The organism is Corynebacterium sp. HMSC074C03, assembly GCF_001838285.1.
GTDB classification, from domain to species: domain Bacteria; phylum Actinomycetota; class Actinomycetes; order Mycobacteriales; family Mycobacteriaceae; genus Corynebacterium; species Corynebacterium amycolatum.
Genome location: NZ_KV836254.1, coordinates 59,027 through 116,697, shown reverse-complemented (window position 1 = coordinate 116,697; position 57,671 = coordinate 59,027). Strand labels below are relative to the sequence as shown.

51 protein-coding genes and 1 pseudogene (1 of these 52 cut by a window edge) are annotated in these 57,671 nt (G+C 58.7%); 47 read left to right on the top strand and 5 right to left on the bottom strand.

Annotated features, from left to right (window positions below):
- From HMPREF2847_RS09610 to secG, 43 genes and pseudogenes are all read left to right on the top strand, one after another.
- Positions 1 to 30: the end of a replication-associated recombination protein A gene (locus HMPREF2847_RS09610; protein WP_222866795.1), read on the top strand. The gene continues 1,296 nt to the left of window position 1, outside the view; 30 of the gene's 1,326 nt are visible here — the last part of the coding sequence; its start codon lies beyond the left edge, outside the window; its stop codon occupies positions 28 to 30.
- Positions 31 to 158: 128 nt separating this feature from the next.
- Positions 159 to 2,819, top strand: a complete 2,661-nt coding sequence (gene alaS, locus HMPREF2847_RS09605) for an alanine--tRNA ligase (protein ID WP_070852273.1) — start codon at positions 159 to 161, stop codon at positions 2,817 to 2,819.
- 37 nt (positions 2,820 to 2,856) lie between these two features.
- On the top strand, positions 2,857 to 3,360 hold the full coding sequence (ruvX, locus tag HMPREF2847_RS09600; protein WP_070852272.1) for a Holliday junction resolvase RuvX: 504 nt from the start codon (positions 2,857 to 2,859) through the stop codon (positions 3,358 to 3,360).
- Positions 3,361 to 3,619: 259 nt separating this feature from the next.
- On the top strand, positions 3,620 to 4,846 hold the full coding sequence (gene mltG, locus HMPREF2847_RS09595; RefSeq protein ID WP_070852271.1) for an endolytic transglycosylase MltG: 1,227 nt from the start codon (positions 3,620 to 3,622) through the stop codon (positions 4,844 to 4,846).
- A 14-nt stretch (positions 4,847 to 4,860) separates the two neighbouring features.
- Positions 4,861 to 5,676, top strand: coding sequence for a shikimate dehydrogenase (locus HMPREF2847_RS09590; RefSeq protein WP_070852270.1), 816 nt, complete (start codon positions 4,861 to 4,863; stop codon positions 5,674 to 5,676).
- A 26-nt stretch (positions 5,677 to 5,702) separates the two neighbouring features.
- Entirely contained in the window at positions 5,703 to 6,314 is a 612-nt protein-coding gene (locus tag HMPREF2847_RS09585; RefSeq protein WP_070852269.1) for a prepilin peptidase, read from the top strand.
- A 94-nt stretch (positions 6,315 to 6,408) separates the two neighbouring features.
- Positions 6,409 to 7,596 carry a chorismate synthase gene (gene aroC / locus HMPREF2847_RS09580; RefSeq protein WP_187401059.1) on the top strand — a complete coding sequence of 396 codons (1,188 nt, stop codon included), beginning with the start codon at positions 6,409 to 6,411 and terminating at the stop codon, positions 7,594 to 7,596.
- A gap of 40 nt (positions 7,597 to 7,636) precedes the next feature.
- On the top strand, positions 7,637 to 8,158 hold the full coding sequence (locus tag HMPREF2847_RS09575; RefSeq protein ID WP_070852268.1) for a shikimate kinase: 522 nt from the start codon (positions 7,637 to 7,639) through the stop codon (positions 8,156 to 8,158).
- An 88-nt stretch (positions 8,159 to 8,246) separates the two neighbouring features.
- Positions 8,247 to 9,353 (top strand): 3-dehydroquinate synthase, encoded by a 1,107-nt coding sequence (aroB, locus tag HMPREF2847_RS09570; RefSeq protein WP_070852267.1) that lies wholly within the window; start codon positions 8,247 to 8,249, stop codon positions 9,351 to 9,353.
- On the top strand, positions 9,353 to 9,829 hold the full coding sequence (gene aroQ, locus HMPREF2847_RS09565) for a type II 3-dehydroquinate dehydratase (RefSeq protein WP_070852266.1): 477 nt from the start codon (positions 9,353 to 9,355) through the stop codon (positions 9,827 to 9,829). Before aroB ends, aroQ begins: the two co-directional genes overlap by 1 nt.
- Complete coding sequence (locus tag HMPREF2847_RS09560; RefSeq protein WP_070852265.1) at positions 9,826 to 10,998, top strand: M24 family metallopeptidase; 1,173 nt, start codon at positions 9,826 to 9,828, stop codon at positions 10,996 to 10,998. Before aroQ ends, HMPREF2847_RS09560 begins: the two co-directional genes overlap by 4 nt.
- An 88-nt stretch (positions 10,999 to 11,086) precedes the next feature.
- A complete protein-coding gene (efp, locus tag HMPREF2847_RS09555; protein ID WP_070852264.1) occupies positions 11,087 to 11,650 on the top strand; it encodes an elongation factor P in 564 nt (187 codons plus the stop codon).
- A gap of 48 nt (positions 11,651 to 11,698) precedes the next feature.
- Positions 11,699 to 12,220, top strand: a pseudogene (gene nusB / locus HMPREF2847_RS09550) (transcription antitermination factor NusB); the annotation flags it as partial.
- 433 nt (positions 12,221 to 12,653) lie between these two features.
- Positions 12,654 to 13,223, top strand: coding sequence for a bifunctional pyr operon transcriptional regulator/uracil phosphoribosyltransferase PyrR (gene pyrR, locus HMPREF2847_RS09545; RefSeq protein WP_038628907.1), 570 nt, complete (start codon positions 12,654 to 12,656; stop codon positions 13,221 to 13,223).
- Positions 13,220 to 14,173 carry an aspartate carbamoyltransferase catalytic subunit gene (locus HMPREF2847_RS09540; RefSeq protein ID WP_016422709.1) on the top strand — a complete coding sequence of 318 codons (954 nt, stop codon included), beginning with the start codon at positions 13,220 to 13,222 and terminating at the stop codon, positions 14,171 to 14,173. Before pyrR ends, HMPREF2847_RS09540 begins: the two co-directional genes overlap by 4 nt.
- On the top strand, positions 14,174 to 15,535 hold the full coding sequence (locus HMPREF2847_RS09535) for a dihydroorotase (protein ID WP_070852262.1): 1,362 nt from the start codon (positions 14,174 to 14,176) through the stop codon (positions 15,533 to 15,535).
- A 38-nt stretch (positions 15,536 to 15,573) separates the two neighbouring features.
- Positions 15,574 to 16,806, top strand: coding sequence for a glutamine-hydrolyzing carbamoyl-phosphate synthase small subunit (gene carA / locus HMPREF2847_RS09530; RefSeq protein WP_370523072.1), 1,233 nt, complete (start codon positions 15,574 to 15,576; stop codon positions 16,804 to 16,806).
- A gap of 24 nt (positions 16,807 to 16,830) precedes the next feature.
- Positions 16,831 to 20,190 carry a carbamoyl-phosphate synthase large subunit gene (gene carB / locus HMPREF2847_RS09525; RefSeq protein WP_070852260.1) on the top strand — a complete coding sequence of 1,120 codons (3,360 nt, stop codon included), beginning with the start codon at positions 16,831 to 16,833 and terminating at the stop codon, positions 20,188 to 20,190.
- Between the two features lies 1 nt (position 20,191).
- Entirely contained in the window at positions 20,192 to 21,061 is an 870-nt protein-coding gene (pyrF, locus tag HMPREF2847_RS09520) for an orotidine-5'-phosphate decarboxylase (RefSeq protein ID WP_070852259.1), read from the top strand.
- A 419-nt stretch (positions 21,062 to 21,480) separates the two neighbouring features.
- Positions 21,481 to 21,807, top strand: coding sequence for an integration host factor, actinobacterial type (gene mihF, locus HMPREF2847_RS09515; protein ID WP_016422714.1), 327 nt, complete (start codon positions 21,481 to 21,483; stop codon positions 21,805 to 21,807).
- Positions 21,808 to 21,812: 5 nt separating this feature from the next.
- A complete protein-coding gene (gene gmk, locus HMPREF2847_RS09510) occupies positions 21,813 to 22,385 on the top strand; it encodes a guanylate kinase (RefSeq protein WP_016422715.1) in 573 nt (190 codons plus the stop codon).
- 117 nt (positions 22,386 to 22,502) lie between these two features.
- On the top strand, positions 22,503 to 22,781 hold the full coding sequence (gene rpoZ / locus HMPREF2847_RS09505) for a DNA-directed RNA polymerase subunit omega (protein WP_005510796.1): 279 nt from the start codon (positions 22,503 to 22,505) through the stop codon (positions 22,779 to 22,781).
- Between the two features lie 27 nt (positions 22,782 to 22,808).
- Positions 22,809 to 24,089 carry a bifunctional phosphopantothenoylcysteine decarboxylase/phosphopantothenate--cysteine ligase CoaBC gene (gene coaBC / locus HMPREF2847_RS09500; RefSeq protein ID WP_070852258.1) on the top strand — a complete coding sequence of 427 codons (1,281 nt, stop codon included), beginning with the start codon at positions 22,809 to 22,811 and terminating at the stop codon, positions 24,087 to 24,089.
- A 118-nt stretch (positions 24,090 to 24,207) separates the two neighbouring features.
- Positions 24,208 to 25,425: a methionine adenosyltransferase gene (gene metK / locus HMPREF2847_RS09495; protein ID WP_070601459.1), complete on the top strand. Its 1,218-nt coding sequence runs from the start codon at positions 24,208 to 24,210 to the stop codon at positions 25,423 to 25,425.
- Positions 25,426 to 25,474: 49 nt separating this feature from the next.
- Entirely contained in the window at positions 25,475 to 27,511 is a 2,037-nt protein-coding gene (locus tag HMPREF2847_RS09490; protein WP_070852257.1) for a primosomal protein N', read from the top strand.
- A gap of 60 nt (positions 27,512 to 27,571) precedes the next feature.
- Positions 27,572 to 28,075 carry a peptide deformylase gene (gene def, locus HMPREF2847_RS09485; RefSeq protein WP_070852256.1) on the top strand — a complete coding sequence of 168 codons (504 nt, stop codon included), beginning with the start codon at positions 27,572 to 27,574 and terminating at the stop codon, positions 28,073 to 28,075.
- A gap of 93 nt (positions 28,076 to 28,168) precedes the next feature.
- Positions 28,169 to 29,143, top strand: a complete 975-nt coding sequence (gene fmt / locus HMPREF2847_RS09480) for a methionyl-tRNA formyltransferase (protein ID WP_070852255.1) — start codon at positions 28,169 to 28,171, stop codon at positions 29,141 to 29,143.
- A complete protein-coding gene (locus HMPREF2847_RS09475) occupies positions 29,144 to 30,601 on the top strand; it encodes an RsmB/NOP family class I SAM-dependent RNA methyltransferase (RefSeq protein ID WP_070852254.1) in 1,458 nt (485 codons plus the stop codon).
- A gap of 11 nt (positions 30,602 to 30,612) precedes the next feature.
- Positions 30,613 to 31,281 (top strand): ribulose-phosphate 3-epimerase, encoded by a 669-nt coding sequence (gene rpe / locus HMPREF2847_RS09470; protein ID WP_070852253.1) that lies wholly within the window; start codon positions 30,613 to 30,615, stop codon positions 31,279 to 31,281.
- 70 nt (positions 31,282 to 31,351) lie between these two features.
- Positions 31,352 to 32,350, top strand: a complete 999-nt coding sequence (ribD, locus tag HMPREF2847_RS09465; RefSeq protein ID WP_222866791.1) for a bifunctional diaminohydroxyphosphoribosylaminopyrimidine deaminase/5-amino-6-(5-phosphoribosylamino)uracil reductase RibD — start codon at positions 31,352 to 31,354, stop codon at positions 32,348 to 32,350.
- A 69-nt stretch (positions 32,351 to 32,419) separates the two neighbouring features.
- Positions 32,420 to 33,007 (top strand): riboflavin synthase, encoded by a 588-nt coding sequence (locus HMPREF2847_RS09460; protein WP_070567147.1) that lies wholly within the window; start codon positions 32,420 to 32,422, stop codon positions 33,005 to 33,007.
- Positions 33,008 to 33,018: 11 nt separating this feature from the next.
- Positions 33,019 to 34,281: a bifunctional 3,4-dihydroxy-2-butanone-4-phosphate synthase/GTP cyclohydrolase II gene (locus HMPREF2847_RS09455; RefSeq protein WP_049190747.1), complete on the top strand. Its 1,263-nt coding sequence runs from the start codon at positions 33,019 to 33,021 to the stop codon at positions 34,279 to 34,281.
- Positions 34,282 to 34,764: a 6,7-dimethyl-8-ribityllumazine synthase gene (gene ribH / locus HMPREF2847_RS09450; protein WP_070852251.1), complete on the top strand. Its 483-nt coding sequence runs from the start codon at positions 34,282 to 34,284 to the stop codon at positions 34,762 to 34,764.
- A gap of 2 nt (positions 34,765 to 34,766) precedes the next feature.
- The gene (locus HMPREF2847_RS09445; RefSeq protein ID WP_070852250.1) at positions 34,767 to 35,261 is read left to right on the top strand and encodes a PH domain-containing protein; all 495 of its coding nucleotides are present in this window, start codon (positions 34,767 to 34,769) and stop codon (positions 35,259 to 35,261) included.
- A gap of 29 nt (positions 35,262 to 35,290) precedes the next feature.
- Entirely contained in the window at positions 35,291 to 37,339 is a 2,049-nt protein-coding gene (gene uvrC, locus HMPREF2847_RS09440) for an excinuclease ABC subunit UvrC (RefSeq protein WP_070852249.1), read from the top strand.
- Between the two features lie 112 nt (positions 37,340 to 37,451).
- Positions 37,452 to 38,342, top strand: coding sequence for an RNase adapter RapZ (gene rapZ, locus HMPREF2847_RS09435; RefSeq protein WP_005510809.1), 891 nt, complete (start codon positions 37,452 to 37,454; stop codon positions 38,340 to 38,342).
- Between the two features lie 23 nt (positions 38,343 to 38,365).
- Positions 38,366 to 39,313, top strand: coding sequence for a gluconeogenesis factor YvcK family protein (gene yvcK / locus HMPREF2847_RS09430; RefSeq protein WP_038628961.1), 948 nt, complete (start codon positions 38,366 to 38,368; stop codon positions 39,311 to 39,313).
- A 191-nt stretch (positions 39,314 to 39,504) separates the two neighbouring features.
- A complete protein-coding gene (whiA, locus tag HMPREF2847_RS09425) occupies positions 39,505 to 40,503 on the top strand; it encodes a DNA-binding protein WhiA (protein ID WP_038629636.1) in 999 nt (332 codons plus the stop codon).
- A gap of 183 nt (positions 40,504 to 40,686) precedes the next feature.
- Complete coding sequence (gene gap, locus HMPREF2847_RS09420; protein WP_016422731.1) at positions 40,687 to 41,691, top strand: type I glyceraldehyde-3-phosphate dehydrogenase; 1,005 nt, start codon at positions 40,687 to 40,689, stop codon at positions 41,689 to 41,691.
- Positions 41,692 to 41,801: 110 nt separating this feature from the next.
- Positions 41,802 to 43,013: a phosphoglycerate kinase gene (pgk, locus tag HMPREF2847_RS09415; RefSeq protein WP_070852248.1), complete on the top strand. Its 1,212-nt coding sequence runs from the start codon at positions 41,802 to 41,804 to the stop codon at positions 43,011 to 43,013.
- Positions 43,014 to 43,081: 68 nt separating this feature from the next.
- Positions 43,082 to 43,870 carry a triose-phosphate isomerase gene (tpiA, locus tag HMPREF2847_RS09410; protein WP_070852247.1) on the top strand — a complete coding sequence of 263 codons (789 nt, stop codon included), beginning with the start codon at positions 43,082 to 43,084 and terminating at the stop codon, positions 43,868 to 43,870.
- A gap of 202 nt (positions 43,871 to 44,072) precedes the next feature.
- Positions 44,073 to 46,901 (top strand): phosphoenolpyruvate carboxylase, encoded by a 2,829-nt coding sequence (gene ppc / locus HMPREF2847_RS09405; protein WP_070852246.1) that lies wholly within the window; start codon positions 44,073 to 44,075, stop codon positions 46,899 to 46,901.
- Between the two features lie 91 nt (positions 46,902 to 46,992).
- Positions 46,993 to 47,229 carry a preprotein translocase subunit SecG gene (gene secG, locus HMPREF2847_RS09400; RefSeq protein ID WP_038628976.1) on the top strand — a complete coding sequence of 79 codons (237 nt, stop codon included), beginning with the start codon at positions 46,993 to 46,995 and terminating at the stop codon, positions 47,227 to 47,229.
- Between the two features lie 116 nt (positions 47,230 to 47,345).
- On the opposite strand, the gene pgl is transcribed toward secG, so the two are convergent.
- Genes pgl through zwf form a run of 3 tightly spaced genes read right to left on the bottom strand, consistent with a single transcriptional unit; the run spans position 47,346 to position 50,682 of the window.
- Positions 47,346 to 48,113 carry a 6-phosphogluconolactonase gene (pgl, locus tag HMPREF2847_RS09395; RefSeq protein ID WP_070852245.1) on the bottom strand — a complete coding sequence of 256 codons (768 nt, stop codon included), beginning with the start codon at positions 48,111 to 48,113 and terminating at the stop codon, positions 47,346 to 47,348.
- Entirely contained in the window at positions 48,110 to 49,126 is a 1,017-nt protein-coding gene (locus HMPREF2847_RS09390) for a glucose-6-phosphate dehydrogenase assembly protein OpcA (RefSeq protein WP_070832090.1), read from the bottom strand. Before HMPREF2847_RS09390 ends, pgl begins: the two co-directional genes overlap by 4 nt.
- A 50-nt stretch (positions 49,127 to 49,176) precedes the next feature.
- Positions 49,177 to 50,682 (bottom strand): glucose-6-phosphate dehydrogenase, encoded by a 1,506-nt coding sequence (gene zwf, locus HMPREF2847_RS09385; protein ID WP_222866788.1) that lies wholly within the window; start codon positions 50,680 to 50,682, stop codon positions 49,177 to 49,179.
- A 233-nt stretch (positions 50,683 to 50,915) separates the two neighbouring features.
- On the opposite strand from zwf, the gene HMPREF2847_RS09380 reads away from it, so the two are divergent.
- The 3 genes from HMPREF2847_RS09380 to HMPREF2847_RS09370 are packed head-to-tail and all read left to right on the top strand — an operon-like array spanning position 50,916 to position 52,710.
- The gene (locus HMPREF2847_RS09380; RefSeq protein ID WP_070852382.1) at positions 50,916 to 51,278 is read left to right on the top strand and encodes a GntR family transcriptional regulator; all 363 of its coding nucleotides are present in this window, start codon (positions 50,916 to 50,918) and stop codon (positions 51,276 to 51,278) included.
- Positions 51,275 to 51,994, top strand: coding sequence for an AAA family ATPase (locus tag HMPREF2847_RS09375; protein ID WP_070852243.1), 720 nt, complete (start codon positions 51,275 to 51,277; stop codon positions 51,992 to 51,994). The genes HMPREF2847_RS09380 and HMPREF2847_RS09375 overlap by 4 nt, the downstream gene beginning before the upstream one ends.
- Positions 51,991 to 52,710, top strand: coding sequence for a hypothetical protein (locus HMPREF2847_RS09370; RefSeq protein WP_070852242.1), 720 nt, complete (start codon positions 51,991 to 51,993; stop codon positions 52,708 to 52,710). The genes HMPREF2847_RS09375 and HMPREF2847_RS09370 overlap by 4 nt, the downstream gene beginning before the upstream one ends.
- Before the next feature lie 211 nt (positions 52,711 to 52,921).
- Here the strand turns inward: HMPREF2847_RS09370 and tal are convergent, their stop codons facing one another.
- Complete coding sequence (gene tal / locus HMPREF2847_RS09365; RefSeq protein WP_070852241.1) at positions 52,922 to 54,046, bottom strand: transaldolase; 1,125 nt, start codon at positions 54,044 to 54,046, stop codon at positions 52,922 to 52,924.
- A 169-nt stretch (positions 54,047 to 54,215) separates the two neighbouring features.
- The gene (gene tkt / locus HMPREF2847_RS09360) at positions 54,216 to 56,315 is read right to left on the bottom strand and encodes a transketolase (protein ID WP_070852240.1); all 2,100 of its coding nucleotides are present in this window, start codon (positions 56,313 to 56,315) and stop codon (positions 54,216 to 54,218) included.
- A 263-nt stretch (positions 56,316 to 56,578) separates the two neighbouring features.
- On the opposite strand from tkt, the gene HMPREF2847_RS09355 reads away from it, so the two are divergent.
- Positions 56,579 to 57,520: a heme o synthase gene (locus tag HMPREF2847_RS09355; RefSeq protein ID WP_070547101.1), complete on the top strand. Its 942-nt coding sequence runs from the start codon at positions 56,579 to 56,581 to the stop codon at positions 57,518 to 57,520.
- Positions 57,521 to 57,671 lie beyond the last annotated feature (151 nt).

Sequence of the window (57,671 nt, the reverse complement as noted above, 5' to 3'; positions counted from 1 at the left end):
ATCCGGGGGAGCCGCCGGAAATCGAAGTAGGCGAGATCGGTCGGGATCTACGGGGTGCCGGTGGGGTGGTTTTAAAGTTGCTCGAACCGAGCGGGTAGACTGCTAGTTTTGTATTAAACATCTCGGACGCTCGACGTGAAACGAGGAAGTAGAACACCGTGCAGACTCATGAAATTCGAAATCGCTTCATCCAGCATTTCGTAAAGGCGGGACACACCGAGGTCCCCAGTGCCTCCCTGGTTTTGGATGACCCGAACCTGCTGTTCGTTAATGCCGGCATGGTGCCGTTCAAGCCCTACTTCCTCGGCAATGAGACTCCGGACTTCTCCACCGCGACCTCAATTCAGAAGTGCGTGCGCACACTGGACATTGAAGAGGTGGGTATCACCACCCGCCACAACACCTTCTTCCAGATGGCGGGTAACTTCTCATTCGGAAATTACTTCAAGGAAGGTGCCATCACTCATGCATGGAGCCTTCTGACTGGTGCTGTTGAGGACGGCGGCTTTGGCATCCCTGCTGAGAAGCTGTGGGTAACGGTTTTCCTCGACGACGATGAGGCCCATGACATCTGGCACGAGAAGGTTGGTGTGCCAGAGGAGCGCATTCAGCGCCGAGGTATGGCGGACAACTACTGGTCCATGGGTGTACCTGGCCCCTGTGGTCCGTGCTCAGAGATTTTCTACGACCGTGGGTCGGAGTACGGTGCTGATGGTGGCCCAGAGGCCGACGAGGATCGCTACATCGAGATTTGGAACCTCGTCTTCATGGAAAACGAGCGTGGCGAAGGAACAGGCAAGGACTCTTTCGAGATTCTTGGCCCGTTGCCGAAGAAGAACATCGATACCGGTATGGGGATCGAGCGTGTTGCTTTCCTGCTGCAGGGTGTCGACAACGTCTACGAAACCGACCTACTGCGTCCGGTTATCGACGAGGCTGAGCGGCTCACCGGTTCGAAATACAGCTCGAACCACCAGGACAACATCCGTTTCCGCGTCATCGCTGACCACAGCCGTACCGGCTTGATGCTGATGCTCGACGGTGTCACCCCCTCGAACTCCGATCGTGGCTATATTCTGCGTCGCCTTCTGCGCCGTATTATCCGCTCTGCGCGCCTGCTCGGCGCTAACGGTCCAGTGCTGGAGAAGCTGATTGGTATCGCGGCCGAGACCATGACCCCGTCGTACCCAGAGATCGCGGAGAACTGGAACCGTATTCGCCGCGTCGCCGTCGCCGAGGAAAAGACCTTCACCAAGACTCTGTCCGCTGGTGAGGAGCTGTTCGAGCGCGCGGCCACTAAGGCCAAGGCAGAGGGTAAAACCGTTCTATCCGGTCACGATGCCTTCACCCTGCATGACACCCACGGCTTCCCAATCGACCTGACCATCGAGATGGCCGAAGAAGCTGGCCTGACCATCGACCGCGAGGAATTCGATCGCGAGATGGCTGAGCAGCGTGCGCGTGCAAAGGCCGACAGCCAGGCAAAGAAGCAGTCGCACACCGACCTGCACGTCTACCGCGAGTTCATCGATGAACACCCGACGTCCTTCACTGGTTACGATCGGCTTGCCGACGAATCCACGATTCTCGGCATCATTGCTGATGGCCAGAAGCAGGCGTTTGCCGCAGAGGGCGATGAGATTGAGGTTATCCTCGACCGCACTCCGCTCTATGCCGAGGCCGGAGGTCAGCTGGCTGACCGTGGTCGAATCGTGACTGATTCCGGCGCTGTGGTCCACATCAACGATGTCCAAAAGGTGGGCAAGAAGCTGTGGCTGCACAAGGGCATCGTCACAGCCGGTGAGTTTACCCCGGGCGTCTCCGCTGAAGCTTTGGTAGACGAGCAGTGGCGTCACGGTGCTCGTCAGGCGCACACTGCAACTCACCTGATTCACGGTGCTCTGCGTCAGGTACTGGGGGATACTGCAACTCAGGCTGGTTCCATGAATAAGCCGGGCTACCTCCGTTTCGACTTCAAGTACGGTGAGCAGCTCACACCGGAACAGCTCCGTGAGATTGAGCAGATTACCAATGAGGCTGTCGACAACGACTGGGCTGTCAATACTGCCGAGATGCCGTTGGAAGAGGCCAAGGCCGCTGGTGCCATGGCATTGTTCAACGAAAACTACGGCGACATCGTCCGCGTTGTCGAGGTCGGTGGCCCGTTCTCAATTGAGCTGTGTGGCGGTACCCACGTTTCGCATTCTTCGCAGATTGGTCCGGTAGCTGTGCTAGGCGAGTCCTCTGTCGGATCGGGCGTGCGCCGTATTGAGGCCTACTCGGGTATGGATTCCTTCCGCTACCTGTCCACCGAGCGTCTCCTGGCTGAACGGCTGGCCACTGAATTCAAGGCTCCGTCTGCTGAGCTGCCAGACCGCATCGCAGCATTGGCTGAGAAGCTCAAGGTTGCAGAGAAGCAGCTCGCTGATTTCAAGGCCGGACAGCTGCTGGCCAATGCCGCATCTCACCTGGAGTCCGCTCGCACCATCGGCGATGTTACTTACCTCGGCCTTAAGCTTCCCGACGGTACGGAGATGAAGGACATCCGTTCGCTGGCTAATGACTTGGCGAAGCGTCTTGCGGATCGCCCAAGCGTTATTGCGTTGATTTCCAACGCTGGCGGCAAGGTTCCATTTGTGGCCTCGGTTTCGGATGAAGCCGTCAATCGCGGTATTAAGGCCGGCGATTTGGTGAAGCTGATGGGCGCTGAGGTCGGCGGCAAGGGCGGCGGTAAACCGGCAATGGCACAGGGCTCCGGCTCTGATGCCTCCGGTATCGACGCAGCATTGGCCGCTGTTGAGGCCGAACTGTCCAAGTAGCCAATTAACGGCTGTGCTATCGGAAGAGCAGTAAACAATGGCTAAGCCCCGCATTGATACCCCCGGCCAGGATGATCCCGGTTGGGGTCGACGGCTCGGAATCGACGTCGGCGATGTCCGCGTTGGTGTCGCAGTCTCTGACCCCGACTGTATCCTGGCGACCCCGGTTGAAACAGTCACTCGAGCAACGGGGCGAAAAGATCCTGACGGGCCGGATATTGACCGGCTCGTGGAACTCGCCACTGAACTTGAGGTCGTCGAGATTGTTGTCGGAATGCCCCTTATGCTCGACGGCACGTTCGGGACTTCTGCGCGGAAAGCTACTGACGTTGGATTCCGGCTGCAGCGCCGACTCGGTGACCGAGTCGTAGTGCATTACGCCGACGAGCGGATGACGACGGTAATGGCTCAATCACGGCTGCACGCAGCAGGTATTGATGTTAAGTCCGGGCGGAAGGTTATTGACCAGGCTGCGGCAGTAGAAATTCTGCAGTCCTGGTTGGACAGACGGGCAAAAGCTTTGGACGAAAATACCGACTAGGGGCACACAAAAGTTACCGAAAGGTGACAATTCACCCACCTTTGCGCAATTATTAAGTGTGTAATACCTGAGCACGTTTTCTTCGTGCAAGGGATTTGAAAAGTTGAAGTGGCGATTCACACCTACAATGCAACCTAGTGCTACGACTTCGTCGTAAAGCTATGTCGCACCAGTCGTTACCAGTCGCGTGTCGTACCCAAATGGGAGGACTCCTTGCTGATACCGATGGGAGAGTGAGCTGCGTTCGAGGAGATTATTGATGAGTAAAGACGCGCAGACTGCGCGCCGCACTGGTAGCGGCGGTGACGACCGGGACCGCGCTGGTGCTCGCAGCGGTGGGACAAAGCCTCGGGTTCGTCACCGCCAAACGGCAGTGGCAATCAATGTGACTTCTGTCCTGTTATGCGTGTTGGTCCTCGCAGTGATTGGCCTCGTCTGGAATCGTGGGGGCATTGTAGACGATTACGACGGCAAAGCCGAGGGGCCAATGACGATTGTTGAGGTCAGTGAAGGTACGTCACTTACTGATTTGTCCAATCAATTGGTGGAAAGCGGCGTCGTCAAGTCTTCCCGTGCATTCATCCAGGCCGCGAATGAAAACTCCCATTCAAGTGAATTGCAGCCGGGTTTCTACCGACTCCACCAGCGGATGAAGGCCGATGAGACAGTCGAGGCTCTTCTCAATGTCGAAAATCAGGTCGGTACCGTTGACATTCCGACTGGCGCCCGTTTCGCCGATACCCGCATTGTGTCCTCATCGGATGTGCGTAAGGGAGTTTTCTCGCTTATTTCAGAGGCCACTTGCGTTGAGGACAATGACTGCGTGTCCAAGGCCGATCTCGAACGTGCTGCTGGCGAGGCTGATTTGGCCGCGCTCGGTGTTCCAGAATGGGCAAGGGACGCGGTAGCTGCGCGTGGCAACGACCCTCGTCGTCTTGAGGGACTGATTACGCCGGGTGTTCATCACCTTGACCCGCAGCAGACGCCCGAACAGATGCTGGCAAAATTGGTCAAGGAATCGGTGAAGAACTATGAGGACACAGGGCTCATGGCTTCAGCGGACATGGTTGGTCTGTCTCCATACGAGCTGATTACCGCAGCTTCTCTGATTCAGATGGAGTCGCCAGATGGTGACTTCGATAAAGTCGCTCGCGTTATTCTGAACCGTCTGGAGGAGCCGATGCAGCTGCAGTTCGACTCGACAGTCAATTACGATCTGCCGGATCAGGAAATCGCAACCACGGATGAGGACCGCGCGCGAAAGACCGCATGGAACACCTACGCCAAGGAGGGGCTGCCGGAAACCCCCATTGCTTCGCCCTCCATCGAGGCGATTCGTGCCATGGAAAATCCTGCTGACGGCACCTGGCTGTACTTTGTCACGGTGGACAAGGAAGGAAAAACCGTCTTTAGCACGACCTTCGAGGAGCACGAGGCCGCTATTGACGAGTCACGCAGCAATGGCGTGCTGGATTCCAACCGCTAAGAGGTAGAACTCCTATGCCTATAACTCATCGCGCAGCCGTGCTGGGAGATCCGATTGATCACTCGTACTCGCCGGCTATTCACAACGCCGGTTACCGCGCTGCGGGAATGAATGACTGGCACTATGATCGCATTCGCTGCAACGCGGAAGAGCTTGCCGATGTCGTTGGTGGCGCAGACCCCAGTTTCCAGGGGTTTTCCGTCACGATGCCCGGCAAGTTTGCCGCGCTGGACTTCGCCGATGAAGTCAGTGAGCGCGCACGGCTCATTGGTTCAGCGAACACCCTGGTCCGTCGTGATTCGGGCTGGTTCGCCGACAACACCGATGGCGACGGCGTACTGGGAGCACTGCGCGAGATAGACTGCACGAACGCACCACGTGGTCGCGCCGTTGTTGTTGGTGCCGGTGGCACGGCACGACCGGCACTTTGGGCGCTGGCGCAGCTGGGGGTTAATCACGTGACCGTAGTAGCGCGCTCCGAGCGCGCATATGACATTGAACCGCTAGCTGCCGCGCTGGGGATGGAATTTGCTTGGGTGACTTTTGATGTTCCAAACCTGGCAGATATTGCTGGTAATGCCGACGTGCTGGTCTCTACGGTACCGTCAGCCGCAATTGAGTCGGTTGCTGGCTACCTCGCTCGGGCACCGAAGATTCTCGACGTCATTTACAATCCCTGGCCAACCCCACTTGTGAAAGCAGCGGAACGCGGAGGGACACAGGCGGTCGGTGGACTGTCCATGTTGCTACATCAAGCGGTGGGACAGTTTGAGCAGTTCACCGGACGCTCTCCCGATGTCGAGGCGATGCGTGCAGCGCTGCCGAACTAGCTCACACCCGTTACAATCCCAAAGTTATGGGGTGGGGAATAACTGAGATAGGGCTGTCTCCGAATGGACAGCACAGGATTGCCCCGGTCTACCTTGACCGGGTTTTCTATTTCCTAGTCGTGATGCTTGTTCTCGGCTGGGGCGGTATCGGCTGCTGGTTAGATGTGACTCGGCGAAGACTGCCGAACTGGTGGTTGGTGCTAGGGGCAGTGGGCCTGATAGCAATCACTGGAATGGTGCTCCAGCAAAAGGGCACCATGGCTGACAATCTCGTCACTGCGGTCGCAGCCGTAGGAACGGGGATAGGCCTCTGGTTTGGCCTCTATGTAGCAGTCTTTATGTTTAACCCACGCTCTATGGGGGCTGGAGATGTGAAGCTCGCAGCAATTCTCGGTGGCGGTGTCGGTCTGGTATCGGGCGAGCCAGTGGCGACAGCAATCTGGATTGCAGTGGCAACTCTGTTGGCTGCGGGACTCACTCTCCTCATGGCAGGAGCCACCGCGGGAAAGCGGCGCTTGGGTGACCGTCGTAAAGCAAAAACAGCGCTTGTACCGGCGAGCGTGCCTCATGGGCCTGCGATGCTTGCAGCAACCGCCATTGTGTGGGGGATAAGCGGAGGGCACCTACAAGTCCCCTGAAGCGGTAGACCAGGGGCGATAAAATGGGGCATATTTAATACTTGTATGCCCCCAAATGCACAAGAAGTACGGCAAACGTGACATTATGATACCTATGCTTCGTTGGACTACCGCGGGTGAATCTCACGGCAAAGCGCTTATCGCTCTCGTAGAAGGTGCGCCAGCCGGACTTCCCCTTACTACAGATGACGTATCGCGCCACCTCGCACGCCGCCGCCTCGGTTATGGTCGCGGGGCGCGAATGAAGTTTGAGGCTGATGAGGTCACGCTGCTGACTGGCATTCGACATGGTGAGACGCTGGGATCGCCGATTGGCATAATGGTCGGCAACTCCGAATGGCCTAAGTGGACTGAGGTCATGAGCCCGGATCCGGTTGACCCAGCTGTTCTGGATACAGCTCGTGGCGCCACCTTAACCCGCCCGCGCCCGGGGCATGCCGATTTCAACGGTATGCTGAAGTACAACCACACCGATGCTCGAAACATCCTGGAGCGTTCATCGGCTCGTGAGACTGCAGCACGTGTGGCGGCATCGGTTGTGGCCCGCTCAATTCTGCGTGAGACTCTCGGTGTGGAAGTTGTCAGCCACGTTATTTCCATCGGTCGTTCCGAGCCCTTCGAGGGGCCACTGCCGACCTTCGCCGATCAGGACAAGATTGACGAGTCGCCAGTGCGTGCATTCTCCGCAGCTGCGGAGGAGTCGATGATTGACGAAATCAAGGCTGCCAAGAAGCAGGGCGACACTCTCGGTGGCATCGTCGAGGTCGTTGTCCACGGTCTGCCGGTGGGCCTGGGATCGCACATTTCCGGTGATGCCCGTCTGGATTCGCAGCTTGCAGGTGCCTTGATGGGAATTCAGTCCGTCAAGGGCGTGGAGATCGGCGACGGTTTTGAGGAAGCCCGTCGCCGTGGCACCGAGGCCCATGATGAAATGGTGCGTACCGACGACGGCGTGGATCGTGAAACTAACCGCGCCGGTGGCCTGGAGGGGGGCATGACTAATGCTCAACCTCTCGTTGTGCGTGCTGCGATGAAGCCAATTTCGACCGTTCCGCGTGCGCTGAAGACCGTTGATATGGTCAGCGGCGATGCAGCTACCGCAATCCACCAGCGCTCTGATGTCTGCGCGGTCCCGGCCGGTGGTGTTGTCGCAGAGGCAATGGTCGCGCTAGTACTGGCGCGTGCAGTAATGGAGAAGTTCGGCGGCGATAGCCTGGAGGAAACCAAGCGTAACGTTGAGGGCTACTTGGAGCAGACTCGACGTCGCCTCAATTGGAAATAGCGCCACTGTCGCGCACACGAAGAAGGGTAAAACGAGGGGAATGTCCGTTCCTACTATTGTCCTTGTCGGACCGCCCGGATCGGGAAAGTCCACCATCGGTCGTCGACTGTCTCGTGCATTGAGCACGAGACTCACCGATACCGATGAGATGATTGAACAGCGCATGGGCAAGACTTGTGGTGAAGTCTTTTCCGAGCTGGGAGAGCCGGAATTCCGCCGCATCGAGGAACAAGTCGTGGCGGAGGCTCTGACCCACGACGGGATCGTCTCACTTGGCGGTGGTGCCGTGATTTCGCAGGCGACCCGTGACCTGCTGGCAGACCATAACGTCGTCTACCTCGAGATCAGCGTTGCAGAGGGCGTCCGCCGTACCGCGGGTAACAATTCGCGCCCGGTACTCCAGGCGGCTGACCCAGAGGCTCGTTACCGCGCACTCTATGAGGCTCGCCGAGCTTTCTACGAAGATGCAGCCACTTTCAAGGTGCGTTCCGACGAACGTTCCCCGCAGCGCGTTGTAGCCGAGATCCTCAGCTACCTCGATGAAACCTGCGACGAGGCTTAACTGGCGACTATTAAATGGCGGTAGCTAATCAACTGCCGCATAACCAGCAACTCCATACATTTCTTACGCTAACGACTAGGGACTGACAATGAACTCAACCCGCACAATCCGTGTTGAAGGCCCATCCCCGTACACGGTGACCATGGGGCATGGACTCACCGAGCAGATTGCGGAGGCCGCTACCTTTGCCTCCCAGGTTGCGGTGATTCACCAGGGGAGCGTTCAAGAGCTGAGCTTCGGTGTCATCAAGGCACTGGCGGACAAGGGCGTCGATGCCTTCAGCATCCAGATTCCAGATGCGGAGGAGGGTAAGACGCTCACAGTTGCTGAAACAGTTTGGGACACTTTTGGTGAACGCGGTCTGGGCCGGCGTGACGCGGTAATCGCGATTGGCGGCGGTGCAGCCACAGATTTCGGTGGATTCGTCGCTGCCGCGTGGATGCGTGGAGTGAAGGTTATCCAGGTCCCGACAACGCTGCTCGGCATGGTCGACGCAGCTGTCGGCGGTAAGACCGGTATCAACACTGCAGCCGGAAAGAACCTGGTCGGCGCCTTCCACGAGCCTGCCGCGGTGTTCTGTGACCTGGATGTCCTGCGCACCTTGCCGAAGGCTGAACTGATTGCGGGCTCGGCAGAGATCATCAAGGCTGGATTTATCGCGGACACGAAGATTCTCGATCTTTACGAGGCAAACCCGCAGACCTGCCTCGATGTTGACGGTGACTTGCCAGAACTGGTCGAGCGCGCGATTGCTGTCAAGGCACGCGTTGTCGCTGAGGATTTGAAGGAATCTGGCCTCCGCGAGATCCTGAACTATGGCCACACTTTCGGTCATGCCGTTGAGCACTTTGAAAACTACCGCTGGCGCCATGGCCACGCCGTAGCTGTAGGCATGGTTTATGTCGCCGAGCTGGCCAAGATCACCGGACATATTAATCAGGAACTTGTAGACCGCCACCGTCGCATCCTAGAGTCCATTGGGCTGCCAACGACCTACCAGGCGGGTCGTTTTACCGAGCTCTACGATGCTATGACCAGGGATAAGAAGAACCGCGATGGTGCGATCCGATTCGTTATTCTGGAAAACCCCGGTGAAACCGCCCGTCTTGAAGGCCCGGGCATGGATGACCTCGAGCGTGCATACGAACTGCTCTGCAACAATGGGCAGGCCGCATCTGAGGAGTCAACCCGCTAATGACCTCTCTTCGTGCAGCAACGGATGCCACAACGGCGATTCCGACCGTTCTTGTTTTGAACGGCCCGAACCTCGATCGTCTGGGCAAGCGTCAGCCAGAAGTTTACGGTGCCACTACTTTGGCCGATGTCGAATCTGAACTTCGCACCCTAGCCAAGGAGCTTGGAGTCGTAGTGGATTGCCGCCAATCCAACTATGAAGGTCAGCTCATCGAGTGGGTTCACGAAGCTGCTGATTACGGTTGGCCAGTAATTATCAATCCAGGAGGGTTGACACACACCTCCGTCGCCCTACGTGACGCGCTTGCCGAGATTGCCGACGGCGCGGGCTTCCACGAGGTTCATATTTCAAACATTCACGCCCGGGAGGAGTTTCGGCATCACTCGTATCTTTCGGCGCTTGCCGCGGGCGTTATCGTCGGATGTGGAACTGATGGCTATTCCATGGCACTGAGAAGGGTGAGTACGACACTATGACAGATATCTCCACGAACTACGCCGCCCGCCGAGCCGCTCTTATCGACGCATTGTCCGACAACGACTGCGACGGTTTCCTCACGGTCGATCCGACGCATGTTGGTTGGCTTACGGGTTTCCACGGCTCGAATGCTGGTTTGATTGTTGCGGCCAGTGGGGAAGCGCTGCTTTCCACCGACGGCCGCTATATGGTTCAGGCTGGCAAGCAGGCACCGGACGTGGAGTTACTCACCGCCCGCAACACCGGCGTGGCACTCGTCGGTCAAGCCCGAAAGTTGGATATTTCGCGTCTTGGTGTTGAATCTGAGTTCCTCACCATGGCTGCTTACCAAGAGCTAGAGGATGCCCGTCCACAGGCGCTCGAACTGGTATCGACTACGGGCGTCGTCTCTAAACTGCGGGAAATCAAGTCCGATACGGAACTCGTCGCTCTGCGCCACGTCGCCGACATCGCGGTCCGCGCATTCGAGGACTTGCTTCACGACGGCATCGTGGTCGCCGGCCGCAAGGAGCGCGAAGTCGCCGCAGAGTTGGAGTACCGGATGCGCATGCATGGTGCCGATCGGCCTAGCTTCGACACGATTGTCGCAAGCGGTCCGAATTCCGCCAAGCCACATCACGGAGCGGAAGATCGCGTAATCGAGGCAGGTGACCTGGTCACTATTGACTTTGGTGCCTTTGCCGGGGGCTACAACTCCGATATGACACGTACCCTCTTTGCCGGTGAGACGGCAACGTCGCCAAGCGAAAACAATCCGAACAGTACGTCGTCGGATCTGGCCGGCGCGATCGTTGCCGGTGTGGAGTTCGCAGACGAGAAAGCCCGAGAGATTTACAATGTCGTACTGGAAGCACAGCTGGCCGGCGTAAAAGCGGCCGTGCCAGGGGCTGATGTTGTGGCTGTTGACGCAGCATGCCGGGACATTATTGAAAAGGCTGGTTATGGGGAGCACTTCGTCCATTCCACCGGCCACGGGATCGGTATTGAGGTGCATGAGGCTCCATTTGCCGCTCGCACCGGCAAGGGGAAGTTGGCAGCTGGCATGACGTTGACCATCGAGCCTGGTATTTATGTTCCGGAGTTCGGCGGTGTGCGCATCGAAGATACGTTGATTATCACTGACACCGAGCCGGAAATTATTACACAGCTGCCGAAACCGCGAGCCTAACATCACGGCGTTTTTATTTTTCTCTCGATGAGATACGGAGTATCGTGGTTTCGTCAGAGAGCTTTTTAACAATTTCAGGAGAGTTTAGTTGGCTACCACCGCAGATTTTAAAAACGGTCTAGTTATCAAGCACGACAACAAGCTTCAGCAGATCGTGGAGTTCCAGCACGTCAAGCCAGGTAAGGGTCCGGCATTCGTCCGCACCAAGCTGAAGGACGTTCTGACCGGCAAGGTTGTTGACAAGACTTTCAACGCTGGTGTCAAGATTGAGACTGCTACCGTCGACCGCCGCGACATGACGTACCTTTACCACGACGGTGACGGATACGTCTTCATGGACGACAAGACCTACGACCAGATTTCTATCCTGGATGCTCAGATGCCGGAGGGTGCTAAGTTCCTGCTTCCGGAAACCACCTGCCAGGTGTCCTTCCATGAGGGCAACGTTCTTTTCGCTGAAATGCCTGTTTCGGTCGAACTGAAGGTTGAGCAGACCGACCCGGGTCTGCAGGGCGACCGCTCCACCGGTGGCACCAAGCCGGCAACTTTGGAGACTGGCGCTGAGATTCAGGTGCCGCTGTTCATCGAAACCGGCGACGTTCTGAAGGTCGACACCCGTGACGGTTCCTACCTGTCCCGCGTCAACCACTAATTCCCTCATCTAGTTCACCCTTTTGTTGAGAGCGATACATACACATCCATGACTGAAAAGGATCACAAGTCCGTTGACACCTCGGATGCGCAGGAGTCCGCGAAAGTTCGCGAACCTAACTACAAGCGCCACGGCGCGCGCTACCGTGCGCGCCGTCGTGCAGTAGATCTGCTTTTTGAGGCCGAGCAGCGAGGCGTCGACGTCGTCAAGCTTCTTGAAGAGCGGCTGGAAATGGTCCGTAATCCCGATTTGGATGTGAATCCAATTGCGGAGTACACCGAGCAGATTGTGCGCGGTGTAGCTGCGGAAATCATCGGTATCGACTCTACGATTTCTTCGTACCTGACGGAGGAGTGGCCGCTGCGTCGCCTACCGGCAGTCGACCGTGCTATTCTGCGTCTTTCCACCTGGGAGCTGTTCTACAACTCTGACGTGCCTCCGCGTGTGGCCGTGGTGGAAGGCGTTGAGCTGGCATCGGAATACTCCACTGATGTGGCGGCACCGTACATCAACGCAGTACTCGATGCTGAAGCCAAGATTGCCGACCAGGCACGCCTGGCAGCTGCAGCTGTGAGCACTTCGGTGGGCGAGTCCCAGTTCGATGAGGCTATCCAGGCACAGGCTGCCGCAAATGAGGAAGCTGACAAGGCATTGGTCGACTCCGATGAGATGGCTAAGATTACCGGCCTGGACATGAGCGATATTGCCAAGCTGGTGGCTGAAGACGTGGCTAAGAGTGAGAACGGGTCCTAGCCAGTCAAAGCGGCCGGGATTACTGCGAGTCAATCGCAGTCGGTTCTCGCGGATTGTCTGAAACTCCAAGTCCCTTTTTGGGGGCTTGGAGTTTTGTTGCATTTAGAGGCAATTTAAGCGTGGGTGCTATTCTGGTCAGCGGAAGTTTGCACCGCGACCGTAGTTGCGGGTCATGCAAACTGATAATCAAATATCCACAATCAAGACATCCTTTAACGGACCGCACTGAGAGGCGGGGAAGGAGGTCACGATGAGCGAAGGAACGCCGCAAACAACCGAGCTGCTCAATGCAGACGAAGTTGCACGTACCGTCGCGCGCATCGCGCACCAAATTATTGAAAAAACTGCGCTGGATAGCCCAAATGCTGGGCGCGTAGTTCTCCTTGGCATTCCATCTGGTGGCGTACCGCTGGCGGAAAAGCTAGCCGATTTGATTGAACAGTTCTCCGGCATACGTCCGGAAACTGGATCGCTCGATATCACCCTATACAGGGATGACTTGCGCAAGGGCCCGCACCGCGCCCTGCAGCCCACGAATATTCCGAACTCCGGAATTGACGGCACCACCGTTGTTCTCGTAGACGATGTCCTTTTCTCAGGTCGCACGATTCGTGCCGCACTCGACGCTATTGCTGACATCGGTCGCCCGCGAGTAATCCAGCTTGCAGTGCTGGTCGATCGTGGTCATCGCCAACTACCAATTCGCGCCGATTACGTCGGTAAGAATCTGCCAACTTCCCGCGACGAAGACGTCGATGTGCTGGTCGAGGCGCTTGACGGCCGCGACGCGGTTATTCTCACCCGGGCGGAGGAACAGTGAAACATCTGATTAGCATTGCGGATTTGACCAAGGATGAAATTGTCGGCCTGATGGATGAGGCCGATCGTTTCAAGGAGGTCATCCGCGGTCGGGAAATTAAGAAGCTGCCGACCCTGCGCGGCCGCACTATTTACAACCTCTTTTACGAGAACTCCACGCGTACCCGCTCATCTTTTGAGACTGCGGGTAAGTGGATGAGCGCCGATGTTATTAATATCTCAGCTTCCTCTTCCTCTGTGAAGAAGGGCGAGAGCCTGAAAGACACCGCGCTGACTTTGGATGCTATCGGCGGCGATGCCATCGTCGTTAGGCACCCATCGTCGGGAGCGGCACAGCTGATCGCCAAGTGGACTGAGGAATTTGGCAACGGCCCATCGATCATCAACGCGGGTGACGGAAAGCACCAGCACCCGACGCAGGCTCTCCTGGACGCGGTGACGTTGCGTCAGCGTCTCGGTGGAATTGAGGGGCGCAAGGTCGTCATCGTTGGCGATATCCTGCATTCTCGCGTCGCCCGCTCTAACGCCGATCTCCTGAGCAAGCTCGGTGCCGAGGTCGTCTTCGTCGCCCCACCGACATTACTGCCGTTTGGCATCGAGACCTGGCCGGTGCGTGTTGCCTACCGCATGGAGGACGAGATCCGAGATGCTGATGCCGTGATGATGCTCCGAGTTCAGCAGGAGCGCATGAACGGAGGCTTCTTCCCATCCCATCGCGAATACGCCACTCGCTACGGGCTGTCGAAGGCTCGTGAGAAGATGCTTCGCGACGACTGCATTGTGATGCACCCAGGTCCGATGCTTCGTGGCATGGAAATTAACGATGCCGTCGCTGATCTGCCGCGCACTGCCGTGCTGCAACAGGTAGCCAACGGTGTCCACGTCCGCATGGCAGTTCTTTTCACACTGCTGACCTCAGGCGTTTCCGCCAACTTGGAAGGGCAGGCATAAATGTCGAATCGCAATGAATATGACGAAGCCTCGTACCCCGAGGTAGGACCATTGGCAGCACCTGCACGGGGACAACTACTGCTGAAGGGTGTGCGCCCCTACGGTGAAGGCGAAGATGTCGACGTCTTAATTGAAGATGGCGTTATCGCTGAGATTGGCGAAAACCTCACGGCCGAGGACGGGGTAGAGGTCCTGGAGTTCGACTCCCTCGTTCTTCTGCCAGGTCTGGTTGACATCCATGTGCACCTGCGCGAGCCGGGCCGTGAAGATACGGAGACCCTGGCCACTGGTTCCGCTGCCGCAGCACGTGGTGGTTTCACCGCAGTGTTCACTATGGCCAATACCGCTCCGGTAACCGACGACCCTTCGATTGCTGAGTCGGTATGGCTCAAGGGCCAGGCGCTGAACCTCTGCGACATTCACCCGGTCGGCTCTATTACTAAGGGCCTGAAGGGCGAGACGCTGACCGAGTTCGGCATGATGGCAGACTCGCAGGCGAAGGTACGCATGTTCTCCGATGACGGTAAGTGCGTCGACAATCCGCTGATTATGCGCCGTGCGATTGAATACGCCCGCGGCGAAGACGTATTGCTGGCGCAGCACTGCGAAGATCCGCGTCTGACCGCAGATGCTTCGGCCCACGAAGGTGCGACCGCCGCACGTCTGGGCCTGACCGGGTGGCCGCGCGTAGCCGAGGAGTCCATCGTGGCCCGAGATGCCATCATGGCTCGCGACTACGGCGGACGCATGCATATCTGCCACGCTTCCACCGAAGGCACTGTTGAGCTGGTCAAGTGGGCAAAGGAGCATGATATTCCGCTGACCGCCGAGGTTACCCCGCATCACCTAATTCTCACCGATGAGAAGTTGGAGACCTACGACGGCGTCTACCGCGTCAACCCGCCGCTGCGTGAGCAGCGCGACACCCTGGCTCTGCGTCAGGCTCTGATTGACGGGATTATTGACTGTGTCGCTACCGACCATGCTCCGCACGGCTCTGAAGAAAAGTGCTGCGAGTTCGAGCACGCTAAGCCCGGCATGCTTGGTCTGGAGACCTCGATGCCGATTATCGCCGAAGAGTTCGTTTTGAAGGGCGATTGTGATTGGCGCTGGCTGGCCAAGGTCATGAGTGAGCGTCCTGCTCAAATTGTGAAGCTGCCGGGGCACGGCCGACCAATCGCTGTCGGTGAGCCTGCCAACCTGACCGTTGTTGACCCGGGCAAAAAGTGGACGGTCCGCGGCGAAGACCTGGCGTCGAAGTCCGAGAACACTCCTTATGAGGAAATGGAGATGGCCGTGTCCGTGGCAGCTACCGTGCTGCGCGGTAAGGTGACCGCTCTCAACGGAGAGGTCGCTGGATAATATTCATGTCAACGCATAAAAACTCACATGCGTCCCGTATGATTAATGTAAATTCCTCGCACGCTACCCAACTGAAAGGCAATAACGTGAGCAACGAGTCGCAGGCCGCGGCCGCTACAGCGGCAGTCCTGGTATTGGCAGATGGCCGAGTGTTCCGCGGACGCGGTTTCGGCGCCACCGGTACGACCCTGGGTGAGGCAGTTTTTACCACTGCTATGACGGGCTACCAGGAAACCCTGACGGACCCGTCCTACCACCGCCAGCTGATTGTGGCTACCGCACCACAGATTGGCAACACCGGTTGGAACGATGAGGACTACGAGTCCCGCGGAGACAAGATTTGGGCAGCTGGCTTTATTATCCGCGATCTGTCGCGTATTCCCTCGAACTGGCGCTCGGAGCGCAGCTTGGAAGATGAGCTGAAGGCACAGGGCATCATCGGTATTCGCCAGATTGATACTCGTGCGCTGGTTCGTCATTTGCGCGACAATGGCTCGATTGCCGCTGGCGTTTTCTCCGGTGAGGACGCACAACAGCCCGTCGATAAGCTGCTGGAGATCGTACGCGCTCAGCCTGCGATGAAGGGCGCGGACCTGGCTCGCGAGGTCAGCACCGATCAGGCCTATGTTGTGGAGGCACAGGGGGAGAAGAAGGCACGTGTTGTGGCCTACGACCTGGGCATTAAGTCCAACACCCCGCGTGAGCTGGCTAAGCGTGGCCTCGAAGTCGTAGTTGTTCCGGCTAACACTCCGTACGAGGATATTAAGAAGGAATACCAGCCGGACGGCGTCTTCTTGTCCAACGGCCCGGGTGACCCGGCAACTGCTGATGAGATGGTTGCGGTCGCTAAGGCTGCGCTCGATGACGGCATGCCGCTGTTCGGCATCTGCTTCGGTAACCAGATTCTTGGCCGCGCACTCGGCCTGAACACCTACAAGCTGGTCTTCGGTCACCGCGGAGTCAACGTCCCGGTGAAGGACCACCGCACCGGCCGCATTTTCATCACTGCTCAGAACCACGGCTTCGCACTTGAAGGCAAGGTCGGGGAGAGCTTCGATACGCCGTGGGGCGAGGCAGAGGTTACGCACACTTGCCTTAACGACGACGTCGTTGAAGGTGTCGCACTGAAGAACGGCATGGCCTTTTCTGTGCAGTACCACCCAGAGTCCGCAGCCGGCCCGCACGATGCGCACTCTCTCTTCGATGACTTCCTGGAGCTGATCCAGAAGGTCGATTTCAACAAGTCCGTAACCGGAAACTCGAACAAGTAGGAAAGGGCTAAGGGACCTAACACCATGCCACGTCGTACAGACATCAACCACGTACTGGTTATCGGCTCCGGCCCGATTGTTATCGGTCAGGCCTGTGAGTTCGACTACTCCGGCACTCAGGCTTGCCGCGTGCTGCGCGAAGAGGGCCTGCGAGTCACGCTGGTCAACTCCAACCCGGCAACGATTATGACCGATCCGGAGTTCGCGGACTCCACCTACATCGAGCCGATTGAAACCAAGTACATCGAAAAGATCCTGGCCAAGGAAGCTGCAGAGGGCAACCCGATTGACGCTGTCCTGGCAACTCTCGGTGGCCAGACTGCACTGAACGCAGCTATTCAGCTGGACCGCGAAGGCATTCTGGAGAAGTACAATGTCGAGCTGATTGGCGCTGATATTCCGGCCATTCAGCGCGGTGAGGATCGCCAGATGTTCAAGGACATCGTCGCCAAGATTGGTGGCGAGTCCGCTCGTTCTCGCGTCTGTCACAACATGGATGAAGTCCATGAGACTGTCGCAGAGCTCGGTCTTCCAGTCGTTGTGCGCCCGTCGTTCACCATGGGTGGTCTGGGCTCCGGTCTTGCTTTCAACCAGGATGACCTCGACCGTATTGCAGGTGGCGGCCTAGCCGCATCGCCCGAGGCCAATGTTCTGATTGAGGAGTCCATCCTCGGTTGGAAGGAGTTTGAGCTCGAGCTCATGCGCGATGGCGACGACAACGTTGTCGTGGTCTGCTCCATTGAAAACGTTGATGCCCTCGGTGTCCACACTGGTGACTCGGTAACTGTCGCTCCGTCGATGACTCTGACCGACCGCGAGTTCCAGACCATGCGTGACCAGGGCATCGCAATCCTGCGTGAGGTCGGCGTTGACACCGGTGGCTGTAACATCCAGTTCGCCATCAATCCAAATGACGGCCGCATCATCACCATTGAGATGAACCCGCGTGTCTCCCGCTCCTCGGCGCTTGCTTCCAAGGCAACTGGTTTCCCGATTGCAAAGATTGCTGCCAAGCTGGCTATCGGCTACACCCTCGATGAGATCACCAACGACATCACCGGTGAAACCCCGGCTGCGTTTGAGCCGGTGCAGGACTATGTGATTGTCAAGGCTCCACGCTTTGCTTTCGAGAAGTTCCCTGGTGCTGACGACACGCTGACCACCACCATGAAGTCCGTCGGTGAGGCCATGGCTATCGGCCGCAACTACATTGGCGCGCTCGGTAAGGTCATGCGCTCGCTGGAGAACAAGCCAGCTGGTTTCTGGACCGTCCCGGATGAGGACTTCGCAGGTGAACGCGCAAACGATGTCAACGCTGTCCTTGAGGACCTGAAGCGTCCGACTGAAGGCCGCATCTACGACGTTGAGCTGGCTCAGCGTTTGGGTGCTTCCATTGAGCAGATCCACGAAGCTTCTGGCCTCGATCCGTGGTTTATCGCCGAGATGGAAAACCTGCAGGATATCCGCAAGGAGCTTATCGACGCTCCGGTGGTGACCTCCGATCTGCTTCGTGAAGCTAAGTACTGGGGTCTCTCCGACGCCCAGATTGCTGCTCTGCGTCCGGAGTTGGCCGGGGAAGACGGCGTGCGTGAGTTACGCTGGCGCCTGAACATCCACCCGGTATTCAAGACAGTCGATACCTGCTCCGCCGAGTTCGAAGCACAGACTCCGTACCACTACTCGGCATACGAGCTGGACTCGGCTGCTGAGTCCGAGGTCGCTCCGCAGACCGAGAAGGAAAAGGTGATCATCCTCGGTTCCGGTCCGAACCGCATCGGCCAGGGCATTGAGTTCGACTACTCCTGTGTTCACGCGGCCCTCGAGCTCTCCCGCGTTGGCTACGAGACCGTCATGGTCAACTGCAACCCGGAAACCGTCTCCACCGACTACGACACCGCAGACCGTCTCTACTTTGAGCCGTTGACCTTCGAGGATGTCCTTGAGGTCTACCACGCTGAGAGCCAGTCTGGAAAGGTCGCAGGCGTCATTGTTCAGCTCGGTGGCCAGACTCCGCTGGGCCTGGCTGAGCGCCTGCAGGCCGCAGGTGTTCCGATTGTCGGCACTAGCCCGGAGGCAATCGACCTGGCTGAGGACCGTGGTGAGTTCGGCAAGGTCCTGGCTGAGGCCAACCTGCCGGCGCCGGAGTTCGGTACCGCCACCTCCTTCGCAGAAGCTCGCCAGGTTGCCGCTGGCATCGGTTACCCGGTGCTGGTCCGTCCGTCCTACGTCCTCGGCGGCCGTGGCATGGAAATCGTCTACGATGAGGCCACGCTGGAGGACTACATCAACCGCGCTACCGAGCTGTCCAATGAGCACCCGGTACTGGTTGACCGCTTCCTGGACAGCGCCATCGAAATCGATGTTGATGCACTGTGTGATGGGGAAGAGGTCTACCTCGGCGGCGTCATGGAGCACATCGAGGAAGCCGGTATTCACTCCGGTGACTCCGCGTGTGCGCTGCCTCCGATGACTCTGTCCGGAAGCATCATCGACAAGGTGCGTGAATCCACCAAGGCACTGGCACACGGCATCGGTGTGAAGGGCCTGATGAACGTTCAGTACGCACTCAAGGATGAGACCCTCTACGTCATCGAGGCCAACCCGCGTGCATCTCGTACCGTACCGTTTGTATCCAAGGCAACCTCGGTTCCGCTGGCTAAGGCCGCATCCCGCGTCATGATGGGTAGTACAATCGCGGAACTGCGCGAAGAGGGCATGATTCCGTCCAACTTCGACGGCGGTTCTCTGCCTGCTGACGCCCCGATTGCGGTTAAGGAAGCCGTCCTGCCGTTCAACCGCTTCCGCGACTTTGAGGGCCGCGCTCTCGACAGCCTGCTGAGCCCGGAGATGAAGTCCACCGGTGAAGTCATGGGTCTGGCCGACAACTTTGGTGCCGCTTTCGCCAAGGGAGAGCTGGCCGGTTTCGGTGAGTTGCCGACCGAGGGCACGATCTTCGTCTCGCTGGCCAACCGCGATAAGCGCACTCTGGTATTCCCGATTCTCACGCTGGCGGATATGGGCTTCCGCATCCTGGCAACGGAGGGTACTGCCGGCATGCTGCGCCGCAACGGTGTTGAGTGTGAGGTCGTCGCAAAGCGTACGACTGATTCCGAAGCGCCGTCTGACGAGCGGGACATTGTCGACATGATCCGCGACGGTGAGGTTGACATCATTATCAACACCCCATCCGGTTCCGCTGGCGCACGTTCTGACGGATACGAGATTCGCGCCGCTGCGGTGAGCCAGGGCGTAACTTGTGTGACTACCGCTCAGGGTGCTGTCGCCGCACTGCAGGGCATCCTGGCACTGCGCAACGGTGAGATGAGCGTTAAGGCTCTGCAGGAGCTCCACCCGGCAGAGTTGGCTGCTCAGGAGCAGGTCTAACATGACCGCGAAGGCTGAAGGATCCGCAGTGCGGACAATTAAGGGTTTCGGCGATCGCCTCAGCGAGGTTGTCGCCGAGCGCGGCCGGCTCTGTGTGGGAATCGACCCGCACCCTAGGTTGCTGGATGCCTGGCAGTTACCGCGATCGGCAGAAGGTCTAGAACGCTTTGCCACCACATGCGTCGAAGCGTTTGGTGACATCGTTGCCGTCGTCAAGCCCCAGGTGGCGTTCTTCGAAGCCTACGGTTCCAAGGGCTTTGCCGTCCTGGAGCGGACGTTGGCGGACCTGAAGGACGCAGGTGCGCTGTCGATTGCAGATGCCAAGCGTGGCGATATCGGTTCGACTATGGCTGCATACGCCGAAGCCTGGCTGTCGGATAGCTCGCCGCTAGCCGCCGACGCACTGACGGTATCTCCGTACCTTGGGTTCGGTGCTCTTGATCCGGCGGTTTCGTTGGCGTTGGAGAACGGACGGGGCTTGTTTGTGCTGGCCGCGACGTCCAATCCGGAAGGTGCGTCAGTGCAGAAGGCTCTGGTTTCGGGTGAGACTCTGGCTCAGACCATGGTCAACCAGGCAGCCGCTATTAATGCTCGCCAAATTGACGGTGGTGCAAAGGCGGGCAGCATCGGCGTTGTTGTTGGCGCAACGCTTGACGACGCCCCGGTGCTCAGTGACCTGCGCGGTCCCATTCTCATGCCCGGTGTGGGAGCTCAGGGTGGAACCCCGGCAGATGTAGATCGTCTGGCAGGGGAATCCAAGGGGCTTGCACTGCCGAATATTTCGCGTGCGATTCTCTCCGCTGGGCCTGATCCTGCTGCGCTGCGGCGCGCAACGATTGAAGCTGCAGCTCCGTTCCTTTCCGAGAGTTAACAGCAAATCGCCGAATTGTCAGAAGCCCGCGGGGACACCTCATAGAACAGGTGCCCCTGCGGGCTCTTCCGTACCTAGCTGCCGGGATTTTCCTAATGACTCTCGGATGGCGGTGGCGTAGGTATAGGCAAGTTACTGTGACAATTCCTAGGAGATTTCGTACAAAAACCGTGGTCAATTTCCATTCTCCTGGGCAAACGGTGCTACAATCGCCGGAGTTGGTTGACCACGACCGAAAGGTGGGGCGGACAAAGCCCTGGTGTCATTTTTATCGACACCCCGTCAGCATTTGCCTCAACAACCGGTGAGTGCGGTACGGTCTCCAATCGTTAAGCACGGTGTCGTTGCCTGCCTTTGGTGGACGCGAGGCTCGTGCTAGTAAATAAGAAGCTAACCAATCTATTTTTACGGAGGAACACGTGGCCCTTCCGCAGTTGACCCCGGAGCAGCGTGCAGCAGCACTCGAGAAGGCAGCTCAGGCCCGCAAGGTACGCGCAGAGCTCAAGGACAAGCTGAAGCGTGGCGCTATCGACCTGCCAGAGGTTCTCAAGCAGGCTGACGAGAACGAAATCATCGGCAAGATGAAGGTCTCCGCTCTGCTCGAGGCTCTGCCGAAGGTCGGCAAGGTCAAGGCGCAGGACATCATGAATGACCTGGAGATTGCTCAGACCCGCCGTCTGCGTGGCCTGGGTGACCGTCAGCGTCGCGCTCTGCTGGAGCGCTTCGGCTACGCAGTGGAGGACTAGTCGCAGTGGCCGGGAATGAAAACGGTCAGTTGGTAGTCCTCGCCGGCCCTGCCGGTGTAGGAAAATCCACTGTTGTCAGTCGGCTTCGTGCCGAGGTTCCCGGACTGTACTTCAGCGTTTCCATGACCACCCGCGCCGCACGGCCGGGGGAGGTCGATGGCCGCGACTATTTCTTCGTGACCCCGGAGAAGTTCCAACAGCATATTGATGCAGGAGAGATGCTCGAGTGGGCTGAAATCCACGGTGGTCTGCAGCGTTCTGGTACGCCGCGCGGCCCGGTGGATAAAGCTCTCGCCGAGGGGCGTCCAGTACTCGTTGAGGTGGATCTGGCGGGAGCCCGCTCCATCCGTAAGGTAGCGCCCAATGCTCACCTGCTGTTCTTGGCTCCGCCAAGCTGGGAGATTCTCGTCAGCAGGCTCACTGGTCGTGGCACGGAAACCGAGGCGCAAGTCAAGCGTCGCCTGGAAACCGCACGAGTGGAAATGGATGCTCAGCACGAATTCGATGAGGTTGTTGTCAACGACAACGTCGATGATGCTGTGGCGGCCATCGCTCGGGCGCTGACTACTGGCAAGTAACAGGGCGACTCCACATCATAGATAGTAGAAATCGCTTTCGAGCAATGGTGTTTCTATTGCTATGACGATTTTTATTGTCACCCCAGTAACTCACGTTCTATTGAGGAAAGATTTCTCGTGACCCAGGAAAATACCGCCACCGAGGCAGTGTTCGACCCGCCAATTGGTATTACCAACCCGCCGATCGATGAGCTGCTTGGTAAGGCTTCTTCGAAGTACGCCCTGGCTATCTTCGCTGCCAAGCGTGCACGCCAGATTAATGACTACTACCAGCAGATTGACGAAGGCATGCTGGAGTACGTTGGCCCGCTGGTTACTCCGGGGGTCGCTGAGAAGCCTCTGTCCATCGCTCTTCGTGAAATCAACGCTGGTCTGCTGGACCACACTGAGGGCTAGAGCATTTCCTTAAGGGGAGATATCTGTATGCATGCCGCCGGTAATGCTGACGTATCCGAATGTTTAAAGGTTGTCGTCGGGGTTGCCGGCGGCATCGCTGCATATAAGGCCGCACACGTTGTTCGAGGCTTCAAGGAACTTGGTCACGATGTTCGTGTCGTTCCCACTGAGTCCGCATTGAACTTTGTAGGTGCAGCTACTTTCGAGGCGCTGTCGGGGAACCCGGTGTCGACTACAGTTTTTGACGCAGTCGATGAGGTTCAGCATGTCCGCGTGGGGCAGGAGGCCGACCTCGTCGTCGTGGTTCCCGCGACTGCCGACTTTATGGCGCGCGCCGCGCACGGGCGTGCCGACGACCTGCTCACCGCAACCTTGCTTGTGGCGACCTGCCCAGTGGTGTTGGCCCCTGCGATGCACACGGAAATGTGGAACCATCCAGCTACGCGGGATAATGTCGCGACTCTTCGTCGCCATGGCACTATTGTCCTCGAGCCGGCCCATGGCCGTTTGACTGGTAAGGACACCGGTCCAGGTCGCCTGCCGGAGCCAGAGCAGATTGTTTCACTGGCATTGGCAGCAGTCGAGAATCCACGCCACTTCCGCCGCGACTTCGAGGGCGTACGCTTCATGATTACTGCCGGTGGCACCCGTGAGGCTATCGACCCGGTACGTTTTATCGGCAACCACTCCTCAGGTCGTCAGGGCTTCGCGCTAGCCGAGATGGCAGCACAGCGTGGCGCTCAGGTCACTGTGGTGGCAGGACATACGGATCAGTTGCCGACACCGCTGGGCGCGAATGTTGTGAAGGTTGATTCCACTTTGGAGATGGCCGAGGCCGCGCACGAACACTCCAAGCTGGCCGATGTCTGCATTTTTGCCGCCGCCGTCGCCGACTTCCGTCCGGCATCGACCGCCGGAGCCAAGATGAAGAAGGGCGTCGCAGACGACGCGTTGAGCAACATTCAGCTCGTAGAAAACCCAGATATTTTGGCTACCACTGTGGAGCGTCGTAAAGCGGGTGAGATTCCGGCGACCACGACGATGGTGGGCTTTGCGGCTGAGACCGGTGACGAGACGACGACGCCGCTCGAGCTTGCGAAGCAGAAGATTGTCCGCAAGGGCTGCGATTTGCTCATGTGTAACGACGTCTCGGGTGGGCAAACTTTCGGTGCGACGGACAATGTCGGATGGTTGCTGTCTCTCGATGGCGAGCAGTGGGACGTGCCGCGGGGCTCAAAATTCTCGGTGGCCGGTTCGATTTTGGATGCAGTTTCCGAGCTGCGACAGGAACCTCAACCAGCGGAGTAGCCGGTGCCTACTACGGCGACTGAACCGCTTGGTCTATAATTATCGAATCAAACGAAAACCCACGCCGCAGCGACACCGCAGGGGTGGGGAATTAATCTAGAAGAAAGTTGTACTGCTCGTGGCCTCTAATCTTCGGCTGTTTTCCAGTGAATCTGTTACCGAGGGGCACCCAGATAAGATTTGCGACTCGATTTCGGACTCCATCCTTGACGCTATGCTCGCGCAGGATTCTTCATCGATGGTCGCCGTCGAGACTGTGGTGACTACCGGTTTAGTCCATGTTGTTGGCGAGGTTCGCACGAAAAGCTACGTCGACATCCCCGGTATTGTCCGGAGTCGACTGAAGGAGATCGGTTTCGATTCCTCTGAAAAGGGCTTTGACGGCAAAACCTGTGGTGTCTCCATTTCGATCGGTGAGCAGTCCTCAGACATCCACGACGGTGTGCACACTTCTCTGGAAGCACGCAGCTCTGGTGGAGAAGTCGAAGCAGAAGATCTCAAGGGCGCCGGCGACCAGGGGCTGATGTTCGGCTACGCTACCAACGAAACGCCGGAGTATATGCCGCTACCGATTGCACTGGCGCACCGCCTGGCTCGCCGCTTGACGCAGGTACGCAAGGAAGGGATCGTCCCATCGCTTCGACCGGATGGTAAGACTCAGGTCACCTTCGCTTACGACGAAGACAATAACCCGGTGTACTTGGACACCGTTGTGGTGTCCACGCAGCACGACCCGGACGTCACCCAGGAGTGGATCACCGAGCAGATTAAGACTCACGTCGTCGATTGGGTGCTCGACGACGCTAACCTGCGCGAGCGTTTTGTTACCGATGAATTGAAGCTGCTGGTTAACCCTTCTGGCCAGTTTATTATCGGTGGCCCGATGGGCGATGCCGGCCTGACCGGTCGCAAGATTATCGTCGACACTTACGGCGGTATGGCTCGTCACGGTGGCGGCGCGTTCTCGGGCAAGGACCCGTCAAAGGTGGACCGTTCCGGCGCTTATGCCACCCGTTGGGTTGCGAAGAATGCCGTGGCCGCGGGTCTGGCTGACCGCCTCGAGATTCAGGTCGCCTACGCTATCGGTCGCGCTCGCCCAGTGGGCCTCTACGTCGACTCTTTCGGCACCGGTCACGTTTCGGACGACGCCATCCGCGAGGCTATCAACAAGGTCTTCGACCTTCGTCCGGCCGCTATTATTCGTGACCTGGACCTGCTGCGCCCGATTTATGCACAGACCTCCACCTACGGTCACTTCGGCCGAACTGACTTGGACCTGCCGTGGGAGCAGCTCAACCGCGTTGAAGAGCTCCGCGCAGCCGCTGGCCTGGGATAAACACCACCCGCCAGCATTACCCTGGGGTGGGGCAGTAGAGTAAGACTCTATGACTGACGCCCCCTTCGCACCCGCCGCCGCAGCTGAGAAGCTGCCAGTCGCCCGGGTGCTGCCGCTTTTGGGGCTGCCGCAGTTAGATCGCCCCTTCGACTACCTGGTTCCGCGCGCGCTAGCGGAGGAAGCGGTCGTCGGTTGCCGCGTGCGGATTCGCTTCCACGGCCAGTTGGTCAATGCGCTGGTGCTGGAGCGCTGTACCACGCCCACTCACGACGGCAAACTGTCCTATCTCAAGGATGTCATCAGCTCTGAGGTTGTCTATCCGCCTCAGCTTCGACGGTTGGTGGATTCTCTGGCGGAGTATTATGGCGCAACGCGCTCAAACATCATTCGCTCCGCCATTCCCACCCGCCATGCGCGGGCAGAACGCGCTCGCAAGGAGAACATGCCCCCGACGTGGGAGGAGTTGGGAAAGCTTGCCACCGAAGATCCGGACCTTTCCGCTTGGGGCAACTATGTCTTCGGCGAATCCTTTGTCAATTCCGTTCGCAAGGGCGCCCCGGCACGCGCAGCGTGGCAGCCAGTTCCAGGCGAACAGGTGGCAACCATGCTCGCTGCGCTCAGCGTTTCGGTCGCGCGCGATGGTGGCGGTGTTCTCATCATTGTGCCGGACGCACGCACACAGGCGCGCTTTGAGAGCGCTTTTCGCGAGCTCATTTCTGCCCGTCAGCTCACTCTTCTCGGGGCTGGCCTCGGTCCCGAGTCCCGCTATCGCCGCTACCTGGATATCCTGCACGGCCAGGGGCGCATAGTCGTCGGCACGCGTTCGGCAGCATACGCGCCAGTGAAGAATCTGCGTTTAGCAGTGATTGTCGATGATGGCGATGACAACCTTGTGGATCCCCGCGCACCCTACGTGCACTCTCGCGAGGTGTTGGTGACGCGTAGTGCGCAGGAAGGATGCGCTCTCATCTTTGCGTCGTATAGCCGTACAGCCGAGGTGCAGCTGCTGGTCTCCTCGGGTTGGGCGCACAATCTGGTCGCGCGAACTGACGCCCTGGCTGAGTCCATGCCGGAGATGATTGCCTCGACGGACACTTCCGAAGACCCGGATGACGTCAGTAGGGGACGCCTTCCTGCCATCGCTTTTCGACGGGCAAAGGCCGCGCTGCGCGAAGAGCTTCCGATCCTGGTCCAGGTACCTCGCAAGGGATATGTGCCGACACTGTCGTGTCGTTCCTGTGGCGCGCCTGCGCGCTGTCGCTGGTGTAATGGTCCACTGGGAATTCCACCGTCCGATAACCCGGACGACCCGGCACCACCGACGTGTCGGTGGTGTGGTCGTATTGACATTCACCACCGTTGCCATAGCTGCGGTTCCACCAAGATTCGGCCGGTCGTGGTCGGCAGTGAACGTACGGCAGAGGAGTTTGGCCGTATTTTCAGTCCATTCCCGGTCATCGCTTCCTCTGGAGAACGCATTGTTGACGACATTCCCGAAGGCCCGAGGGTCGTGGTGGCCACGCCGGGAGCCGAGCCTTATGCGCCGGAGGGCTACGGTGCAGTGATGCTGCTGGACACTTGGGCGATGCTCGGCCGGCAGGACTTGCGCGCTCATGAAGAGGCCTATGCGCATTGGTCTCGGGCTGTCACGCTTGCCCGCCCGCGGGAGCAAGGCGGGGCGGTGGTTATCGATGCGGATGCTGCAGTCCCGACTGTGGCCGATCTTCTGGCATGGGACGCAGTAGGCGCTGCGAACAGGGAATTGGCCGACCGCACAGCTGCCGCTCTGCCTCCGGCCTTTCATGTGGCAGCGGTGGATGGGACTGAAGAGGGCCTGCGTAACTTCATGGAGTCCCTGGACGTTCCATCGGGCGCGGAAATTCTGGGGCCGGTAGACCTTCCCCGCAACGCCAGGCCACCAGCGGGCGTGGAGCCGGGTACACCTATTCAGCGGATGTTAATTCGCTGTGACCGTCGTCAAGCACGGGCAGTGGGAGCGGCGTTGAAGGCAGCACAGGTCGTTCGCGCGACTAGGAAGGACCCGACGCCGGTGCGCGTTGTCGTCGATCCGATTAATTTCGGCTAGCTGCTAAAATGAGCGCGTTATTGCTTGATTCACACCAGTTTTCTTGGAGGCTCTAAGTTCATGGCAGTTCGTGAGGTACGTCTTTTCGGCGATCCGGTGTTGCTGTCCAAGGCGGAAACCGTCACTGATTTCGACGCGACGCTGTCGCACCTGATTGATGACATGTTCGACACGATGGACGAGCAACAGGGTGTCGGGCTCGCAGCAAACCAGGTTGGCGTGCTGCAGCGCGTCTTCGTCTACGACTGCAATGGCACCCGCGGGCACATCGTCAATCCGAAATGGGAAGCCATCGGCGATGAGACTGTCCACGAAATCGAAGGATGCCTGTCTATCCCGGGGATTAATGGACCCGTGACTCGGCACGCACGTGTGCGCGTTACTGGCCAGGATCGCCACGGCACACCGGTGAGCTTCGAAGCTGATGATCTGCTGGCTCGCTGCGTGCAGCATGAAAGCGACCACCTGGACGGTGTGCTGTTTTTGAAGCGTCTCGAGGGCGACGAGCGCAAGACCGCGATGCGCTCTCTGCGTGAGCAGGACTGGTTCCTCAACCGCGGTTAACTCACCTGCGCCTAGCCCCCGGGCGTGGCGCCCCGAGTTTCATCACTAGATTAACTAGAACAACTAGGTCCACCAGGAAGGAATCCACTTACTGTGCGCCTGATTTTTGCCGGAACCCCGGAACCCGCTGTCGTTGCACTGAAGAAGTTACTCGAAGACTCCCACCATGAGATCGTTGCTGTTCTCACTCGCCCCGATGCCCGCCGTGGCCGCGGTAAGTCGCTTTCGCCCTCGCCGGTGAAGGCTCTGGCCTTGGAACACGAAATTCCCGTTCTCACCCCGACGACCCTGCGCGATGCGGAAATCCAACAGCAGATCCGCGAACTAAACGCCGACTGCATCCCGGTGGTCGCCTACGGCAATCTCGTGCCGGAGGAGTTGCTCGATGTACCGACGCACGGCTGGGTAAATCTGCATTTCTCACTGCTTCCTGCTTGGCGAGGTGCCGCGCCGGTGCAGGCAGCTATCGCCGCTGGCGACGAAGTCACGGGTGCCAGTACCTTCCGGATTGAAAAAGGCCTGGATACCGGTCCAGTTTTCGGTACCGTCACCGAAGCGATTCGCTCGACCGATAATGCCGACGACCTTTTGACCCGCCTCGCATTCTCCGGCGCGGATCTTCTAACCGCCACCATGGACGGCATCGAAGCAGGTGCGTTGCGTCCGACCGCTCAGCCGGAACAGGACGTCAGCTACGCCGCTAAGTTCGGGCCGGAGGATGCCCGAATCGTTTGGACTCAGCCGCGACATCTTCTCGACCGCCGCGCTCGCGCGTTCACGCCTGCCCCAGGTGCGTGGACGACCCTCGACGGCGCACGTTTGAAGGTCGGAGAGCTCACCCCGCTTTCCGACGAGGACAGCGCCGCGGTCGACGAGGTGCGAAAGGCAGCTGCTCCGGAGGTGGCAGCCGCCACACCAGGTGAGTTGGTAGTGGAGAAACACCGGGTATCCGTGCGTTGTGCCGATGGCTATGTGCAGCTGGTGAAGGTGCAGCCACAGGGGAAGAAGATGATGGATGCGTCCGACTGGGCGCGAGGTAGCCAACCCGGCGGAAAGGTCTGCGAGTAAATGAGCAACGACAAACCCCGCCACACCGGTGGCGGACGGCAGCGCAGCAACCGCGGCGGACAGAACCGCAATGACCGCAACCGTAACCGTGACACCCGAGGTGGGGATAATCGCGGTGGCATTGACCAGCCACGCAAGGTCGCGCTGAAGGTACTAGCTGACGTTCGCGAGAAGGATGCTTACGCAAACCTGCTGCTGCCCAAGTTGCTGAAGGCACACAAGCTCAAGGGGCGGGATGCTGCTTTTGCAACGGAGCTGACGTACGGCACACTGCGGGCGGAAGGCCTGTTGGACGCCGTGATTGAGGCATCGTCGTCACGCCCGTTAAGCGATATTGCTGGACCGGTGATGGACGTGCTACGCCTGGGCACGTACCAGCTGCTGCGTACGCGCGTCGACGCCTACGCGGCGGTCGATACCTCGGTGCGGGCAGTGGCGAAGGTGGCGGGACCTGGCGCGCGCGGCTTTGTCAATGCCATTTTGAGGAAGGTCTCCTCGAAGACCGAAAGCGAATGGGTGGCTGAGATTGCGCCGGATGCTGCGACCGATCCGATTGGCTACGTGGCAATGAAGCATGCCCACCCGCGCTGGATTGCGATGGAGTTTGCCCGCGCACTCGGTGCACAAGCCGGTGAATTGCAGCAGGCACTCGCTGCTGACGATGCCCGCCCGCTGGTGCACTTGGTCGCTCGTCCGGGCGAGATCACCGCTGAGGAATTGGCACTGATCACCGGCGGTGAAGAGGGACCGTGGTCGCCGTACTGCGTGCGCTTGGACTCCGGTGCCCCAGGAGAGTTGGAGCCGGTACGACAGGGCTTGGCTGCGGTGCAGGACGAGGGTTCTCAGCTCATTGCGCGTGCCGTCACCATGGCACCCGTTGCCGGTGAAGACAGCGGCCGCTGGTTAGATCTGTGTTCCGGCCCCGGTGGTAAGTCAGCTTTCATCGGCGGCATTGCAGCTATTGAGGGCGCGGAGCTCGATGCTGTTGAGGTATCGGCGACTCGCGCAGAACTGGTGAAAAAAGCCACGGCCGGGCTGCCAGTGACTGTAACGGTTGCGGATGGTCGTGATACCGGGCTCGAGGCAGGCTTTGACCGCATTTTGGTAGACGCGCCCTGCTCTGGCTTGGGCTCGCTCCGCCGTCGCCCGGAAGCGCGCTGGCGGAAGTCGCCGTCCGATCTCAACTCCTTGACTACGCTGCAGTTTGAACTGCTCAGCGAAGCTGTGCGTCTGGCACGGCCGGGTGGCATCATCGTCTACTCCACGTGTTCGCCGCATCTGCGGGAAACCAGGGGCGTAGTCGATAGAGCAGTGGCGGAATTGCCGGTGACTGAGCTGAATGCACACGAGTTGGTAGCGCCGATGACTGATGTCGGGCCGTATCCATCTGTGCAGATGTGGCCACACCGCCACGGGACCGATGCGATGTTCTTCTCAGTTTTGCGCAAGAACGACTAGGCTCAGAGGTTATGAGCGCACCAATTATTGCCCCGTCCATTCTCGCTGCTGACTTCGCTCGCCTCGACCGCGAGGTTGCGGCTGTAGCCAATGCAGATTGGCTGCATATCGACGTCATGGATGGCCACTTCGTTCCCAACCTGTCCTTCGGCGCTCCGGTGCTGGAGGCCGTAGCTGCGGTGACGGACAAGTACTTGGATGTCCATCTCATGATTGAAAACCCGGAGAAGTGGGTCGACACCTACATTAAGGCGGGGGCGAGCTCCGTTATCTTCCATGTGGAAGCCGCCGAGGACGCTATCGCACTGGCACGCCGCATTCGTTCCCGGGGCGTGAAGGCCGGGTTCTCGCTGCGCCCGGGCACCCCAATTGAGCCGTGGCTGGATCACCTCGCCGAATTCGACGAGGTGCTGGTCATGAGTGTCGAACCCGGTTTCGGGGGCCAGTCCTTTATGCCGGATCAGCTGGCCAAGGTCAAGAAGCTGCGTGAGCGCATTGATGCCGACGGTCTGGATACTCTGATTGAGATTGACGGTGGTATCTCCGCCAAGACCATCGAATCCGCTGCCGCCGCTGGTTGCGACGCCTTCGTTGCAGGGTCGGCCGTTTTCGGCGCTGATGATCGTGCGGCGGCTGTCGATGAGCTGCGCGCATTGGCAACCGCTGCTGCAACTAAGTAGACGGTGGTGAAGCACGGTGGCACAGTTTCCGGATCTCGTCTCCGCACAGCCGCTGACTGACGCCCAAGCTATGGCATTGGCCATAGAAGCCGGCCAGCGGGTACGAGGCACCACCTATCCCAATCCACCGATTGGTTGCGTCATTCTCGATACCGCAGGGATCGCGGTAGGTGTGGCCGGAACTGAGCCTGTAGGCGGGCGACACGCAGAGCCACAGGCATTGGAGATGGCGGGGCCACGAGCTCAGGGCGGCACTGCAGTGGTCACACTCGAGCCGTGCAATCATATCGGCCGTACACCACCGTGCACCGAGGCACTTGCGGCAGCCGGTGTTTCCCGCGTCATATTTGCAGTCGCCGATCCTAATCCCGTGGCCGCTGGCGGCAGCGAATGGTTGCGCTATAAGGACATCGAGGTCGTTGAAGAATTCCAGCGTGACCGAGTAACCGCCGGCTACTTACGGCCATGGTTACACTGGCAGCGCACTCGGCGCCCACACATCACGTTGAAGACAGCGGGCACGCTGGATGGTTTCGCCGCCGCTACCGACCGCACCTCGCAGTGGATCACGGGGGAGCAGTCGCGGGCACGGGTACATATCGATCGTGCACGTCGGCAAGCGATTGTCGTCGGAACGGGAACAGTGCTCGCCGACAATCCGCGATTGACCGCGCGCACATCAGACGGCGAGGACCTGTCAACGCAGCCTCTGCGCATCGCGATTGGCACCTCGGAGGTTGCCGCCGATGCGAATATCCGCGGCGATAGTTTCCGCCACATTCGCACTCACGATGTGGAAGTCGCGCTGGAGACAATGGCGGATATGGGGCTTATTGACGTGCTGGTAGAAGGCGGCCCACGGCTCGCCAGCGCTTTCTTAGAAGCCGATGCTGTCGACGCGATTGAGTCCTACATTGCCCCGGCGTTTCTCGGCGCTGGCCTGCCAGTGACATCGTCCAACCACGAGACCTCCATCACTGACATCTCCCGTTTCCGTACCGTCGCGGTAGAGACTCTGGGGGACGACATTTTGATCACGGCACTCCGCAGTGGCAAAGATCGCGGGTAGACCGGCTAGAGTTAACTTTGTAAAAGTCTTTCATTTTATAACAAACGGTAAAGGATTTTCCTGACCACTATGTTTACGGGAATTGTTGAGGAACTCGGCGAAATTCGCGAAATCGACCGCGAAGCCGATTCCATTACTCTGACCATTCGCGCGACCACCGTGCTTGACGACGTGCACCACGGTGACTCCATTGCTGTCAATGGCGTTTGTTTGACCGTCGTGGAGTTTGGCGATGACTTCTTTACCGCTGATCTCATGCAAGAGACTCTGGATAGGTCGAGTCTCGGCCAGGTTGAGGTCGGTTCCAAGGTCAACCTCGAACGTGCAACCGCAGTAGGGCAACGCCTCGGCGGCCATATCGTGCAGGGACATATCGACGGCACCGGCGAGGTTATTTCGCGCACGCCAGGGGAACGCTGGGAAGTAGTGCGGATTTCTCTGCCGGAGCAGCTCTCCAAGTATGTCGTGGAAAAGGGCTCAATTGCCGTGGATGGCACCTCGTTGACTGTCTCTGCAGTAGGCGAGGGGTTCTTTGAGGTCAGTCTGATACCGACGACGCTGACGGACTCCGTTATTGGTTCGACCGCAGTAGGCACCAAGGTCAATTTGGAAGTCGATGTGCTAGCCAAGTACGTCGAGAAAATGTTGGAAAGATAAGCTACAAGACTGTGATTAAGTTCGATTCTGTTGAACGGGCCATTGCGGACATCGCAGCCGGTAAGGCCGTGGTCGTCGTCGACGATGAAGATCGTGAGAACGAGGGCGACATTATCTTCGCCGCAGAGAAGGCAACGCCTGAACTTGTTGCCTTTATGGTTCGCTATTCCTCTGGTTACATCTGTGCACCGCTGACCGCCGAGGACTGCGAGCGTCTGAATCTGCCACCGATGGTGTCGGAGAATGAGGATGCCCGTGGTACCGCATACACAGTGACCGTGGATGCCAACACCGGTACGACCGGCATTTCCGCCACAGATCGTGCGAACACCATTCGTACTCTGGCTGACCCCACGTCCAGCCCGCACGATTTCACCCGACCGGGACACGTGGTTCCATTGCGAGCTCGCGATGGTGGCGTCCTCGTCCGTGCCGGCCACACCGAGGCTGCGGTCGATCTCGCCCGCCTGGCAGGGCTTCGTCCTGCCGGTGTGCTGTGTGAGGTTGTCTCCGAGGAAGACCCGACCGGCATGGCTCGCGCGGAGGAACTACGTCGCTTCTGCGACGAGCACGATTTAGCGCTGATTTCCATCGAGCAGCTCATCGAATACCGTCGCCACAACGAGCACTTGATTGAGCGCGTTGTCGAAACCAAGCTGCCGACCGACTACGGCGAGTTCCGTGCCATTGGTTACCGCAGCCTTATCGACGGTGTCGAGCATGTCGCTCTCGTTGTGGGGGATGTGTCTTCCAACGATGGCCAGGATGTCCTCGTGCGTGTGCACTCCGAATGCCTCACCGGCGACGCATTGGGATCTCGCCGCTGCGACTGCGGTCAGCAGCTGCACAACTCCATGCGCATGGTCCACGAGGCAGGGCGCGGCGTCATTCTCTACATGCGGGGTCACGAAGGCCGAGGCATTGGCCTGATGCCGAAGCTGCAGGCCTACCACCTGCAAGATGAAGGCGCTGACACCGTTGATGCCAATCTCGCACTCGGTTTGCCGTCGGACGCCCGCGAGTACGGCACTGGTGCACAGATTCTGCAGGATCTTGGGGTCACCTCTATGGCGCTGCTGACGAACAATCCGACCAAGCGTGCCGGCCTAGGTGGTTATGGACTGGAGATGAGCCGCCGGGTACCGGTGCCAGTTGAGGTCAACGAGGATAACTTGAAATACTTGTTGACAAAGCGCGAACGCATGGGCCATGAACTTCCTTGGTTGGATGAGTACATGGAGACCCACGGCATGTCGACAGAAGGAGCACAGTAGATGAGTGGCGCAGGTCTTCCTGAAATTACCGTTCCCGATTCCACTGGTGTGACAGTCGGTCTGGTCACCTCTCACTGGAACGAGGAGATTACTGGGCAGCTTCGTCGTGAAGCGCTGGCACAGGCCGAGGAGGCCGGCGCTGTAGTCACGGATGTGACTGTCGTCGGCGCTCTGGAGATTCCGGTTGTGGTACAGCAGCTCGCGCAAACTCACGACGCCGTGGTGGCGCTGGGATGCGTTATCCGCGGTGGTACGCCGCACTTCGACTATGTCTGTGACTCGGTGACTGAGGGGCTGACTCGGATTGCACTGGACTGTGAGACGCCTGTTGGCAATGGTGTATTGACCTGCAACACTGAACAGCAGGCAATTGATCGTGCCGGCGGTGAGGGAGCTGTGGAGAATAAAGGTCGCGAGGCCATGGCCGCAGCGCTGCATACCGTCGCCGTGTTGAAGTCTCTTCGTGAAGGTGGAGCTGAGTAAGAATGGGTAACTCCGAACGCCACAGCAATTCGACTGCCGTCGACACCGGTAGTGAAGACAAATGGCTGTTGGAAATCACCTCGCAAAAGCTGCGTCTGTGGGCGATTATCGCTGCAGTTGTAGTCTTCGCTATCCATATCTTCATGGGCATCGTGGTGGACTTTGGTAACACCGGCGCTTCGGTGACCACTATTGACCAGCTGGCTTTCCCAATGATTGGTTTGATTATCGCCGGGGTAATCCTGCTGCTGACTCGGGCTCGCGTTCGCGTAAATGCCACGGGCGTGGAAGTCCGCAATCTGCTCAATGCGAAGTTCTACCCGTGGGTCGATATCTACGGCCTGAGTTTTCCAAAGAAGTCCCGCTGGGCTCGCTTGGAGCTGCCAGACTTTGAGTTTGTGCCGATGCTCGCGCTCCAGTCAGCCGACGGCAGCCGCGTCGTGGAAGACATCCGCCGGTTCCGTGAACTTGAAGACAAGTTCATGCCGGAGGACTAACCCAAGGACATGTTTTAAGGACACCGTAAGTGACTGACCCTTCTCAGTACCGTCCCGCCCCCGGCACCATTCCCACGGAGCCGGGGGTGTACCGTTTTCTCGATTCAACCGGGCGCGTTCTCTACGTCGGCAAGGCGAAGAATCTCCGTGCGCGTCTGTCTAACTATTTCCAGGACTTAACTCGGCTGCATCCCCGCACCCGCCAGATGGTGCAGTCCGCTTCGAAGGTGACGTGGACTGTTGTCCACAATGAGGTCGAAGCGCTGCAGTTGGAGTACACCTGGATCAAGCGCTTTAATCCGCGGTTCAACGTGATGTACCGCGACGATAAGTCGTATCCGATGTTGGCCGTCAGCGTCGGCGAGCTGTACCCGCGGCTGTTTCTCTACCGAGGACCGCGCCGGAAGGGCGTGCGTTATTTCGGCCCCTATTCACACGCGTGGGCCATCCGAGAAACGCTCGACTTGCTTACACGAGTTTTCCCGGCCCGCACATGTTCCAAGGGTGTCTTCAACCGGCAACAGGCCCTGGGGCGGCCCTGTTTGCTCGGCTATATCGACAAATGCTCGGCGCCTTGTGTCGGCCGTGTCAGTGCCGAGGAACACCGCGAAATTGTCCGTGGTTTTACCAGCTTCATGTCCGGGAATACGGGCCCGGTCACCAGGCGTTTGAAGAAGGAAATGGAGGAAGCTTCCGCCGAGTTAGACTTCGAGCGCGCCGCGAGCCTGCGCGACAACCTCGCTGCCATCGACAAGGTCATGGAGCGGCAGTCAGTCGTGCTTTCCGACGCCGCCGATGCCGATTTTATTGCGCTAGCAACCGACGAACTGGAAGCGGCCGTGCAGATTTTCCACGTTCGGGCAGGACGTATTTACGGTCAGCGCGGCTGGGTAGTGGAGAAGTCCGGCGAATACGCGACTACAGAGTTTCGAGAGGGAGAGACAGACCCCAGCTTGGGTGGGCTGCTAACGCAGTTCCTGACACAGTTCTATGGCGATGCCGCCAAGCACGCGGATGTCGACGGCGATGAATCGACCACTGCCGCCCAGGTTGTGCCACGCGAAATTCTCGTCCAGGCCACGCCCGACGATCTTGAGGAGGTTGCTGCATTTTTGGCCGATATTCGTGGCACCAATGTGGACATTCGGGTCCCGCAGCGCGGTGACAAGCGGACACTCATGGAGACCGTGCAGAAAAATGCAGCTGAAGCGCTACGCCAGCACAAACTAAAGCGAAGTGGAGATCTAACTACTCGATCGCAGGCTCTCTCCGAACTTCAGGACGCGCTGTTTATGGATGAAGCGCCGCTGCGTATCGAATGCACTGACATCTCGCATATTCAAGGCACCGATGTGGTGGCCTCGTTGGTGGTCTTCGAGGACGGATTGCCGAAGAAGTCCGACTATCGCCGCTACCGTATCAAGGATGCAGCGGGTGACGGTCGCTCCGACGACGTCGGCTCCATTGCTGAGGTGGTGCGCCGTCGTTTTCTGCGCCATAACGAGGACAAGCTCGCCATGCCCGATGATGCCAGCGAAATGTTCGTCGAAGAGACGACTGATGCCGTCGATGAGCAGTCGAGGAGTAGCCGCAAATTTGCCTACCCGCCACAGTTGTTCATTGTCGACGGTGGTGCACCGCAGGTCGCAGCCGCTCAGGCAGTCCTCGATGAACTCGAGGTCACCGATGTGACGCTCGTGGGTATTGCCAAGCGCTTAGAAGAGCTGTGGATTCCCGACGATGATGAGCCACTGATTCTGCCGCGCAATTCGGAAGCGATGTACCTTATCCAGCGAATTCGTGATGAGGCGCACCGCTTTGCCATTACTTATCACCGTCAGCAGCGCTCTAAGCGCATGCGCTCTTCGGTACTCGATGGCATTAAAGGGCTGGGGCCAGCACGCCGCAGTGAGTTGGTCAAACACTTTGGCTCCGTTGCGGCGCTGAAAAAGGCCAGCGTCGTGCAGATAGAAGAGGTAGCTGGTTTCGGGCCGACGCTCGCGAAAACTGTCTACGATTACCTCCACCCAGACGAAAAATCCTCAGAACCAAACTCGGATGTCGGTACCGGAGAATAGGCGTAGAAGTAGGTAAACAAGTGGCTAAAACCGCACTTGAAACAGTGCTAGCGGGTTTACTTCCGCTAGTAAAACCGAGAGCGGTTGGCCGAAATTGTATTAGAGTATTGGCATGATTACTTCGGGTTATTCCCCTCAGGCTGAAAAGTCACTTGTGCTGATTACCGGCATGTCCGGTTCCGGACGCAATACGGCCGCCAGCGTCTTGGAGGAGATGGGCTGGTATGTCGCAGACAACCTGCCTCCGGAGTTGATTATGCGCATGGTCGAGTTGTCGTTTGAGGCGGACTCTCCAGTAGAGCGCCTCGCTATCGTCACCGACGTTCGCTCGCGCGCATTCGCGGGCAGTTTGGGGGAGGTGCTCGACGGACTCCGCAATGAGGGGCGCCAGCCCTATGTCATCTTCTTTGATGCTAACGACGACACCCTCATCGCCCGCTACGACTCAGTCCGCCGCACACATCCGCTGCAGGAAAATGGCACGCTTTCACAGGGTATTGCAGCTGAACGTCAGATGCTGCTGCCCATAAAGGGCATGTCGGATTTAGTAGTGGATACCTCTGACATGAGCGTGCACGATTTGCGCCGTGAGTTAGAGCATCAGCTGTCGGATACCGCTAGCAAGATTCAACAGATTACCATCGAGTCCTTTGGGTTTAAGCACGGTGCGCCGCGCGATGCCGACATGCTTTTCGACGTCCGTTTTCTCCCCAACCCCTATTGGGTACCTGAGCTGCGTGCGGGCCGCGGTACCAACAAAGCAGTGGCCGACTACGTACTGTCCCAACCGGAGTCTCAGGGGTTCTTGGACAACGTCACAAACTTGATTGAATTGGTTTTGCCCGGTTACCGCCGTGAGGGCAAGGGTTTTATGACTATCGCTGTGGGATGCACCGGAGGCCATCACCGAAGTGTGGCCATGTCGGAGGCGCTGGCTAAGAAGCTCGAGGGAGTTTCCGGGATCAACGTCAACGTCGTCCACCGCGATATTGACCGCAATTAGCGGTTTTCGTGGAGGTGTAGAAATTGACATCAATTACCAGTCTGGGTGGCGGTCATGGCCTATTTGCCACGCTGAGAGCTGACCGTCAAGTTGCGGACCATGTCACAGCGGTGGTCACAGTTGCCGACGATGGAGGATCCTCCGGTCGCCTTCGTCGTGAGCTGGGACAGATTCCCCCTGGAGACCTTCGCATGGCGCTCGCCGCGCTTTCCGCAGATACGGAAAAAGGAGATCTGTGGGAAAAGACACTGCAGCACCGCTTTGGCGGAACTGGCGCACTCGCAGGGCATGCGATTGGGAATCTGATCATTGCTGGCCTCACCAGTGTGATGGGAAATGAAGTCGACGCGCTTGACGAAATTGGCCGGTTGCTGCAAATCCAAGGTCGCGTCGTGCCCATGTCGCCAATCCCGTTAGAGATTGAGGCCGAAGTCGTTGGCCTGGAGCAGGATGCTCGCGTCGTGCGCCAAGTCCGTGGCCAGGTCGCAGTGGCCACCACGCCTGGTCAGGTGCGTCGAATCCGGCTGATTCCTGAGGCGCCGCCGGCATCCGAGGAGGCCATTGAAGCTATCCTCAATGCTGATTTGGTGACGCTGGGTCCGGGTTCGTGGTTCACTTCGGTTCTGCCACATCTTCAGGTGCCCGGGTTGCGGGACGCTCTGCAAGAAACCAATGCCACAACCGTCGTGGTGCTTAATCTGGTCGCCGAGCCGGGGGAGACCGCCGGTTTTTCTTCCGAACGGCACATCCATATGCTCACGCAGCATGCACCAAACTTGAAGCTCAATTACGTGCTTGTCGACGACAACACGCCGCTCGCGGATACCGAACGGGAATACCTGCAGCGAGCGGCGGACAGCCTAGACGCGAAAGTTGTCTTCGCCGATGTGCAAGAAGTGGACGACTACGGAGCTCTGACGGGTCGGCATTCACCGGAGAAGCTAGCTACTGCACTTCGTCAGTTCCTCTAAAGCGTCCGGCCAATCAAGGGTATTTCTGCATTCTCCTGCGGGGATGCAGCAGGCGATTAGCTAATTGCCACTCGATTGGTTCAGGATACTATCCTTAAGGTTTATTGCTAGAGCTCAAATGGGGTTAATTAAACCTAAAGTAGCCAGGCCCAAACCCAGCTCGTACACATGAAATGAGGATGGACAGCATCGTGGCATTGACGGCGAAGGTCAAAGACGAACTAGCCCGCGTGTCAGTTTCGCAGGAAAGCGCTCAGGCAGCGGAGATTGCGACCCTGTTCCGCTTCGCGGGAGGACTCCACCTGGTGGCAGGTTCGATTGTGCTGGAGGCTGAGTTGGATTCCGGCGCTGTCGCACGCCGCCTGCGCTCCATGCTGGCCGAACTCTACGATGTCAAAGCCAGCCTCAATGTCTTGTCTCCCGGTGGGTTGCGCAAGACCTCGAAGTACATCGTGCGGGTAACCGATGGCGCGGAACTCGTCGTTAGGCAAACCGGCCTGATTGACTCTGCAGGACATCCCGTACGTGGGCTACCACGCAAGCTGATCATGGGGCAGAAGATTGATCAGGAAGCTGCATGGCGGGGAGCATTTTTGGCACATGGTTCACTGACTGAGCCGGGGCGTTCCTCAGCTTTGGAAGTCACTGCTCCTTCTGCTGAAGCGGCACTCGCATTGGTGGGATGTGCTCGTAGGCTCGGAATTACGGCTAAGAGCAAGGAAAATAAGTCCCGCAGTGGCGATCGAGTTATCATCCGGGAAGGCGATGCGATTGGTGCGCTCCTCACGCGAATGGGAGCCCAGACTACTCGCCTGCAATGGGAAGAACAGCGAATGCGTCGGGAAGTGCGAGCTACGGCCACCCGCTTGGCAAACTTCGACGATGCCAACCTGCGGCGCTCAGCTCGTGCGGCCGTCATTGCGGCAGCACGAGTAGAACGTGCTCTAGAGATTCTCGGCGACGATGTACCAGATCACTTGGTGTCTGCAGGACAGCTGCGCATCGAGCACAAGCAGGCATCATTAGAAGAACTTGGACAGCTAGCCAATCCGCCAATGACCAAAGACGCAGTCGCAGGACGCATCCGGCGTTTGCTCTCCATGGCGGACAAAAGAGCAAACGAACTCGGAATTCCCCCCACAACTGCAGTCGTTACAGACGAACTTTTTGACAAAGAAGTTGACGAGTAAAGCACCTGTTATGCCTAGTCAGGTGCGGAAATTTGGATGAATCTCCGTTTATTTGGGATTTTTGCGCCAAAGCATCGCTGCGCGAATGAAAAACCCAACGTACACTTCTGTAGTGAACCTGTTGGAGCGCAATCAGCGCCCTGACAAGTGGCATCGATTCGCCAATCCATTAAGGAGATTATTGTGACGGTTCGTGTAGGTATTAACGGTTTTGGTCGCATTGGCCGCAACTTCTTCCGCTCCCTGCTCGCTGCGGGCGCTGACCTGGAAGTCGTTGCTGTAAACGACCTCACTGATAACAAGACCCTGGCTCACCTGCTCAAGTACGACTCCATCATGGGCAAGCTTGACGCAGAGGTCACCTACGACGATGAGTCCCTCACCGTCAACGGCAAGCGCATCGCCGCATACGCTGAGCGCGACCCGAAGGACCTGCCGTGGGGCGAGCACAAGGTCGACATCGTCATTGAGTCCACCGGTTTCTTCACCGATGCCAACGCTGCCAAGGCTCACATCGAGGCTGGCGCCAAGAAGGTCATCATCTCCGCTCCGGCTAAGAACGAAGACGCAACTTTCGTTGTTGGCGTCAACCACACTGACTACGACCCGGAGAAGCACAACATCATTTCGAACGCTTCTTGCACCACCAACTGCCTGGCTCCGATGGCTAAGGTTTTGGACGACAAGTTCGGCATCGAGCGCGGTCTCATGACCACCATCCACGCATACACCGGCGACCAGCGCCTGCACGACGCTCCGCACAAGGACCTGCGTCGCGCTCGCGCTGCTGCTCTGAACATTGTTCCGACCTCCACCGGTGCTGCAAAGGCAGTTGCTCTGGTTCTGCCGCAGCTCAAGGGCCTGCTGGACGGCTACGCACTGCGTGTTCCGACCCCGACCGGCTCTGTCACCGACCTGACCTTCACTGCTAAGAGCGAGGTCACCGTCGAGTCCGTCAACGCTGCCATCAAGGAAGCTGCTGAGGGCGAGCTCAAGGGTGTTCTGGGCTACAACGAGGATCCAATCGTTTCCAAGGACATCGAGGGCGACCCGCGTTCCTCGATCTTCGACGCACCGCTGACCAAGGTCATCGGCGATCAGGTCAAGGTTGTCTCCTGGTACGACAACGAGTGGGGCTACTCCAACCGCCTCGTCGACCTGGCTGTCTACGTCGGTGAGCGCCTCTAATAACACACCTGGTTAATCCCAGACCCCGAACGGGCCGGGGTGGTTGTGCCTGAGTAGGGCACCCCACCCACGGCCCGTTTTTTACACACTTTCACAAGGATTTCATTGAGATGACTGTTAAGACTGTCAAAGACCTGATCAACGAAGGTATTGAAGGCCGTTACGTCCTCGTCCGCTCCGACTTTAACGTTCCGCTGAAGGACGGCGTAATCACCGATCCGGGTCGAATCGATGCTTCGCTGCCCACTCTGTCCGCTCTTGTCGACGCCGGCGCCAAGGTCGTTGTTATGGCTCACCTGGGTCGCCCGAAGGGCGAGGTTAAGTCCGAGTTCTCCCTGGCCCCGGTCGCTGAGGCTCTCTCTGAGCGTCTGGAGCAGTACGTCGCGCTCGCCGGTGATGTCTCCGGTGAGGACGCGCACGAGCGCGCTAATGGTCTCACCGAGGGCGATGTACTTCTGTTGGAGAACGTCCGCTTCGATCCGCGCGAGACCTCCAAGGACGAGGCAGAGCGCGCCGAGTTCGCAGCCGAACTGGCTGCACTTGTTCCGGACGGCGCATTTGTCTCTGATGGTTTCGGTGTTGTTCACCGCGCCCAGGCTTCCGTCTTCGATGTCGCGAAGAAGCTGCCGCACTACGCCGGCAACCTGGTTCAGGCTGAGCTTGAGGTTCTGCGCAAGGTTGCAGAGACCCCGGAAAAGCCGTACACCGTCGTGCTCGGCGGCTCCAAGGTTTCCGACAAGCTGGGTGTTATTGAGGCTCTCGCGCCGAAGGTTGACTCCCTGGTCATCGGCGGCGGCATGTGCTTCACCTTCCTGGCTGCCAAGGGCTACGCCGTTGGCGCATCCCTGCTGCAGGAAGAGATGATTGACACCTGTAAGGATCTGCTGGACCGCTACGGCGACAAGATTGTTCTGCCAACCGACGTAGTCGTGGCCGACAAGTTCGCTGCTGACGCTGAAAACAAGGTTGTAGACGCCACCGAGATTCCGGAAGGCTGGATGGGCCTGGACATCGGACCGGCTTCCGCTGAAGCATTCGGCAAGGTGCTGGCTGAGTCCAAGACTGTGTTCTGGAACGGCCCGATGGGCGTGTTCGAGATGGAGGCTTTCGCAGCTGGCACCCGCCAGGTTGCACAGGCCATCATCGATGCCACGACTAACAACGGTTGCTTCTCCGTCGTCGGTGGCGGCGACTCCGCAGCAGCAGTACGTACCCTGGGATTGACCGAGGACGGTTTCAGCCACATCTCCACCGGTGGTGGCGCTTCGCTGGAGTTCCTCGAGGGTAAGACTCTGCCGGGCGTCTCCGTCCTGGAAGACTAAGATTTTTCCACCACTGGCTTTCAACGCTTAAAAATCCGCTAATTGATAGGGAAGTGAATTCCACCACTATGGCACGTACACCATTTATTGCTGGTAACTGGAAGATGAACCTGAACCATCTCGAGGCTATCGGTGTGGTGCAGAAACTCGCGTTCGCTCTGCCGAAGGAGTACTACGACAAGGTTGACGTCGCTGTCATCCCGCCGTTTACCGATCTTCGTTCGGTCCAGACTCTGGTTGAGGGCGATAAGCTCGGCGTTACCTACGGCGCTCAGGATGTCTCAGTCCACGAGTCCGGCGCTTACACCGGCGAGATTTCCTCCTCGATGCTGGCAAAGCTCGGCTGCACCTGGGTCGTCGTCGGTCACTCCGAGCGTCGCGATATGCACGCAGAAGACGACGAGCTGGTCGCAAAGAAGGCCAAGGCAGCACTGCGCGAAGGCATGAACCCAATCGTCTGCGTCGGCGAGCCGCTGGAGGTCCGAGAGGCCGAAGAGCACGTCGAGTACGTTGTCTCTCAGGTCAAGGGCTCCCTGGCTAACCTGACCAACGCTGAGCTGGCCAAGACCGTCATCGCTTACGAGCCGGTCTGGGCTATCGGCACCGGTAAGGTCGCATCGGCTGCAGACGCTCAGGAAGTCTGTGCAGCTATCCGTGAGACCATCGCTGAAATTGCGGATGAGAAGATCGCAAAGGAGATGCGCATCCTCTACGGTGGTTCCGTCAAGGCCGAGAACGTCGCTGAGATCGTCGGCAAGCCCGATGTCGACGGCGGCCTCGTCGGTGGCGCTTCGCTCGACGGTGAAGCATTCGCGAAGCTCTGCGCACTTGCTGCAGATGCCGCCCAGAACGCCTAAGTGCATATAAATTCAGAACAACTGATAAGATAGGCGTCATGCGCGACCCCGGATTGGTTTTATTGACTCTCATAAAACCAATCCGGGGTTATTGCCTTTAGGCGGACTCAACCCAGGCACACCGAATGGCAATAATTCAGCGCAATACATTTCCCGAGGCTTTCCACTTTGAATGCCCGGCAATTTTAAAAGGACGTGCTCAATGAACGAACAAGTACATCGTGACACTGACCGACACACTGCAAGCAATGATCAAACCTCATCGACCGCTACCGCTAAACAGCAGGACTTGCTCTGGGAGGATATTCGCCACCTGGGTCGAATTCTTGGGCAGGTAATCCGCGAGCAAGAGGGTGACGAGGTCTTTGACCTGGTCGAAAATGCTCGCCGAGCAGCCTTCGAACTCCATCGTGGCGATGGCGACATCGAGAAGCTCACCGGCCTCTTCCGCGATATTGACCCGGCCGAGGCAAGCCCAGTCATCCGTGCTTTCACGCACTTCGCACTTTTAGCTAACCTCGCTGAGGATTTGCACGAGGAGCTGGGCATCGAGGCATCGCTCGATGCTGGCGATCCGCCGCAGGACTCCACGCTGGAGGCAACATGGCAGAAGCTTCGCGACGCCAAGGTTTCTGGCAGCGCTATTGCGGACATGATGGAACACATTGAGGTCGTCCCTGTTCTGACCGCACACCCAACGGAAACTCGTCGTCGTACAGTGTTCGATGTGCAGAAGCACATCACGGCCGCAATGCGGCGCCGCCACGAGATCCAGGCAGCCCCGCTGAATGCACGCACCGCGGACCGACTCGCTGAGATTGATGCCGATATCCGCCGCCGTATCCTGACGCTGTGGCAGACGGCTCTGATTCGCATGAACCGCCCGGATATTCGCGATGAGGTCGAGGTTGGTCTTCGCTACTACCAGCTTTCTCTGCTGGAAGCTGTGCCACAGATTAACCGGGACGTCGTCAAGCACTTGCGTCAACTCGGCGGCGACAAGCTACAGGCTAACCCAACGATTCGTATGGGCTCGTGGATTGGCGGTGACCACGATGGCAACCCATACGTGACAGAGGAGACGCTGCGCTACGCCTCTGATAGAGCAGCGGGCACCATCCTGCGTCACTATTTCTCGCAGCTACACCTGCTAGAGCGCGAACTCAGTCTCAGCGACCGCCTGACTAAGGTCACCGTCGATCTGGTCGCCTTGGCCAGCCGCGGCCACAATGACGTACCAAACCGTGAAGATGAGCCGTACCGTCGTGCGGTTCACGGTATCCGCGGTCGTGTGGCGGCAACAGCGGTGAACTTCTTCGATGAGTCCATCATCGAGGGCGACTGGTCGGAATTCACTCCGTATGACAGCGCCGAGGAGCTGCTTGAAGAGCTCTCGATTATCGACGACTCACTGCGTTCCAGCCACGATGATCTCATCGCCGATCACCGCCTGCGCGATCTGATGGATTCAGTGGAGGTATTTGGTTTCCACCTATACTCGATTGATATCCGCCAGAATTCGGACTCTCACGAGGAAATCCTCACCGAGCTATTCTCCGCTGCTGGTGTGGTGGACAACTACGCGGGATTGAAGGAAGCCGACAAGGTCGAGCTACTGACCAAGGAACTTAAGTCCTCCCGTCCGCTGGTTTCGTCTTCCGCAGATCTTTCCGAAGCTACGGCTCGCGAGCTAGGCATTATGCGTGCGGCATCTCGTGCGGTTCGCAAGTATGGTCGCGACGCGGTACCGCACTGCATCATTTCGATGTGTACATCGGTTTCCGATCTGCTGGAGCCGATGATTCTACTCAAAGAGGTCGGGCTGATTCGCCCGAATGGCTCCCAGCCGACCGGTTCTGTTGACGTCATCCCGCTGTTCGAAACCATCGAAGACCTGCAGGCTGGTGCCGACGTGCTGCGTGCTGCGTGGGACATTCCGGTCTACCGCGCATACGTCTCTGCACGCGGAGATCTGCAGGAAGTCATGCTCGGCTACTCCGACTCCAACAAGGACGGCGGGTACTTCGCTGCAAACTGGGCGCTTTACGACGCGGAGGTCGCCATCGTGGCAGCCGCGAAGGACAACGACATTCGCCTGCGTCTCTTCCACGGCCGCGGAGGTACCGTCGGCCGTGGTGGCGGACCGTCCTACGAGGCAATCCTGGCGCAGCCGTCAGGTGCAGTCCAGGGTTCGGTGCGTATCACCGAGCAGGGCGAGATCATCTCTGCTAAGTACGGTCACCCTGCAGCGGCACGCAGGAACCTCGCCGCGCTGGTTTCGGCAACTATCGAGTCGACTCTGCTCGACGTCGATGACCTGAAGAACCCAGCTCGCGCCCACGAGATTATGTCGGAGATTTCCGACCTGTCTCGCGAGGCCTACTCGAAGCTCATGCACGAGGACCCGGGCTTTATTGACTTCTTCACTTCGTCGACTCCGGTCGATGAGATCGGCAGCCTGAACATCGGTTCACGTCCGACCTCACGCAAGCAGACCCAGACCATTTCTGACCTGCGCGCAATTCCGTGGGTACTGTCCTGGTCGCAGCAGCGTTCTATGGTGCCGGGTTGGTTTGGTGTCGGCTCTGCACTGCAGGAGTGGATCGGCGAGGACGAGGACGGTTCCCGCCTGGCTGAGCTCCGGCAGCTCAACGAGGACTGGCCGTTCTTCAATTCGGTGCTGTCGAACATGGCGCAGGTCATGTCCAAGGCTGACCTGAACCTGGCGCGTGCTTACGCTAGCCTGTGCCAAGATAAGGCCGACGGCGAGCGCATCTACGGCATCATCAAGGCTGAGTTCGACCTGACTTTGGAGATGTTCCTGAAGGTAACCGGGTACAAGCACCTGCTGGAGGACAACCCGCTGCTCAGGCGTTCGGTGGACATGCGCTTCCCGTACCTCATGCCGCTAAACATCATCCAGCTGGAGATGCTGCGTCGCTACCGTGCTGGCGATAACCGCGACAAGGTGCGTCGGGGCATTCAGCTGACCATGAATGGTCTGGCAACTGCACTGCGCAACTCCGGCTAGAAATGGCGGCTGGGGAATACCTAGCCAGCGGAGTAATTGCGCTAGTATAGTTGGAGTTCTTAAAGAAGCGACGTTTCAAAAGGAAGTGCGCGTGTACCTCGCCATTCAGATTGTCCTAGTCATCACATCCATCTTGATGACGCTGTTCATCCTGCTCCACAAGGGTAAGGGTGGCGGACTGTCCAGCCTCTTTGGTGGCGGTATGCAGTCGAATCTGTCCGGTTCGACTGTGGTGGAGAAGAACCTTGACCGCGTCACTATTGTGACCATGATTATCTGGTTGCTCTGCATTGTCCTGTTGCTGCTGTTCAATACCTTCGGCTGGTAGGTTCTGCACGCAACATGCCCGCCGCAGGCCTTTAAGTAATAAAAGTTCCCGTCGATAGCATTTCGCTTATCGACGGGAATTTGCTGTTTCTGGGCTGTTAGCGGTGAAGCGGAAGCCTACAGCTGTGCAGCCGCAGCATCGTCAACAAAGACAACGGTCTCTTGAGCACCGCGGACCCCGGCCGCCGGCCACTGCGCCGGGTCGTCCTGCTGAGCGATCGCCGCGATTGCGTCGGCCTTTTCACCACCGGCTACTAGTAGCCACACACGCTGAGAGCTGGCGATGGCCGGCATAGTCAGCGTGATGCGGGTCGGTGGTGGCTTCGGACAGTTATGCACGTCCACAACCAAGCGTTCCTGCTCAGCGAGCGCTGCGGTGTGTGGGAAAATCGAGTTGATGTGTCCCTCTCCGCCCATACCAAGAAGGTGCAGGTCAAAGCCGTTTGGAGCCTTCTGACGAACGATAACTTCGTAGCTTTCGGCGGCCTCCGTGGTAGTCATGCCGCTGTCGGCAGCGCCGAACTCGAAAATGTTTTCCTCCGGCACGCTGACAGGGGACAAGAGACGCTCACGAGCAGCCAGCGCATTGCGGTCTACCGAGTCGGCAGCGACAAAGCGTTCATCTCCGAAAAACACCAGGACTCGGTTCCAGTCGATGTCTCCAGAATCGTCGGCAAGCGCACTGAGCAAGGCGGTACCCGCGCCGCCACCGGTGAGAACGACGCGTACAAAACCGTCACCGGTGACTGGAGAGACGTTGCCATTCTGGACGGCGACAACCGCATCGATGAAGCGTTGACGTGCAGCCTCGACGATGCCGGCCTGGTCGGCGGCGCGGTGGAACTGAGGGGCGGGGACGGTATTCAAGACGTTATCGGTTGTCACTTGTCAGAGACTCCTGGTTCGTTCGCGAAGCTGGTGATCGTGGACGTTGGAGCCTGCATGCCTACGGTGTGAATCTGGCTGAGACCACGCAGGGCACGTCCGTAGGCAGTATCGTGGTCGAGGTGACGCAGCTCCTCTGCCAAGCACTCGGAGCGTGTTGGACGCGACAATGCGACCTTGAACGGGGGCTTTTCTCCGTTGGTGACCGATGCAGTGGTAGCGCTTTCAATATCGATGCGCAGGGTCTGGCCATTTTCACGCTCAAACGCGACCGAGGTCACCGGTGGCTTGGCGCGGCCCTTTTCGTCCACCGGAATCTTCTTCTCCCCGGTGGAGTAACGGTTGACCGGCAGCCCTAGGCGATCTGCCAACCAGCCGGCGGCGACCTCCACCGATGGCGACTCCTGTGGACCGTAGATAGACACGGAGGTCACCGGTGAGTGCGGCGGCAAGTCGAAGGCCGAGGCCAACACACCGCGCCAGTTCGTCAGTCGCGACCAGCTCAGGTCGGAATCGCCAGGCGTGTAGCCCGTACGGCGCGTGTAGATAGCGTTACTACTCGGGTCACACAACGAATCGGTGATACGGCGCTGGGCAATCCTGCCGATTGGTGTCGCCGCTGGGACTTGAGGCGCCTCAGACGGCCACCACGCCACGACCGGCGTATCCGGCAGCAACAGGGGAGTCACCACAGAGCTGTGGTGCTGACCAATCTCACCGGACATGTGCATAACGACGATCTCAGCGGCACCGGCATCTCCACCGACGCGGAGTTCCGCGTCGAGGCGATTGTCCAAACGCGGATCATCGGAGACCAATACCAGCACACGGGATGGGTGCTCGCGGGAAACGGAGTTGACCGTGGAAATAATGTTTTCCAGGTCGTCTTCGCTTTTGGCCAAAACGATCAGGGTAAGGACACGGCCCGTGGTAACGATGCCGCCCTGCTCTCGAAGCTGCACCAACTGACGAGCAATGCTCGCGGTGTCAGTGTCTGGCAAATTGACAATCATGAAAGTGTTCTTTCTGTCAGAAAATTCTTAAGAACTGAGAGGTCGGCAACCTATGGCCGTCGCCAAGCACGACCGTCGCGCTCAAGCATGTGGTCAGCGGAGGACGGCCCCCACGAACCTGCGGGGTACCCCTCGGGACGACCGCGCTTGGCCCAGTACTCGATGATGGGGTCAAGAATCTTCCAGGACAGCTCGACTTCCTCATTAGTGGGGAAGAGGCTGGCCTCGTCGAGAAGCGCATCCAGAATCAGGCGCTCGTAGGCCTCTGGCGACTGCTCGGTAAACACCTCGGAGTAGGAGAAGTCCATGTTGACATCGCGTACCTCCATGGCCGAGCCCGGAACCTTCGAGCCGAAGCGCATGAGCACACCCTCGTCTGGCTGGACTCGAATCACCATGGCGTTCTGGCCGAGAGCGGCAGTCATCGTCTCCGCAAAAGGCAAGTGCGGTGCGGACTTAAAGACCAGCGCAATTTCAGTGACGCGACGGCCGAGGCGCTTGCCGGTGCGCAGGTAGAAGGGGACACCGGCCCAACGACGAGAATTGATCTGGAGCGTACAAGCGGCGTAGGTCTCGGTCGTGGACTCGGGGTCGAACCCTTCCTCATCGCGCAGCCCCGGCACAAAGTTGCTGCCCTGCCAATCCGCGGTGTACTGGCCACGTGCGGTGTATTTCGAAAACGGACGCACTGGCTCGACGGCACGCAGAACCTTAATCTTTTCCGCCTGCAGCTCTTCCGGGGTAAAGGCGATGGGCTCTTCCATTGCCACCAGTGCCAGCAGCTGGAGTAGGTGGTTCTGAATCACGTCACGAGCCGCCCCGATACCGTCATAGTAACCGGCGCGACCACCCAAACCGATGTCCTCGGCCATGGTGATCTGAACGTGGTCAATGTAGTGAGAATTCCACATCGGATCGAACAACTGATTGGCAAAACGCATGGCCAAAATGTTTTGGACGGTTTCTTTGCCCAGGTAGTGGTCAATGCGGAACACAGCGTCTTCTGGGAACACCGAGTTCACAATCCGGTTGAGTTCCTGAGCGGAGGCCAGATCGTGGCCGAATGGCTTCTCAATAATCACGCGACGCCAATAATCCTCGCCCGACTGCGCGAGCCCCGAACGATCGAGCTGATGACAGACATCGGGGAAGTTAGCTGGCGGAATGGACAGGTAGTAGGCCCAGTTGCCAGCGGTGCCGCGGGAGCGATCGAGCTCCTCAAGTTGCACGGCCAGGCGATCGAAGGCCTCGTCATCGGTGAAGGTACCGGTAACAAAGTGAATGCCCTCAGCCAGGCGCTGCCAGACACTCTCACGGAAGTCGGTGCGGGCGCCCTGTTCCACTGCGGTGCGCACATAATCCCCAAAGTCCTGCTTCGACCATTCGCGACGACCGTAGCCGACTAGCGCGAAGGAGGCAGGTAGCAGACCGCGGTTGGCCAGGTCATAAATGGCAGGCAGGAGCTTCTTTCGGGCCAGATCGCCCGTCACTCCGAAAATCACCATGCCACCCGGCCCCGCAATACGCGGCAAGCGCTTATCCTGCGGGTCGCGCAGCGGGTTGACGTATCCGTGGTGGTTGGTGCTGCCATCTCCGTTGTGCGGAGAATTGGCAGTAGGGGAGTTCGGATCGTTGCGTTGCAGAGAATCACTCACGGTTTACATAATGTCATATCGAGAAAAGTCCGGTGGAATCGTTTCCGATTCCTCCGATGGGGCCTTGACGGGCCCCTTTCTTTTGCTTTAGGTTTATGACATAGGTGGTATACCCGTAAACCATGGAGGTGGATATGCAGGCGAAGGAGGCGGACCCTCGGCCCATCTATATCCAGATTGCCGAGGATCTGAAATCACTAATCCTGTCCGGGGAGCTCGCGGCTGAGAATCGCGCCCCCTCAACCAAGGAGCTCTCGGAGTTCTATCAGGTCAATCCCACCACGGCCGCCAAGGCCATGACAGAACTGTCGATGGTGGGGCTCGTAGAGAAGAAAAGAGGTCTCGGCATGTTTGTCACCCCAGGCGCCCGTGAGCGCATTCGCGCTGAGCGTCGTGAAGCGTTCCAGCGCACCTACATCGAGCCGTTAAAAGCGGAGGCCGACATCCTCGGCCTTACGCTCCACGACATCATCGCCATGCTGGAGGATGAGAAATGAGTATCTACGGCGTGATTGGCCCCAACGGTGCCGGCAAGACCTACTACCTTCACACCCTCGCGCAGCTGCCCACGGCTGCCCTGGCAAAGGCGGCTCCCGACACCCAGATTTTCGGCGCCACCCCGCGCGAATATTTCCACATCTTGCGCACGGGCTGGGATCAGCTCGATGTGTCCCACGCGGAGTCCCTCCTAGATTTCCCCGCCGACACACCCATCAAGCAACTCAGCCTGGGCCAGCGCCAACTGCTCATCGCTGCGGCCGCCCTCGCATCGGGCAAGGATGCATTGCTTTTCGACGAACCCTTCAACGGCCTCGATGTCGAGCACCGCACCATGTTGCGCCGCATGCTTATCGACGCCGCCGAATCGGCCGACATTGTGGTCACGTCGCAGCACTCCCAGGATCTCGCAGACCTGGTGGACACCTTGATCGTCATGCACAAGCAGGATGCGTACGGACCCTATGACGTCGATAAGCTGCGCACTACCCATCCTGTGCTGCGCGGCTCTGCGGACCTCGTGACGCAGGTGGCCGGCTCGGTGCTCGCTAAGAAAACCCTCGGCGAGCGCTGCGAGGCGATCCTGGCTGCAGCGCTCAGCCCGTCGACCGTCGCGCATGCCCGCGCCCTCGGTGTTGAGGTGAGCTACCTCGACCCCGCGGCCCTCATCGACCTCGCTAGCACCTCCGCCTACATCGAAAGGAGCAAGAAATGAGCACCGGGGCTTTCATCGCAACCAACAAGAAAACCTTCTTCGGCGTCGCCGGAGTGGCCATCCTGTACTCGGCTTTCGGGCGCATGCTCGTGGGCAGCGGCACCGGCAACACCCTGCTGGGCATCATCGCGCTGGGCATCCTCTTCCTCATCACCGCCCAGCGCTCGGTCACCCTGCGCGACTACGGCGTGCGCACCGCCCGCTGGGTGCGCTCCGCAATCATCGCAATCTTGGGAACATCGCTGGTGGCTACCGCCTTCATCGTCGCGGCGATGGTCACCGAACAGAATAAGTCCGGTTACTACCGGGGATTCGATAGCTTCATTGTCACCTCCGGACCGGCCCTGTTCCCGGACACCAACGGGGCGATGTACATGATCGAAGACTCCGGCCAGAACTACACCACAATCCTGCTCACCGCCCTGTGCGTCTTCTTGAGCTTCCTCATGGCCACCGTGGCGGGCACCGCGATTGGCACCGTCGTCGGCGCGAAGGGCGCTCGCGCGGGGTCGATCACTATCGGCCTGGCACTGGTCGCACTCTTCCTCTTCAGCTTTCTGCTGGACGCGACCGACTCCATCCCGGGAGCCCCCTGGCCAGCTGTGCCGATCTTCGCCTCGCTCATCACCGTGGTTTCCGCGGTCGTGATGGCCTGGGCCTTAAAGGAAGACAAACGCCCACTGCCCGACGTGCGCCCCGCCTTCGCCGAGGCCTGACAGCCAAAAAGCTCCCCCGCGGGGGAGCTTTTTGTGCGCAGCTTACGGGCCGAAAAACACGGGCTGCAAATGTGAAACTGTGCAAGTTTATGACACTTTCAGGCTATTTTTCGGACCATTTCTGCCATAAGCGCAGTCAGTAACTCGCATCGCTCATCGATCCGCTGGCGCCAGCCATAAACGCGGCCGCTACCAACAGGCAGCTAGATAATCAGCAGGGTTCGTGCAGCTGTTCCATGCGCTGCGCAATCGACACGAGCAGGGACTGCCAGGAATCCACAAACTTCTCCACGCCCGCGCGCTCCAGGACAGCGAAGACATCGTCCAGGTCGATACCAATCTCGCTGAGCTGGGTCATAACGGCATTGGCTGCTTCACCCTGACCGCTGACGGCATCACGAACCTCGCCCTCAAAGCCCGCGGCAGCACGCAGCGTCTTCTCCGGCATGGTGTTTACAGTCTGCGGGGCAGCCAGCTCAGTGACGTAGAGAGTATCCGGGTAAGCCGGGTTCTTCACACCGGTGGAAGCCCACAGCAGGCGCTGCGGCTTAGCGCCGGCGTTCTCCAACTGCGCCCAACGGATATTCTGCGAGGAAAAGGTCTCTTCGAACTTAGCGTAAGCGGCGCGGGCGTTGGCCAGACCAGCCTTACCACGCAAAGCCAAGGCCTCTTCCGAGCCAATCTTTTCCAGGCGAGCATCAATCTCGGTGTCAACACGAGAGACGAACAGTGAAGCAACTGAGTGAACCGAATCCAGGTCCACGCCATTGTCCTTTGCACGCTCGATTCCCTCGACGAAGGCATCGATAACCTGCAGGTAACGTTCCACCGAGAAAATCAAAGTGACGTTCACGGAAATACCCTCGGCCAGGGCCTGAGTGACAGCAGGTAGGGAAGCATCGGTCGCCGGAATCTTAATCATCGCGTTGCGCTTGCCGACGCGTTCCCAGAGCTTACGGGCTTGCGCAATCGTGGCCTCGTAGTTGTCGGCGTAGCGAGGATCGACCTCGATGGAAACGCGACCATCGACACCGTCGGTTTGTTCAGATACACCAGCGAAAAGGTCGCAGGCGTCGCGGACGTCGTCGATTGCCATGGCGAACACAGCATCTGCCGGGTTCGCGCCCTCTGCAGTGAGCTGTGCCAACTGAGAGTCGTAGTCCTCACCGGCGGTCATCGCCGAAGAAAAGATAGCCGGGTTAGTAGTGACACCGACAACCCGCAGCTCTTCAATAAGACTCTTCAAATCGCCCGAGGTGAGGCGCTGGCGCGAAAGATCGTCGAGCCACGCCGAGGTTCCTACTTTGGCGAGTGCTTCCATCGTGGTGTTTCCCATAGTGTTTAACGCCTTTCTGTCTATACCGCTTCGTTGTCTAAAGACTTCTCTAAATACTGTGTGTCTTTAAACTACTGTGCGCCACAAACAATACTGGCGCTACCGGAGCTCGGTTCGGTTTTCACAAATCCCGTACCGACAGCGGCCGATAGCGCCAGGTTTAACAAACTTACTTAGCAGCCTCGATGGACTCCTTGGCGGCATCGACAACAGCCTCTGCGGTGATGCCGAACTTCTCAAACAGCTCCTTGTACGGAGCCGATGCACCGAAGTGCTCCAGGGAGACAGCACGACCCGCGTCGCCCAGGTGGCGGTACCACGGCATAGCAATACCAGCCTCAACCGAGACGCGAGCGCGGACGGCCTTTGGCAGGACCTGCTCGCGGTAGGCCTCGTCCTGCTGCTCGAACCAGTCGAGACACGGAACGGAGACAACGCGGGCGCTGACGCTTTCCTCAGCTAGCTTCTCAGCGGCCTCGACAGCTAGGTGAACCTCCGAGCCGGTACCCATGAGAATGACGTCCGGGGTCTCCTTGGAGCCGTCGACAAGCACGTATGCACCACGACGGACACCCTCGGCGGCCTTTTCCTTCGTGCCTTCCAGAACCGGAACGTTCTGGCGGGTCAGAGCCAGAGCCTTCGGGCCTGCCTCGCCTTCGAGAACAGCGGCCCAAGCCTGAACGGTCTCGTTAGCATCAGCCGGACGGACGGTGGACACACCCGGGATAGCGCGCAGTGAAGCCAGCTGCTCAACAGGCTGGTGCGTCGGGCCGTCTTCGCCCAGACCAATGGAGTCGTGGGTCCAGACATAAATAGGGGAGATGCCCATCAGCGATGCCAGGCGGACAGCCGGGCGCATGTAGTCCGAGAAGATGAGGAAGGTGCCGCCGTACGGACGGGTGCCACCGTGGAGCAGAATGCCGTTGAGAATTGAGCCCATGGCGTGCTCACGAATACCAAAGTGCAGGTTACGGCCATACGGATCGGCGGTCCAGGTTCCGGTGGTGATGGACTTCGGGCCGAAGGACGGCTCACCCTTCAGGACAGTGTTGTTGGAGCCAGCCAGGTCGGCCGAGCCACCCCACAGCTCCGGCAGGGCCTTACCCAGTGCCTGCAACGCGGCCTCAGAAGCCTTACGGGTGGCAACACCCTTCTCATCCGGCTCCCACGTCGGCAGCTCAGCGTCGAAGTCCTCTGGCAGCTCGCCGGCGGTCAGACGATCCAGCAGAGCCTTGCGCTCCGGGTTGGCCGCTGCCCACTCGTCGAACTTAACCTGCCACTGCGCGTGAGCCTCAGCACCGCGCTCAACCAGCTTGCGGGTGTGCTCAATGACCTCGTCAGCGACGTCAAAGCTCTTATCGGTATCGAAGCCGAGAGCTTCCTTAATGCCGACAATCTCCTCGCCACCAAGAGCAGCACCGTGCGAAGCACCGGTGTTCATCTTGGTCGGAGCCGGGTAAGCAATCACAGTGCGAACGCGAATGAAGGTCGGACGCTCCGTGTCCTTCTTGGCTTCTTCAACGGCAGCCTCGAGTGCTGCGACGTCCTCGCCGCCGTCGACCTCAATGACCTGCCAGCCGTAAGCACGGTAGCGGTCCGCCACATTCTCGGTGAAAGCAATAGTGGTGTCGTCCTCGATGGAGATGCCGTTGTCATCCCAGAAGACAATCAGGTTGCCCAGCTGCTGCGTACCGGCCAGCGAGCAAGCCTCAGCAGTGACACCCTCCTGTACGTCACCATCAGAAGCAATGACGTACACGTAGTGATCGAACGGGGACTCACCCGGAGCAGCTTCCGGGTCGAACAGCCCACGTTCCCGTCGTGAAGCCATGGCAAAACCGACAGCCGAAGCCAGACCCTGCCCCAGCGGACCAGTGGTGATTTCCACGCCGTCAGTGTGGCCGTACTCCGGGTGACCCGGGGTGAGCGCGTCCCACGTACGCAGCGCCTTCAGGTCACCGAGCTCCAGGCCGAAACCGCCGAGGTAGAGCTGGACATACTGCGTCAGAGAGGTGTGACCACAGGAGAGAATGAAACGGTCACGGCCGATCCAGTTCGTATCCTTCGGGTCATGGCGCATAACGCGCTGGTAGAGAGAGTAAGCCAGCGGTGCGAGGCTCATAGCAGTGCCCGGGTGGCCCGAACCTGCTTTTTCCACGGCGTCGGCTGCCAGCACACGAGCCGTATCTACGGCCTTCGTGTCCAAGTCAGACCAGTCCGAGGGGTAGTTGCGAACAACCCGTGCTTCATGCTCAGTCGACAGTGTCACGTAAATGACTCCTAGTATCCAAATGGATTAGTAAAGATCTCTTCCATACTAACTAGGAATACGTGCGCCCGGTTTAAACCGGGCCGAATAGCTCGAAGGTAAGTATCAGAGGGCGCGCCGCACATGCTTTACGACGGTCATTATTGGAACCGTTATGATTATCGGTAAACTGATTGCCTGCCCCTCATTTTATTTTGCGGAAAAACTCGTCGGGAACTTTCCGACCGTTGCATCCGACTATCTGTAGACGGGGGGCTTTGTTTATGGCGCGTGAAAGGGACATTGCTTTGTTGGAAACAGTCAAGGCGTATATTGCACTGACTAAGCCAAGAATTATTGAGCTCCTGCTCGTCGCGGCTATTCCCGCAATGCTTCAGGCTGATCGCGGTCATGTACACGTTGGACTGATTCTTCTCACCCTGTTCGGTGGTTGGATGGGTGCAGCGGCAGCGCACACCTTCAACATGGTCATGGATTACGACATTGACCAGAAGATGCGCCGCACTCGTCGGCGCCCGCTCGCGCGCAACCAGGTTAGCCGTCGCGCGGCAGCAATTTTCGGCACCATCTTGATGATTGCGTCGTTCCTCTGGCTGTGGCTGCTATGTAACTCGCTGCTGGCCGCCGTTTTCATTCTGATTACGATTGCGTTCTACATCTTCGTCTACACGTTGTGGCTGAAGCGCCGAACTGATCAGAACGTAATCTGGGGTGGCGCTGCGGGTTGTATGCCGGTGATGGTTGGCTGGGCCGTCATCACCGACAACAACCCGGAGATTACGGGGCTCGCTCACTGGTGGCAGGCTTTCATCCTGTTCCTGCTCATCTTCTTCTGGACTCCGCCGCACACCTGGGCGCTGGGGCTTCGCTACAAGGAGGATTACAAGGCCGCTGGCGTGCCGATGATGCCAGTGGTCAAGCCGGCCATCGTCGTTTCCAAGCGCATTATTTACTACACTGCTGCAACCGTGATTACCACTCTGCTGTTGGTTCCGTACGCTGGTTGGATTTATCTGATTGGCTCGGTTGGCGCTGGTGCCTGGTTCCTGTGGGGCGCCATTGACCTGCACCGTCACGTTAAGACCGGTGGCAAGATTAAGCCGATGAAGCTGTTCTTCATGTCGAACAACTACTTGTCCATCGTGTGTGTGGCGCTTTCGCTGGATGCTGTACTCGGACTGCAGACAGTTTCGAGCATGTTCTAGGGTAGCTGCGTTCTAGGGTAGTTGCGTTGGGAGCCAGACCCGGCCCTTTCCCCAGTTAGCTGTTAATCCTCGAAGAGGCCCTCCCCAATGCCGGGGAGGGCCTCTTTGTGTGTGCAAACGGGCTGCAAATGTGAAACTGTGCGAGTTTATG

What these genes read in the sequence shown, in the direction of transcription:
- HMPREF2847_RS09380 (WP_070852382.1), top strand. Translation starts at nt 50,916, where the DNA reads ATGCAGGCGAAGGAGGCGGACCCTCGGCCCATCTATATCCAGATTGCC.
- HMPREF2847_RS09575 (WP_070852268.1), top strand. Translation starts at nt 7,637, where the DNA reads ATGTCCGTTCCTACTATTGTCCTTGTCGGACCGCCCGGATCGGGAAAG.
- HMPREF2847_RS09590 (WP_070852270.1), top strand. Translation starts at nt 4,861, where the DNA reads ATGCCTATAACTCATCGCGCAGCCGTGCTGGGAGATCCGATTGATCAC.
- HMPREF2847_RS09475 (WP_070852254.1), top strand. Translation starts at nt 29,144, where the DNA reads ATGAGCAACGACAAACCCCGCCACACCGGTGGCGGACGGCAGCGCAGC.
- ppc (WP_070852246.1), top strand. Translation starts at nt 44,073, where the DNA reads ATGAACGAACAAGTACATCGTGACACTGACCGACACACTGCAAGCAAT.
- mltG (WP_070852271.1), top strand. Translation starts at nt 3,620, where the DNA reads ATGAGTAAAGACGCGCAGACTGCGCGCCGCACTGGTAGCGGCGGTGAC.
- pyrF (WP_070852259.1), top strand. Translation starts at nt 20,192, where the DNA reads ATGACCGCGAAGGCTGAAGGATCCGCAGTGCGGACAATTAAGGGTTTC.
- HMPREF2847_RS09390 (WP_070832090.1), bottom strand. Translation starts at nt 49,126, where the DNA reads ATGATTGTCAATTTGCCAGACACTGACACCGCGAGCATTGCTCGTCAG.
- HMPREF2847_RS09490 (WP_070852257.1), top strand. Translation starts at nt 25,475, where the DNA reads ATGACTGACGCCCCCTTCGCACCCGCCGCCGCAGCTGAGAAGCTGCCA.
- aroB (WP_070852267.1), top strand. Translation starts at nt 8,247, where the DNA reads ATGAACTCAACCCGCACAATCCGTGTTGAAGGCCCATCCCCGTACACG.
- carA (WP_370523072.1), top strand. Translation starts at nt 15,574, where the DNA reads ATGATTAATGTAAATTCCTCGCACGCTACCCAACTGAAAGGCAATAAC.
- aroC (WP_187401059.1), top strand. Translation starts at nt 6,409, where the DNA reads ATGCTTCGTTGGACTACCGCGGGTGAATCTCACGGCAAAGCGCTTATC.
- HMPREF2847_RS09375 (WP_070852243.1), top strand. Translation starts at nt 51,275, where the DNA reads ATGAGTATCTACGGCGTGATTGGCCCCAACGGTGCCGGCAAGACCTAC.
- tal (WP_070852241.1), bottom strand. Translation starts at nt 54,046, where the DNA reads ATGGGAAACACCACGATGGAAGCACTCGCCAAAGTAGGAACCTCGGCG.
- HMPREF2847_RS09585 (WP_070852269.1), top strand. Translation starts at nt 5,703, where the DNA reads ATGGGGTGGGGAATAACTGAGATAGGGCTGTCTCCGAATGGACAGCAC.
- HMPREF2847_RS09460 (WP_070567147.1), top strand. Translation starts at nt 32,420, where the DNA reads ATGTTTACGGGAATTGTTGAGGAACTCGGCGAAATTCGCGAAATCGAC.
- coaBC (WP_070852258.1), top strand. Translation starts at nt 22,809, where the DNA reads ATGCATGCCGCCGGTAATGCTGACGTATCCGAATGTTTAAAGGTTGTC.
- pyrR (WP_038628907.1), top strand. Translation starts at nt 12,654, where the DNA reads ATGAGCGAAGGAACGCCGCAAACAACCGAGCTGCTCAATGCAGACGAA.
- ribD (WP_222866791.1), top strand. Translation starts at nt 31,352, where the DNA reads ATGGCATTGGCCATAGAAGCCGGCCAGCGGGTACGAGGCACCACCTAT.
- ribH (WP_070852251.1), top strand. Translation starts at nt 34,282, where the DNA reads ATGAGTGGCGCAGGTCTTCCTGAAATTACCGTTCCCGATTCCACTGGT.
- HMPREF2847_RS09535 (WP_070852262.1), top strand. Translation starts at nt 14,174, where the DNA reads ATGTCGAATCGCAATGAATATGACGAAGCCTCGTACCCCGAGGTAGGA.
- HMPREF2847_RS09560 (WP_070852265.1), top strand. Translation starts at nt 9,826, where the DNA reads ATGACAGATATCTCCACGAACTACGCCGCCCGCCGAGCCGCTCTTATC.
- HMPREF2847_RS09370 (WP_070852242.1), top strand. Translation starts at nt 51,991, where the DNA reads ATGAGCACCGGGGCTTTCATCGCAACCAACAAGAAAACCTTCTTCGGC.
- carB (WP_070852260.1), top strand. Translation starts at nt 16,831, where the DNA reads ATGCCACGTCGTACAGACATCAACCACGTACTGGTTATCGGCTCCGGC.
- tpiA (WP_070852247.1), top strand. Translation starts at nt 43,082, where the DNA reads ATGGCACGTACACCATTTATTGCTGGTAACTGGAAGATGAACCTGAAC.
- HMPREF2847_RS09445 (WP_070852250.1), top strand. Translation starts at nt 34,767, where the DNA reads ATGGGTAACTCCGAACGCCACAGCAATTCGACTGCCGTCGACACCGGT.
- aroQ (WP_070852266.1), top strand. Translation starts at nt 9,353, where the DNA reads ATGACCTCTCTTCGTGCAGCAACGGATGCCACAACGGCGATTCCGACC.
- pgk (WP_070852248.1), top strand. Translation starts at nt 41,802, where the DNA reads ATGACTGTTAAGACTGTCAAAGACCTGATCAACGAAGGTATTGAAGGC.
- rpe (WP_070852253.1), top strand. Translation starts at nt 30,613, where the DNA reads ATGAGCGCACCAATTATTGCCCCGTCCATTCTCGCTGCTGACTTCGCT.
- def (WP_070852256.1), top strand. Translation starts at nt 27,572, where the DNA reads ATGGCAGTTCGTGAGGTACGTCTTTTCGGCGATCCGGTGTTGCTGTCC.
- ruvX (WP_070852272.1), top strand. Translation starts at nt 2,857, where the DNA reads ATGGCTAAGCCCCGCATTGATACCCCCGGCCAGGATGATCCCGGTTGG.
- HMPREF2847_RS09355 (WP_070547101.1), top strand. Translation starts at nt 56,579, where the DNA reads ATGGCGCGTGAAAGGGACATTGCTTTGTTGGAAACAGTCAAGGCGTAT.
- rapZ (WP_005510809.1), top strand. Translation starts at nt 37,452, where the DNA reads ATGATTACTTCGGGTTATTCCCCTCAGGCTGAAAAGTCACTTGTGCTG.